Source organism: Daejeonella rubra (genome assembly GCF_900103545.1).
Classification (GTDB): domain Bacteria; phylum Bacteroidota; class Bacteroidia; order Sphingobacteriales; family Sphingobacteriaceae; genus Daejeonella; species Daejeonella rubra.
Map to the genome: position 1 here is coordinate 1 of NZ_FNHH01000014.1, position 57,671 is coordinate 57,671.

Annotated in this window: 36 protein-coding genes (1 of these 36 running past the window's edge); 17 read left to right on the top strand and 19 right to left on the bottom strand. The window is 40.9% G+C overall.

The features are described 5' to 3' along the window. Window positions 1-436: 436 nt before the first annotated feature. Window positions 437-1,300, bottom strand: a complete 864-nt coding sequence (locus BLR27_RS10755) for an SMP-30/gluconolactonase/LRE family protein (RefSeq protein ID WP_090704738.1) — start codon at window positions 1,298-1,300, stop codon at window positions 437-439. Between the two features lie 266 nt (window positions 1,301-1,566). Between BLR27_RS10755 and BLR27_RS10760 the strand changes: the two genes are divergently transcribed. From BLR27_RS10760 to BLR27_RS10780, 5 genes are all read left to right on the top strand, one after another. Continuing rightward, window positions 1,567-4,593 (top strand): T9SS type B sorting domain-containing protein, encoded by a 3,027-nt coding sequence (locus BLR27_RS10760; RefSeq protein ID WP_090704739.1) that lies wholly within the window; start codon window positions 1,567-1,569, stop codon window positions 4,591-4,593. A gap of 201 nt (window positions 4,594-4,794) precedes the next feature. Then, window positions 4,795-5,829: a glutamate 5-kinase gene (gene proB, locus BLR27_RS10765; protein WP_090704741.1), complete on the top strand. Its 1,035-nt coding sequence runs from the start codon at window positions 4,795-4,797 to the stop codon at window positions 5,827-5,829. A gap of 9 nt (window positions 5,830-5,838) precedes the next feature. After that, a complete protein-coding gene (locus tag BLR27_RS10770; RefSeq protein WP_090704744.1) occupies window positions 5,839-7,086 on the top strand; it encodes a glutamate-5-semialdehyde dehydrogenase in 1,248 nt (415 codons plus the stop codon). Between the two features lie 114 nt (window positions 7,087-7,200). Continuing rightward, window positions 7,201-7,986, top strand: a complete 786-nt coding sequence (locus BLR27_RS10775) for a HipA family kinase (RefSeq protein WP_090704747.1) — start codon at window positions 7,201-7,203, stop codon at window positions 7,984-7,986. Next, complete coding sequence (locus BLR27_RS10780) at window positions 7,964-8,353, top strand: DUF3037 domain-containing protein (RefSeq protein ID WP_090704749.1); 390 nt, start codon at window positions 7,964-7,966, stop codon at window positions 8,351-8,353. Before BLR27_RS10775 ends, BLR27_RS10780 begins: the two co-directional genes overlap by 23 nt. 135 nt (window positions 8,354-8,488) lie before the next feature. On the opposite strand, the gene BLR27_RS10785 is transcribed toward BLR27_RS10780, so the two are convergent. Next, window positions 8,489-11,044, bottom strand: coding sequence for a PAS domain S-box protein (locus BLR27_RS10785; protein WP_090704751.1), 2,556 nt, complete (start codon window positions 11,042-11,044; stop codon window positions 8,489-8,491). A 400-nt stretch (window positions 11,045-11,444) separates the two neighbouring features. Here BLR27_RS10785 and BLR27_RS10790 point away from each other — a divergent pair, with 400 nt between their 5' ends. The 10 genes from BLR27_RS10790 (at window position 11,445) to BLR27_RS10835 (ending at window position 27,717) form a co-directional block, all read left to right on the top strand. Beyond that, on the top strand, window positions 11,445-12,941 hold the full coding sequence (locus BLR27_RS10790; RefSeq protein WP_090704753.1) for an ATP-binding cassette domain-containing protein: 1,497 nt from the start codon (window positions 11,445-11,447) through the stop codon (window positions 12,939-12,941). 135 nt (window positions 12,942-13,076) lie between these two features. Further along, window positions 13,077-13,625 carry a transposase gene (locus BLR27_RS10795; RefSeq protein WP_090704754.1) on the top strand — a complete coding sequence of 183 codons (549 nt, stop codon included), beginning with the start codon at window positions 13,077-13,079 and terminating at the stop codon, window positions 13,623-13,625. A 222-nt stretch (window positions 13,626-13,847) separates the two neighbouring features. Continuing rightward, window positions 13,848-15,239: an MFS transporter gene (locus tag BLR27_RS10800; RefSeq protein ID WP_090704757.1), complete on the top strand. Its 1,392-nt coding sequence runs from the start codon at window positions 13,848-13,850 to the stop codon at window positions 15,237-15,239. 23 nt (window positions 15,240-15,262) lie between these two features. Next, window positions 15,263-17,623, top strand: a complete 2,361-nt coding sequence (locus tag BLR27_RS10805; RefSeq protein ID WP_090704760.1) for a hypothetical protein — start codon at window positions 15,263-15,265, stop codon at window positions 17,621-17,623. 164 nt (window positions 17,624-17,787) lie between these two features. Then, entirely contained in the window at window positions 17,788-18,363 is a 576-nt protein-coding gene (locus BLR27_RS10810; protein ID WP_090704762.1) for an RNA polymerase sigma factor, read from the top strand. Between the two features lie 83 nt (window positions 18,364-18,446). After that, the gene (locus BLR27_RS10815) at window positions 18,447-19,616 is read left to right on the top strand and encodes a FecR family protein (RefSeq protein ID WP_090704764.1); all 1,170 of its coding nucleotides are present in this window, start codon (window positions 18,447-18,449) and stop codon (window positions 19,614-19,616) included. Between the two features lie 150 nt (window positions 19,617-19,766). Continuing rightward, window positions 19,767-23,189, top strand: a complete 3,423-nt coding sequence (locus BLR27_RS10820) for a SusC/RagA family TonB-linked outer membrane protein (protein ID WP_221406325.1) — start codon at window positions 19,767-19,769, stop codon at window positions 23,187-23,189. A gap of 20 nt (window positions 23,190-23,209) precedes the next feature. Continuing rightward, on the top strand, window positions 23,210-24,793 hold the full coding sequence (locus BLR27_RS10825; RefSeq protein WP_090704767.1) for a SusD/RagB family nutrient-binding outer membrane lipoprotein: 1,584 nt from the start codon (window positions 23,210-23,212) through the stop codon (window positions 24,791-24,793). A 135-nt stretch (window positions 24,794-24,928) separates the two neighbouring features. Beyond that, the gene (locus BLR27_RS10830; RefSeq protein ID WP_090704770.1) at window positions 24,929-26,278 is read left to right on the top strand and encodes an AGE family epimerase/isomerase; all 1,350 of its coding nucleotides are present in this window, start codon (window positions 24,929-24,931) and stop codon (window positions 26,276-26,278) included. Between the two features lie 89 nt (window positions 26,279-26,367). Continuing rightward, window positions 26,368-27,717 (top strand): AGE family epimerase/isomerase, encoded by a 1,350-nt coding sequence (locus BLR27_RS10835; RefSeq protein WP_176767672.1) that lies wholly within the window; start codon window positions 26,368-26,370, stop codon window positions 27,715-27,717. Between the two features lie 29 nt (window positions 27,718-27,746). On the opposite strand, the gene BLR27_RS10840 is transcribed toward BLR27_RS10835, so the two are convergent. The 5 genes from BLR27_RS10840 to BLR27_RS10860 all read right to left on the bottom strand — a co-directional run bounded on the left by BLR27_RS10840 (window position 27,747) and on the right by BLR27_RS10860 (window position 35,971). Then, window positions 27,747-28,853 (bottom strand): amidohydrolase family protein, encoded by a 1,107-nt coding sequence (locus BLR27_RS10840; RefSeq protein WP_221406326.1) that lies wholly within the window; start codon window positions 28,851-28,853, stop codon window positions 27,747-27,749. A gap of 76 nt (window positions 28,854-28,929) precedes the next feature. After that, on the bottom strand, window positions 28,930-29,751 hold the full coding sequence (locus tag BLR27_RS10845; protein WP_090704776.1) for an ion transporter: 822 nt from the start codon (window positions 29,749-29,751) through the stop codon (window positions 28,930-28,932). 198 nt (window positions 29,752-29,949) lie between these two features. Continuing rightward, the gene (locus BLR27_RS10850) at window positions 29,950-31,272 is read right to left on the bottom strand and encodes a RagB/SusD family nutrient uptake outer membrane protein (RefSeq protein WP_176767673.1); all 1,323 of its coding nucleotides are present in this window, start codon (window positions 31,270-31,272) and stop codon (window positions 29,950-29,952) included. Window positions 31,273-31,375: 103 nt separating this feature from the next. Then, window positions 31,376-34,636: a TonB-dependent receptor gene (locus tag BLR27_RS10855; protein WP_176767674.1), complete on the bottom strand. Its 3,261-nt coding sequence runs from the start codon at window positions 34,634-34,636 to the stop codon at window positions 31,376-31,378. A 186-nt stretch (window positions 34,637-34,822) separates the two neighbouring features. Further along, window positions 34,823-35,971, bottom strand: a complete 1,149-nt coding sequence (locus tag BLR27_RS10860) for a FecR family protein (RefSeq protein WP_176767675.1) — start codon at window positions 35,969-35,971, stop codon at window positions 34,823-34,825. Between the two features lie 253 nt (window positions 35,972-36,224). Here BLR27_RS10860 and BLR27_RS10865 point away from each other — a divergent pair, with 253 nt between their 5' ends. Both BLR27_RS10865 and BLR27_RS10875 read left to right on the top strand, forming a co-directional pair. Beyond that, window positions 36,225-36,806, top strand: a complete 582-nt coding sequence (locus BLR27_RS10865) for an RNA polymerase sigma factor (RefSeq protein ID WP_245704493.1) — start codon at window positions 36,225-36,227, stop codon at window positions 36,804-36,806. 263 nt (window positions 36,807-37,069) lie between these two features. Next, the gene (locus BLR27_RS10875) at window positions 37,070-37,972 is read left to right on the top strand and encodes a pre-peptidase C-terminal domain-containing protein (RefSeq protein ID WP_090704787.1); all 903 of its coding nucleotides are present in this window, start codon (window positions 37,070-37,072) and stop codon (window positions 37,970-37,972) included. Between the two features lie 172 nt (window positions 37,973-38,144). Here BLR27_RS10875 and BLR27_RS10880 read toward each other — a convergent pair whose 3' ends face one another. The 12 genes from BLR27_RS10880 to BLR27_RS10935 all read right to left on the bottom strand — a co-directional run. Next, window positions 38,145-39,383 (bottom strand): amidohydrolase/deacetylase family metallohydrolase, encoded by a 1,239-nt coding sequence (locus tag BLR27_RS10880; RefSeq protein WP_090704790.1) that lies wholly within the window; start codon window positions 39,381-39,383, stop codon window positions 38,145-38,147. A gap of 68 nt (window positions 39,384-39,451) precedes the next feature. After that, window positions 39,452-40,867 (bottom strand): PQQ-dependent sugar dehydrogenase, encoded by a 1,416-nt coding sequence (locus tag BLR27_RS10885; RefSeq protein WP_090704792.1) that lies wholly within the window; start codon window positions 40,865-40,867, stop codon window positions 39,452-39,454. Between the two features lie 73 nt (window positions 40,868-40,940). Further along, the gene (locus BLR27_RS10890; RefSeq protein WP_090704794.1) at window positions 40,941-42,071 is read right to left on the bottom strand and encodes an acyltransferase family protein; all 1,131 of its coding nucleotides are present in this window, start codon (window positions 42,069-42,071) and stop codon (window positions 40,941-40,943) included. 200 nt (window positions 42,072-42,271) lie between these two features. Further along, entirely contained in the window at window positions 42,272-44,479 is a 2,208-nt protein-coding gene (locus BLR27_RS10895) for an outer membrane protein assembly factor BamB family protein (protein ID WP_090704796.1), read from the bottom strand. Between the two features lie 53 nt (window positions 44,480-44,532). Then, window positions 44,533-45,465: a DUF4380 domain-containing protein gene (locus BLR27_RS10900; RefSeq protein ID WP_090704799.1), complete on the bottom strand. Its 933-nt coding sequence runs from the start codon at window positions 45,463-45,465 to the stop codon at window positions 44,533-44,535. A gap of 41 nt (window positions 45,466-45,506) precedes the next feature. Then, a complete protein-coding gene (locus tag BLR27_RS10905) occupies window positions 45,507-47,708 on the bottom strand; it encodes an outer membrane protein assembly factor BamB family protein (RefSeq protein ID WP_090704801.1) in 2,202 nt (733 codons plus the stop codon). A 26-nt stretch (window positions 47,709-47,734) separates the two neighbouring features. Further along, window positions 47,735-48,694, bottom strand: a complete 960-nt coding sequence (locus tag BLR27_RS10910; protein ID WP_090704803.1) for an amidohydrolase family protein — start codon at window positions 48,692-48,694, stop codon at window positions 47,735-47,737. A 324-nt stretch (window positions 48,695-49,018) separates the two neighbouring features. After that, window positions 49,019-50,140: a lactonase family protein gene (locus tag BLR27_RS10915; protein ID WP_090704805.1), complete on the bottom strand. Its 1,122-nt coding sequence runs from the start codon at window positions 50,138-50,140 to the stop codon at window positions 49,019-49,021. 90 nt (window positions 50,141-50,230) lie between these two features. Then, a complete protein-coding gene (locus tag BLR27_RS10920; protein WP_090704807.1) occupies window positions 50,231-50,983 on the bottom strand; it encodes a carbohydrate-binding family 9-like protein in 753 nt (250 codons plus the stop codon). A gap of 70 nt (window positions 50,984-51,053) precedes the next feature. After that, window positions 51,054-52,847, bottom strand: a complete 1,794-nt coding sequence (locus BLR27_RS10925) for a c-type cytochrome (protein ID WP_090704809.1) — start codon at window positions 52,845-52,847, stop codon at window positions 51,054-51,056. A gap of 142 nt (window positions 52,848-52,989) precedes the next feature. After that, the gene (locus BLR27_RS10930; protein WP_090704811.1) at window positions 52,990-54,552 is read right to left on the bottom strand and encodes a SusD/RagB family nutrient-binding outer membrane lipoprotein; all 1,563 of its coding nucleotides are present in this window, start codon (window positions 54,550-54,552) and stop codon (window positions 52,990-52,992) included. A 45-nt stretch (window positions 54,553-54,597) separates the two neighbouring features. Then, window positions 54,598-57,671 carry the 3' portion of a SusC/RagA family TonB-linked outer membrane protein gene (locus BLR27_RS10935; RefSeq protein WP_176767676.1) on the bottom strand. The gene runs 211 nt beyond the window's last position, so the window shows 3,074 of its 3,285 coding nt (coding positions 212-3,285); its start codon lies beyond the right edge, outside the window — the gene reads right to left on this strand; its stop codon occupies window positions 54,598-54,600.

The following is a 57,671-nucleotide window of genomic DNA, read 5'->3' on the forward strand; positions in this document are numbered from 1 at the left end:
GAATCCTTCAGAATAACAACGGGTTTTCTTGATTTGCTGTAAATTTGCTTTCATATAACTTGACTTTTATGGTCAACCTATATCAGGGACGTACACAATGTCTTGGTTCTTGGCTCTTGGTTCTTTTGTCAGGGTTCTGAAGTCTGAAGTCAGAGGTCTGAATAAATACTGCTGATTTCAAATTATCACTTCATCGTCCTGGTTCCTCGCTCTTTATAATTGGTTAGTGAAGAACCACCCCCTTTAATTCCCCCGCTCCAATGGAGTCCTTTGGACCAGCGGTGGACACTAGACGCCTAGGAAAATTGTGCTTTAAGATGAAAAATTGTCATCTATGAGCACATTTTCAAATTTAGCTTTCCGCTTTCCCCTTTCCGCTTTTGGCTTTCCCCTTCCGCTTTCAGCTTTCCCCTTTCCGCTTTTGGCTTTCCCCTTCCTACTTCACCTCATAAGCCACCACCGTATTCCTGAAAAATGTAGGAACATACAGCGTTTTTGTTGCCGGATCAAAGCCGATATCTGCGGTGCTTCTTTTGGCGGCGCGGGTGTCCATCAGCAGTTGTTTGCTGCCATCGGTGTTTACGTACCAAAGGGCGCCTTCCCAGCAGGAAACGATGAATTCATTGTCCTGAACGTGTTCAATGCCGTCAATTCCGCCTTCCATGCCATCCGCGATCAGCGTCAGTTTTTTATCATCATTCATTTTATACATGCCGGTACCATCCAGAACATAGAGTACATTATCGTGGAATAGCACGCCATTTGGCTGGCTTAGGTTTTCAGCAAGCAGCTCTGCCTTTTCGTTTTCTACTTTATATAATTTTTTAGCCAGGTAATCGGTCACGTAAATCGCACCATTCGGGTCGATGCTGATGTCATTTAGTCCGGTTGCTGATTCAATGGGGATGCTCTTTTCGATCTTACCCGTTGCGATGTCAATAACTACGATTGCATTCAGGTCGGCAGCGTATAATTTACCATTGTACATGCCCATACCTTTAGGTGCATTCATTCCGGAAACCCATTCTGCCGCAATGATCTTTCCATCCAATCCTACCTTAGCGATCGAGCCTTTCCCATCTGCTTTCCAGGGATCAGTTCCATCTACATTGCTGACAAATAATAGCTGACTGGCTTTATCAAAAAGTACTGATTCAGGGACTTTCAGCAGGCTGTCGCTTTCCCATTTTTCAATTAGCTCATGTTTCTGAACGGAAGCTTTCTGCTCAGTTTCTTTCTCTTTGTTTGGCATATTGCAGGCTGTTAAGGAGATCGCTGCGATAAAAAGTAGTTTTTTCATACCTGTTTTTTCTTGGTTGATAATAAAGATAGAAAAAACGAATTATTTCAGGATGCAAATGGAATAAATTCAATGCAATGGCATCCAAAAAAGCTCATCCTGCGTATCTTCATAGAGTGAAAGATCAATTCATTGAAAAGTAAACAAGGTTTGCCTGTTTCTGTTTTGCTTTTCTGATGAAAAAACTACATATTTAAGTTAGGACACCATTGGCAGATCTCCGGTAATATTATCCGCCTTATTCTGAAACGGATATTTTAAAGAAAATGAAGAATCTAATCACAAATCTGGTCTTTTTATGGGCCTTCTTGTATTTTACAGATTCGAATGCCCAGGCGCCTGTTATCAGCTCGTTTTCGCCCTCTCAGGGTGCTGTGGGAACGCTGGTTTCTATTTCCGGGACAGGATTGAACACTCCGGAATCCGTTCAGATCGGGGGAAAGGCGGCATTGGTCATTGCCAGTTCGGCGACTTCCATTACTGCCTATGTGATGCCCGGTGCTGTCGCAGGCTTGATTTCAGTAAAAAATTCTTTTGGTTCATCTAATAGTACAAGTCAGTTTACACTTCTCAATACGCCCTATCCTAATACTCAACAAGGTCCAAAACTGGTCGGCGGAGGCAGTATCGGTGAAGGCGGACTTGGCAGGTCGGCGGCCATCAGTGCCGATGGAAATACGGCGATTGTTGGCGGTTCTTCTGATAATGCTCAGCAAGGTGCGGCATGGATCTATGTTCGGAATAATGGCATCTGGACTCAGCAGGGACCAAAATTGGTGGGAAGCGGTAATGTCGGTCCGGCACATCAGGGAAAATCTGTGGGCATCAGTGCCGATGGAAATACCGTAGTCATTGGCGGTAATAATGATAATAAAGGGATGGGTGCGATCTGGATCTTTACGCGGAAGAATGGTATCTGGACTCAGCAGGGGGATAAGTTAGTCGGGACAGATACCGATGCCACATTTTTGCCTGTAAGCCAGGGTTTTTCGGTTGGGATGAGTGCCGATGGAAATACGGTCATTGTGGGTGGACCCTATGATAGCTCCAGCCGTGGCGCAGCCTGGGTCTTTATCAGAACGGGCAATGTCTGGACCCAGGATGGCGGTAAACTGTTTGATGATACCAATGTGAATGGATCGCAGGGGCAGGGTATTTCCGTGGGATTGAGTGCCGATGGGAATACAGCCATTGTGGGTGCACCTCTGGAGAATTCGCAGGAGGGAGCAGCCTATGTTTTTGTGAAGAGCTCTTCCACATGGGACAGGCAGCCTAAAAAGCTGGCTATTACTGATTATGTGAGTACGAAATGGCAGGGAATATCTGTCGCGCTGAGTGCCGATGGTGCCAATGCCATTGTAGGGGGCTCGGTAGACGGGAATGCCAGGGGTGCGGCATGGGTGTTTCAAAAGAATGGTGCAGAATGGATTCGCAAGGGATTGAAAATGGTGGGTACAGGAAGTTCGGCAGATGCTGCTCAGGGTTGGTCGGTGTCGATCAGTGCCGACGGAAATACCTCGCTTGTAGGAGGATATAAAGATAACTGGACGAATGGAGCGGTATGGGTTTATACCTGGACAGATTCCAAATGGCTGCAGCGGGGGCCTAAATTAACCGGCACCGGAAGCAAAGGTTTGGCTAACCAGGGGCACTCCCTTGCTTTAAGTGCGGATGGCTCAACTGCTATTATTGCAGGAAATATAGATAATAATCTTCAGGGGGCCAGCTGGATATTTACTACCGGTCCGGCCATTTCCATTACCCTCAATGAGTATAGTTCCTTATTCTGTAAAGGCTTAACGGAAACCCGGTTTTCGTATACCGCAACGGAGGGTGACCCGGATCTGTATAGCATTGAATGGGATGCAGAGGGGCTGGCTGCCGGACTGACGAATGTGAACGATCAGCCTCTGCCTCCCGGAAGTATTTTGGTGAAATTGCCTGCCTTGCTCGCTGATGGAGTTTATAATGGGGCTTTGAGAGTGAAGAACACTCGTACGGGAGAAAGCAGTACAGGTTCTATTTTCACGCTTGTGATTCCGGAACTGCCAAAGATCTCCCCAATTACCGGCGCTGGCAGTTTGGCTGTGGGATCTACTAGCAAACTGGTTTCTGCTACGGCTAATGGGGTGTGGACAAGCAGCTCGAATGCGATTGCAACAGTGAATGCCAGCAGCGGACAGGTCAGCGCGCTAGCGGAAGGTGCCGTAACAATCACCTACACGGTTACCAATGCCGCGGGATGCAGTAATTCTGAAAGTTTTAACCTGCTGGTACTTTCTGCTTCATCACTTCAGTCTATTTCTTTCCCGCCAATTCCTGTCAGAATCTATGGCGATGCAGATTTTCCTCCGGGTGCTGTTCATGCAAATCCCTCGAGTACAATGGTTTATATGAGCAGTGATAGCCAGGTTGCAAGCATAACTGTTACCGGTCAGATTAAGATCAGGGGTGTAGGTTTAACTCTGATCACCGCTTCTCAGTCGGATAACCGGGCAATTAATGCTTCGCAAATTTTAACGGTTAAGCCCAGAGATCTAAGCATCACGGTTAATGATCAGACCCGGAGCTATGGTATTCCAAATCCGGAATTGACCGCTGTTTATAATGGTTTTGTGCCCGGGGAAGGGGTGTCGGTCCTTGAGAAATTACCTGTGATCTCAACTTCTGCATCGATCAGTTCATCGCCCGGTATTTATCCCATTGTTGCCAGTGCTGCTTTGGCTGCAAATTATTCTATTTCGTATGTGGATGGCAAGCTTTTGATCAGCAAGGCTGATCAGGCGATGGATTTTGAGCCTATCCCGAATAAAAAATTGAGTGAGTTGAGCTTCAGGCTGAATGCGACGGTTAATTCGGGATTGCCGGTTACTTTTACCAGTAATGCGCCGGCTATTGCATCCATCATTCCACCTGATCAGGTAAGTATCAACTCTTCGGGTAAAGTAATTATTGAGGCTAGTCAGGCCGGGAATGAGAATTACAATCCGGTTACTGTTTTCCGGGAATTCAGCATTTTCTCCGATTTTTTTACCCTGAATGCGAATACTTTTACTCCCAATGGGGATGGCATCAATGATCAATGGACGCTTCCTGGATTGGATGCTGACAATACAGCTATGGTTCAGGTTTATAACCGTTATGGGAAGCTGGTTTTCGAAAGTATGGCTTATACTAAGGCCTGGGATGGGTATTTTCAGGGAGAGGTGCTCCCGCAGGGGACTTATTATTATAAGATTTCGAGCCGGGCTGGGAAGCAGGTGCTTTCGGGTGCGGTGACGTTGATTTATTGATTGCTAGCGGTTGCTGGCGCACGCGTGCCGCGTGTGCCAAACTAATTCCAGAAACAAATCATGCTTAAAAATTAGTATTCAGAGACTGATTTAGCACGCGTGGCGCGCGCGCTAGCGGAGTTCCAAATAAATATTAAAACGCTTCATTACCACTCACCACCTACCTAAAAAATCCTTAAATTCGCTTCATATACATATAAAGTGGCAAAACCTATACTCGTACTTAAGTTTGGAACGGCATCAATCACTACCACAGATGGGGAGCTTGATGAGTTAGTGATTGAAGAAATAGCCTTACAAGTGGCATCTATCCATAAGGAATATAATTTGGTGATCGTTTCATCAGGTGCAGTTGCTGCAGGAAAGAAGTTTCTAAAGAATTATGGAGGTACGCTGAATGAGAAGAAAGCAGCGGCATCTGTTGGGAATCCGCTTTTATTAAATACATACGCCAAATATTTTTCACCGCATGGCATTGCCATTGCGCAAAGTCTTTGTGAGCGGCATCATTTTTCGAACCGTGATCAGTTCCTGCAGCTCAAGAAAACCTATGAGGAGCTTTGGGCGAGCAATATCATCCCGATCGCCAATGAAAATGATGTGGTGAGTAACCTGGAATTGAAATTTTCTGATAATGATGAGCTGGCCACCCTGATCGCTGTTGGTTTTGGTGCTTCTCAGGTATTGTTTAGCACATCTGTCCCCGGTGTTCTGGATGGAAATGGGAAAGTTATTCCGGAGCTGGATACCACAGATAAGAAGATCCTGCTTTTAGCAAACAAGGAAAAATCTGCTTCCGGTTTGGGGGGCATGACCTCTAAATTGAATTTTGCCCGCCTGGCCAATCAAATGGGAATACGGGTGGTGATATTTGGTATCCGAACTGACAATGGGATTATAAAAGCTCTGGAAGGTTCAACTGGTACTTTATGCCTGCCTCAGAAGAGTGATCTTCCTGCACGTAAAAAGTGGCTGGCCAGTGGTAGCCTGGTCCGCGGGCGGATACAGATCGATGCAGGGGCCTCTAAAGCGCTGAAAGACAGGCATAGTCTGCTTGCAGTAGGAATTAAGAAAGTACTGACAGGTTTTGAGAATGGCGAGATAATCGAAATTCTTGATGAAGACAATAATGCTGTAGCTGTGGCTATTGCGAAGATCGATTCGGCTACGCTGGCGACTAATACCAAAGTAAAAAACCTGGAAGTGGCGCATGCCGATAATATTGTTTTACTGTAAATTTTTATCATGGAATCGATACAATCTCTTCTTGAACAGGCCTCGCAGGCAACCATAGCGGTGAAGCTTCTCAGTGATGATGAAAAAGCAGATATACTGAAATCATTGGCAGCAAAGATCAGGGAAAAGACTGACACCATTATTGCTGAAAATAAACTGGATCTCGACCGGATGCCGGATACTGATCCGAAGAAAGACCGCCTATTGCTTTCTTCCATCAGAATAGAAGACCTTGCCAAAAGTGTGGAGGATATTGCTGCTCTTCCTGATCCGAGTAATCGTCTGCTTTCGGAAAGGATTCTGGATAATGGACTGCTCGTTCAGAAAATAACAGTCCCCCTGGGTGTAGTTGGGGTAATTTATGAGTCGAGGCCCAACGTGACCATTGATGTTGCAGCTTTATGCATTCAATCTGGCAATGTATGCCTGCTGAGAGGTGGGACTGATGCTTTTTATACCAATACTTACCTGGTCGCACTGATTCAGGAGGTTCTGGCAAGCTTTGATCTGGATGTGAGTATCGTTCAGCTACTTCCTACAGACAGGAAATTCATGCCTGAACTGCTCACGGCGACAAAATATGTGGATATTTTAATTCCAAGGGGCTCACAGCAACTGATCGATTATGTGCGTGAGCATGCTTCAGTGCCTGTTATTGAGACAGGGGCAGGCGTTTGTCATACCTATGTGGAAGCTTCTGCTGATCTTGAAAGTGCCGCAAATATCGTAACCAATGCCAAGGTCTCCCGTCCCTCAGTTTGTAATTCACTGGATACGGTCATTGCAGAAAGAGAAATTCTGGAACCCTTACTAAGTCTTTTGGCTCCCAAACTGGAGTCCTATGAAGTGGAGATCTTTGCTGATCCGGAATCTTACACCATTTTGAAGCAGTTGAATTATCCATTTCTAAGAGAAGCTGTGGAGGATGACTTTGGGCGGGAATTTCTTGATTTTAAATGCTCTGTAAAAACAGTTGGTGGATTTGATGAGGCGCTGAAACATATCCGTAAATTTTCTTCCAAACATTCGGAAGCCATCATCTCTAAAAATATGGAGTACTGCGAGCGCTTCCTGAATGAGGTGGATGCGGCTGCAGTTTTTACAAATGCCTCGACACGATTTACGGATGGAGGTGTCTTCGGACTGGGAGCAGAGATCGGAATCTCTACTCAAAAATTACATGCCCGTGGTCCTTTTGCACTGGAAAAGCTGGTGACTGAAAAATGGATCATACGGGGACAGGGACAGGTTAGGTAAGCTAAAATTGCGCTAGCGCACGCCGTTCCGCGTGTGCTTAAACAAAACGCTAGCGCACGCGTGCCGCGTGTGCTTAAAGAATTCAGATAATCAATTGTATAACAATATAATACCATGCAATCCGCACTCCGATCAGTCAATGTGACCCGTTATGTAACTCCCCTGAGGGAAGGCGGTTCTATGCCTGCGATTGCGGAAGCAGATGATGGCTTTTTGTATGTGATCAAGTTTCGCGGAGCGGGACAGGGTCCGAGAGCTCTGATCGCTGAACTTATTGGAGGAGAGATTGCCAGATTACTGGGATTGAGGGTGCCTGAACTGGTTTTTGCCAGTCTGGATGAGGCCTTCGGTCGGACAGAAGCGGATGAAGAGATTCAGGATCTGCTTAAGTTTAGTGTGGGCTTAAATCTTGGTTTGCATTATCTTTCGGGAGCGATTACTTATGATCCTGCGGTCAATACCATTGATGAAGAACTGGCTTCGAAGATCGTATGGCTTGATGCTTTGCTGATGAATATGGATCGTACCTGCCGTAACACCAATATGCTGATCTGGCATAAGGAATTATGGCTGATCGATCATGGGGCAGCGCTTTATTTTCATCATTCCTGGCAAAATTGGGAGGAGCAGTCTCAAAAGGCATTTAGCCTGATCAAAGACCATGTCTTGCTGCCACAGGCATCTGCATTGGAAACCGTTGACAAGGAATTCAGGCCACTGCTGAGTTTAGAGCGAATTCAATCTATTGTATCACTGATACCTGATGAATGGTTGGAAGATGGTTTTTTTAGTACGAAGGAAGAGCATCGCCAGGCTTATATTAAATTCCTTGAAATGCGTCTGAAAAGTTCAGAAATATTTATAAACGAAGCCCGAAATGCGAGAGAAGCACTTATTTGAGTATGCTGTAATCCGCGTTGTACCAAGGGTGGAGCGCGAAGAGTTTTTAAATGTTGGGGTGATCCTGTATTGCTCCGGACAGAAATTTCTGCGTGCAAAATGCTGGCTGGATGAGGAAAGGATGAAAGTTTTTTCACCCCGAACAGACCTGACAGAGATCAGGGAGAATCTGGATGCTTTCTGCCAGATAAGCATGGGAGATAAAGATGCCGGGCCGATAGCAAAACTGGATATTGCATCCCGTTTTCGCTGGTTAACTGCTACCAGGAGTACGGTTTTACAAACATCTAAAGTGCATCCCGGTTTTTGTGATGATCCGGATGAAACGATTGAAAAATTGTTTGAAGAAATGGTATTGATTAATTGATACTGGCTTACGCGTGCCTCATGTGTCCATAAGCACATGCCCTCTTCAGGTGTCTGCTCAATGTTATTAAGCTAATGAATTTAATTGGATGGTAAATAAATGATAGTCACATTTTTTTGCAGTAGCGATCAATTATCACAAATCTATTTCAATTTTTGCTGCGGGTTCATTTTCAACTTCTGCAGATCGCATAACGATAGAGCGGATCACATCATCAAGTTCCTGTGCTGAGGTTAAGATATGCGCGAGTAATTCAGAATAATAGGTTTCACCTTCTGCATTTTTAAGGATATCTGTTAATCCCATGATGCGGGCAAGCGGTGCCCTGACCACATGCGACTGAAACCAGGCTATTTCACGTAACCTTGTATTTTGATCTTCAATGGCCTGTATATAATTTATTTGTTCAGTAATATCCTGTATGGCCCCGATCATTTTTACAGGTTCACCCTCCTCGTTATAAATCAAGAAACTTCTGTCGAGCACATAGCGATAAGTTCCGTCTGCTGAACGGAAACGATATTCAGCTTTCCATCTGGGCTTCTTATTCTTTATACAGTTTTCAAAATTTTGGACTGTTCGTTTCGCGTCTTCCGGATGAACGTTTTTCAACCACCATTCCTGTGTAGTTGTATCTGCAACCAGTTTATGACCGAAAATTCCATGTATTCCTTTATTCCAAACGACTTCATTTGTTAAGAAGTTAAAATCATAAATTGTGTCGCTGGTGGCTTTTGAGACAATATTATATCGTTCCAGTCCGGCTTTGATTTTATTCTCATCTTCAATACGCCGGGTCACATCTCTTGAATTGGCTACAATGCCGGCAATGACCGGGTCATCACTCATATCAGTGATAATAGTCTCGACCCAGCGAAATTTATTATTCCCATCTAAAAAGCGAAACGCTGAAACTTCAACCCGTTTCTGAACAGATAACATGTCGAATTGACTCTTAACCAATTCTTTATCATCCTTGTGAATAAAGTCAAACGCATTTTTCCCGATAAAGGAATCTGCATCTATACCTAAAATGGATTTGCTGGTGGGACTCACATACTGATAATTACCATCTGTATCCAGGATGGCAATCAGATCAGACCCATCCTGTACCAGAGCTTTAAATCGCTGTTCGCTTAATTTTAAAGCCTGTTCTGATTTGATATTGTCTGTTATGTCTGTTGCAATAACCAGCCTTGCATCTCTTCCTTCAAATTGAATGGTATTCGCTTCAATATTGACATAAATAATTTCGCCTGATTTTTTCTGGTTCCTGATCTTTTCCTGATTGAAAAGTTTGGCTTTAACTTTCGCGGCAATGATCTCTTTCAAATGGCCCAGGTCATCTGAAAGTGTGATCGCCTGAATGGTCATGGAAAGAAATTCTTTCCTGGTATAACCATAATGTCTGATTGCTGCATTATTTACGTCCAGGAAACGGAATGTTTCTACATCATACACCCATTGAGGGATCGGGCTGAAATTAAACAGATTCCTGTATTTTTCTTTTTCCAGATTAAGTTCATTCTCAACTTTTTTTCTGTTACTTATATCTCTAAAATAAATGGATAAGCCATCTTCGGAGGGGAAAGCTGATACTTCACACCAGAGGTCAACAGAAGGCAGGTACTCTTCGAAGTGGACAGAAACCTGATCGTTCATAGCTTTATGATATTCGCTGTAAAATTTCAGTGGAATTGCTTCAGGGTATTTCTCCCAAAGATTTTTGTCCATCATTTCCTCGCGTGATTTAATTAAAATCCGTTCAGCCTCCCGGTTCCAATAGGTAACTTTCCATTGATGATCCACAGCAAAAAAACCGTCAGTAATACTTTCCAGAATATTAGCTACCCTCTTGTGGTATACTTCAAGCTGTTTTTCAGCTTCTTTCACATGAGTGATATCTTTTGCTATTCCATAAACACCGATAACTTCCTTGTGGATTACGATTGGAATATTCGTAATATTCAGAATTCTCGCTTTCCCAAGTCTGGTCTTTACTCTGATATCGAAATTAATAATATCCCCTTTGATGGTTTGCTGAAAATAATTAAATGCATCTTCCAAATCTTCTTCGGCTATAAACGGAATAAAGGATAGTTTGAGTAATTCTTCTTTCGTACATTCAGCCAGATCAAGCATCACATTATTGACACTCAGAAAATTTCCTTGCTTATCGAGTGTGAAAATACCATCCGGATAATCATTAAACAGCGGGTGCTGAAAACTCTTATCCAGCAGGAGTTTATTGTTCAGGGCATTTTCGCTTTCGCCGGACACCAGCAAGTCGTTAACTTCAGTTATTGTATGAACGATATATTCAACAATTCCATGTTCATTGATCAGAGGATAGGTATCGCAGGTCCAGAAGTGGTCGTCATTTCCTTTGTTTCCGGGACCGAACACCCTATATTTTTGCAGAGGTATTTTATGGGGCTTCTTTAACAGCATTACCTGATTTAAAGTTGTTTTTAAAGTTTTCCTGCTGTCTGAAGTGTCATCCCCATTTTCCGGTGTTAAAACATCGAAAATGCATTTTCCGATCAGATCGGCCTTTTTGGTATTGGTAGCCTGGAGAAATGCTGCATTTACTTCAGCGATCCTGAAATCGGGGGAGTCTGTCTGCAGAATGATACTTGCTGCAGGAGAAAAATGAAAAACAGGTATATTTTTTAAAGATAGCATGTTCATTGGTAGATGATCAGACGCGTAAAAGCTTATATTGTTTTAAGCCCAAATATTAATTCGTTTTAGTGAATTTCAATATTTTTTTTAATGTAATTCATGAAAGACTTTAATCCTGAAAATTTCCAGCAAAGTTAATCTGCAGCTATCATGCCAAAATTTCTGAAAGCTCAAAACGATCTTAATTTCTGTCCTTAGCGCTACTGAGTTAAAGCCAATGGCTAATTCTCCTGATGGAATAATAGTTTCTCAGAGTTTCAATAATGGCAATATCAATATCTTTGCCCACATACCGGCATAAAATAATTGCTCAGTTTTTAAAATAACAAGCAGGCAATTTAATCTTGCTTTGTTCTTGAATCTGAAAACAATAGTTTTGAGAAAGTCATGTTTTATAATACCTTCTGTGAATAATCTCCTTATATCATACCGCAACGTTAGCATCCGCCAATATAATTCTCTTGTTTTTGAGGGACTCGATTTCAGTCTTGAAAAGGGCCAGAACTGGGCTTTGGTTGGTAAGAGCGGCTCCGGAAAAAGTACGTTTCTTGATTTTATCATGGGCAAAGCCTCCATGGCAAGAGGTGAAGCACACTTTCCGTATTTTGATCGCCATATTCAGGAGCATCATCAGGATGATCCCTTGTTTAACAGGTATAAACTGATGACACAAGTGTCTGCCAGACATGAATTTCGAAACCTTTCCAATACCAGCGACTTCTATTATCAGCAGCGTTTTAATTCATGCGATTCTGAAGATGCGGATACCGTAGCCACATATCTTTCAACTATTAAGGTTGTGAACGCTTCGGGTGCATGGACCATTCAAAGGGTGACAGAACGTTTAAGTCTGACACATTTGCTTGATAAGGAGCTTATTAAATTATCCAATGGTGAAACCAAAAGATTGATGCTTGGCGCAGCACTGATGAAAAATCCATTATTACTCCTGCTTGATAACCCGCTGAATGGACTTGATGTTGCTGCCCGCCAGGATTTCAGTGCACTTATTTCTGAAATTTCTGGATCGGGGATCAGCATCATTATGGCAACTCCATCCACAGAAATTCCCGATGCGATCACCCATGTGGCGGTATTGGAAAATGGCAAAATGATCAGTCAATGCCCTGCAAATGAGTTTAAGCCGGATAGTTTTTATACCGGTGAGCAAAAACAAACGAATACGGAAGAACTTAAGCAGCTACTTTCAGTTACTCCATCGGTTGTTTATGATACTATTATCGGAATGGAAAATGTTTCGATCAAATATGGTGAAAAGCAGATTCTTGATCAGGTAAACTGGCAAGTAAGGGAGGGGGAGAGATGGGCTCTGACAGGACATAATGGAGCCGGGAAATCTACTTTGTTAAGTCTCATAAACGGCGATAATCCGCAGGCTTTTGCAAATAAAATCACCCTCTTTGACCAGCGAAAGGGTAGCGGAGAGAGTATTTGGGAGATAAAAAAGAAGATCGGCTATGTGTCGCCGGAATTTTTTCAGTATTTCCCAATGGAGAGTACCTGTCTGCAGGTCATAGAATCAGGATTTGATGATACGCTTGGCTTGTTCCGTGTGTCAGTTAAATCCAGGGCCGAAACCTCATTGCGCTGGATGAAATTACTGCATATCAGCGAATTTGCCAGTGAATTGATACGCAATGTTCCGGTAAGTATTCAGCGCATCTGCATGCTGGCCAGAGCAATGGTAAAGAATCCTTCTCTGTTAATTTTGGATGAGCCTTGCCTGGGACTAGATTTTGAGCGGCAGGAACAATTTAAAAATCTTATTGACGAGATCTGTGGAATGAGTGATCTGACCCTCATTTACGTCAGTCACTATCAGCATGAAATGCCGGCAAGTATCAAGTTTACGTTGAAGCTTGAACAAGGTAGGGTTGTTTAGCTTACCTATATTTATGCTAGCGCACGCGTGCCGCGTGTGCTTTACCAAATAAAACCGAAACCGTTCCCTAATTAATTCTGTCCGTTCCCTCTTTAGAATACCTCCTCAATCAAGATTGAATTAACTTCAATTTCTATGAGTAGAAAATACAAATTTCTAAATAAAGAAGGTTTATATTTTGTGAGTTTTGCAACTGTAAACTGGGTTTATGTATTTATTAGGCCTGTTTACTGCGACCTCATTGTTGAGAGTCTTATTCACTGCAAGCAAAAATTGGGCTTAGAGTTATATTGCTGGTGTATCATGTCCAGTCATCTTCATTTGATCATCAGAGCAAAAAATAATGATCCGGCAACACTATTAGGTAGATTTAAAGAACATACGTCTAAAAAATTAGTGAAGGCAATAGGTGAAAATACGAGGGAGTCGCGTAGAGATTGGATGCTTGAGATGTTCAGGAAGGAAGGTACAAAAAGAAGTAATGTGACATCGAATCAATTTTGGCAGCATGATAATCGGCCAATAGAATTGTGGAGTCCGGAAGTTGTGGAACAAAAGGTTGATTATACACATAACAATCCGGTAGTGTCCGGACTTATACTGGAGCCATGGCATTGGAAGTATTCGAGTGCAATAGATTATTCTGGAGGTAAGGGTTTAATAGAACTGGATTGGTTTAGGTGAATATAGATTTATGGAGAGCACACGCGACACGCGTGCGCTAGCATTGGGTTTATGGGAGCACACGTGTGCGCTAGCGAGGTTTTTTAGTTTAATTTATAAAAGCACACGCGGCACGCGTGCGCTAGCGAACAACAAAAGGTAACAACAACACCTACCAATAGGTTTGTTTGGAAAAAATTTCTAATTTGAATCCGAATTCAAACACATTTTTAAAGCGCATACATGGCCCCAGTTTCTACCTCTCCTGAATTAGCGAACGACGCTGTTATTACCCCTGAAAAAAAGAATAATCTTCGATTAGTAATTGTAGCATCATCGGTTGGAACGCTGATCGAATGGTATGACCTCTTACTAGCTGTAATTATGGCAAATATTTTATCCATGCAGTTGTTTCCTGCAGGGGGTAATAATTTTATTGAAACATTGGGTATCGTTGCAACAACTTATCTGATCAGGCCCTTTGGATCCCTCTTATTCGGCAATTTCGGGGATAAAATAGGACGTAAATATACCTTTCTGGTTTCCTTGCTATTGATGGGTGGAGCCACCTTTTTAATTGGTTGTATCCCTACATTTGAACAGGCAGGATGGGTTTCGCCAATACTGTTTCTGATACTCAGGCTCTTGCAGGGATTGGCCATAAGCGGAGAATATTCAGGTGCTGTAATCTATGTTGCAGAGCATGCCCCTCAGAATAAAAGAGGATTTTATACCGGATTTATACAAACTACCTCCTCCATTGCGCTGATCCTGGGGCTTGTGGTAGTTTTTTCTACTAAAAGCATTATGTCTGAAGAGTCTTTTAACTCTTTCGGATGGAGAATTCCCTTCCTTTTCAGCGCTATATTAGTAGTTGCGAGCTATTTTATTCGACGCAGACTTCATGAAAGTCCGGTTTTTGCCCAGCTGAAAAGTGAAGGCAAAACCAGTAATTCTCCGGTTAGAGAAACCTTTAAAACCAAAAAGAATATCGGACTGATCCTAGGTGCAATTTTTGGCGGCAATGCTGCGCAAAGTGCCATCATGCAGACCAATCAGTTTATTACCCTGTTTTTCCTTCAGCGCACGGTAAAATTGCCTGATACCACAGCTCTCTTAATTATGGCTACAGGTATTCTTCTTGCAGGTCCTTTTTTCCAGATCTTCGGAGCTCTGAGTGATAAAATAGGAAGGAAAAAAGTTATCCTCCCCGGAATGATACTGGGCCTGATCGTAATCCCGGTCATGTTTTATCTGTTCCTTGAACTTGGCAACCCGCAACGCCTGGATACCATACAGCATATTGATACGCAGACCACAATAATTTTCATCGGACTGGTTTTTATGCTCACACTTTCAGGTACCATGGTTTATGGTCCGATGGGAGCCTTCCTCATGGAAATGTTCCCAACCCGTATCCGCTATACCAGTATGGGATTCGTTTATAATGTGGGTAATGGAGCCATTGGAGGTTCAACTCCGGTAATTACAGAATTGATCAAATCATCGGTAGTGATCGGCTTTGCGCTATCGCCATTCATCGGACTGGTCTATCCGCTTGCACTGATCATCATTGGAATAGTCGTTAATATCTTCTTTGTGCCCGAAACATATAAGAATGATCTTTCAGACTAAATGAACTAGTTAAATAATCTTTTATGGCAAATAAATTAAGCAGGCGCAAGGTGCTCAGTACTTTTGGCCTGACTGGCTTAGGCATGCTAGCCTCAGGTGCAAATGCATCAGTCACAGGTATGGTTCCGGTTCTAAAGGAAGGTGAGGTTTTACTTGTTTTTTCAACTATTGCGGCATTAAAGGAAAGCTCATCCTTAAAATCGGGGAATTTTGTGCAAACTGCCGGATATTATCAGGTTGGAGATAGCGGACATGGAACCTACCTGATCAGGGAAGTTCAACCGGATCAGCCTGCGGATAATGGCAGCATCATCCCTTTGAAAAAGAATCTGGTCGCACAGCTGATCAACGTTACCGCTGTGAACTATAAACTATTTGGTGCTCTTGGCGATAAGATCAATGATGATGGAATACAGATCAAGGCTGCACATAATTATGCTAACGCACAGCTCCTCCCAGTCATTAACCCCAATGGGGAGTACTGGTTCCGTGAAACCTGTGCCATTGGAATAAGAACCAATACAGATTGGGGACAAAGTATTTTCCATTTTGACGAGAAGTTTAATAGCAGAGAGCCCCGTTTTAAGATCCTTGCTGATAAACCACCTGTGAACATCATTCTGAGTGATGAAAGCAAGAAATCACTGCTTAATCAATTGAAGCCTGGTGTGCAGGTGATACCTGAACTTGCTCCTTATAAAAATTGTCTGATCATTATTGCCGATACGAATGACATGATCGGTCTGCGTTATCAAAGTACTGGAATAAGCAAGGGATGGGCGCGTGAAGAACTGTTTTATGTGGAAGAACATGGCAGGATCGTAGGGGATATTGCATGGTCATTTAAAGGTTATACCAGCCTGATCGCCTATCCTGCGAGCGACAGTTATTTGAACATCACGGGTGGAACTTTCTATTTATCAGGGGATAATGAGGGTAATTATTTCGAGAATGGTATTCGTGTGGAGCGCAGCCGTACGCTGCTGTCAAATCAGTGGGTTGGGCTTGAGCCAGGAAAACAGGATGTTGCCAAGATCCAGAGAAGCGGCTTTTACTCACTGAGATATGTTTTTGACGTAACAGTTGAAAATATCAGGCTCTTGCCATGGGAAAAAGACAGGGTAGGTGTTCCGATGGTTCCTCAGGGTACTTATGGGATCTCAGGAAATCGCTGGATGAATGTCACTTTCCGGAATATTACAGCAGAAGGTAGTCCGGTTCACTGGGGCGTTTTTGGTACTAATCTTACCAAGAATTTCCGCATAGAAAGTTGTGTTTTGAATCGCGTGGATGTACATTTCCATTGCTGGAACTTATATATTAAAGACAGTAAGGTTGGTCAGAGGGGACTTACCCTGACTGGTGGAGGCGATCTTTTTGTTGAAAATACTAATGTAAATACCAATGCTTTTATCTCATTCCGATCCGATTACGGTGCAAAATGGGATGGCGATATCCGAATCCGTAACTGCCGTTTAATACCCCGTACCAATGCCACGCAAGTATCTGTTCTTCAGTTTACTGTGGCGGATTTTGACTTTAAATATCCGGTAGGCTATGGTCGTACTCTCAGTGTTCAGGATATGGTCATTGATTTTACCGGCGACCCCTCAAATAAAGCAACGTGCTGGTTGATGCGCACCTCAGAATGGACTGAAAATGCTGACAAAGTAGCCTTGTTCTTTCCGGATAAGCTGGAATTCAGTAATATTAGTGTCCGCGGCAGGAAACAGGGAGTCCGTTTGATGCAGATCTTTGACTGTTCCAAATTCCATATGACACAAGAAGGCTCCTATGACTGGGTTCGACTGCAATCTAATTCCCGGATCTTATTCCGCAATATTGATCTTGAAAATTTAAGTGGGAATACCGGGACAAAGATCGCAGACAGAATTCATTTATACCTAAACGATACTCCGGAAGGAAAAAGGGCAGATGCGCTATATCCGGATATTCGCATTCAGGACTGTAATAACCTGAGAGCGTATGTTGGTAAAGGCTCAGGAAATGTAAAATTTGAGAACTGCACTATCCAAACGATTGAAAAAGATGCTGCAGAGTTTAGCGGCAGATTGTCATTTAGCGGCTGCGAGTTCGATCCGCTGATCGATGATCAGGCAAAATTATGTTATGACCTTGACTCTGAACTGGGAGTTAGTTTCACAGACTGCATTGTTTATCTTCCTAAAGTAAAGGATCAGTCAGCAACTGAGCAGCTGGACAGGATTGGTTTTCTGAAGCTTAATAAGCAGGTTCGGTTTAATCATTCCAATACACGTTTGGGAAATGATATTATTCAGTATTGTAAAAGCAAGGGAATTAAGCTGGAGCCCAAATTTATTGGGATGCTCCGGAGTCATCATGAATTGGAGGCTGAAAGTTAAGGCAACGGGTTCATTTGATCAATTTTCAAATAAGCTGTTATCTGCTGAATATAAGCTCATAAATTACTTTTATAATTAATATTAAAATATTCAAGATTTAAAATTTAAAAGTGTAGTTTTTATTTTTGAATCAAAATTTTGTTATACTTGTTATCGTAAACAATATGCATACTTATAGCATTTTAACAGATATTCAATTAATTAATTTACTTAAAAGTGATGATGAGTCTGCGTTTACCGAGATTTATAATCGCTATTGGAAGGTTCTCTTCCAAACGTCTTATTCAATTATCCAGGATGAAGAGAGTGCAAAAGACGTTGTGCAGAATGTTTTTATAAGTCTATGGCAGCGCAGGGAAGTCTCCAATATTCAATCACTTAAACCATATCTGCAACAGTCAGCCCGATTCCTGGTATTAAAAGCTATAAGATCAAATAAAACAGATTCGCGATTTTATGATCGGGTGAAAGAAATAACTTCAGAGATTCTGAATGATGATCCTCTGATCTTTAAAGAGCAGCAAAATCTTATTCAGAGTTTGTTAAATACATTGCCGGAGAATTGCAAAGAAACCTTTCGGCTTAGTCGCGAGGAAGGTTATACTTATAAGCAAATTGCTTCTCAATTTAGTATTTCCGAGAAGGCTGTTGAAAAGAGAATGTCGAAATCACTTAAACACATACGTGACGGATTGAACTGGGAACTGTGTGTTGCATTAATAATGTCTTCATCTCTGTAGGCGAATAACATATCAGCTAATTTCATTTACTTTATTTTTTGGTAGGGTGTCATTCCTTTTTTGGTACTTAAAGGTATAGTATCATGGAAGAAAAACACTTTTCAGATTTAATCGCAAAATATTTGTCAGGAAATGCCAGTGAGGCAGAAATATCTCTTGTTGAAGAGTATTATAAGAGACTGGAAGCCAGAGGCGCGAATGTGCAGAATTCCCATTTTGATTTCACGCTCCGTGAAGAGATGTTGAATAAGATCAGGGAACAAATTGAGAGACCTGTTGTTGAGCTGAATACAGGTTCCAATAAAAGATACCGAAGGTATTTTGCTGTCGCTGCTTCAATTCTGATTATTCTTTCTTCAGGATTATATTTTTATAAGAACAGAACGCAAGCCCCGGCATTGTCGATCCAGAATTCTCCCGTAAAGATAAATGATGTTGCTCCGGGCGGGAACAAGGCAGTATTGACCTTAGCTGATGGTTCCAGGATATCCCTGGATGATGCTCAACAAGGAGAGATTGCTGTACAATCCGGTATTAGTATTATCAAAAAAATTGAAGGTCAGTTGATCTATGAAAGAGCAGATACTGAGTTCAGGGTTTTGAAATCACAGGATATTTATAATAAAATTGAAACACCTAAAGGGGGACAGTATCAGGTTAACCTGCCTGATGGAAGTAAAGTCTGGCTTAATGCGGCATCTTCCTTAAGGTACCCGGCTGTTTTTTCAGGTACTGAGCGTAAAGTGGAATTGACAGGCGAGGCCTATTTCGAGATTTCACCCAATAAGCTCATGCCATTTAAAGTTGTAAGTGCCAGCCAGGTAGTTGAAGTGCTGGGCACCCATTTTAATGTCAATGCTTATTCTAATGAGTCTCAGATCAAAACTACTCTGATCGAAGGTTCAGTTAAAGTTTCAGAAAGTTCAATAAATAAGGTAAGCTATTTAAAGCCTGGAGAGGAAGCACTTAATAAAAAGGGCGAAATTCTGGTACATTCCGCAAATGTTGAGCAGGTAATGGCCTGGAAGAATGGAAATTTCCAGTTTAATGATATGTACCTGGTTGATATCATGCGTCAGTTGGAACGCTGGTATGATGTTGAAATTGACTATTCAGCAATCCCACACACAAGATATAATGCCTATATGTCGCGTAATCTTCACCTGTCCAGAGTTCTGGAAATTCTTGAGGTTACAGGAAGGGTGAAATTCAGCATTGAAGGAAAGACAATTAAAATTTCAAAAAACAAATAATAACCAAAGGCCTATGTAACATTCAACTACTCAACAGCCATTAAATAATAAACCGGAAGTGCTTGCAACACCTCCGGTTCTATTAGGGCACAATCGCTTAATCAACTCAAATTAATCAAAACAATCAATTTACCCTAACCCCGTAAAAGTATGAAATTAAAAATTCTCATCAAGGGAGTGGTTTGTGGTTATCGTAATAATAACCTCGCCGGTCTTTTGAAATCCAAACTGGTTTTCATAATGAATTTAACCGCAGTAATTCTAACCTTTAGCTGCCTGACAGTAAGTGCTGCAGGCTTCGCTCAAAAGATTACCCTTTCGGAAAGGAATGCTCCTTTGAAGGCTGTTTTGCAGGAAATTCGCAAACAAAGTGGCTATCAACTGGTATATAATTCTGATCTTATTGAAAAGGCCAAATTCGTGAACATAAATGTGCAAAGGGTATCACTAAAGGATGCGCTTACTTTATCATTAGCAGACCAGCCTTTTACTTTTCAGATTTCTGAGAATATAATTCTGATCAAGCCCAAAGATGAATCATCACAACTAAAACCGGAGACAGCAGCTCAGCGGATAGAAATCCGGGGAAAAGTTTCTGACTCTAAAGGAGAAGCACTTATTGGTGTTAGTATCATTGTGAAGGGTACAACAACAGGAACGAGTACAGATATAAATGGTAATTTCTCTATCAATTCACCTGCCGATGCCATTTTGGTTTTTAAATACATTGGTTATATAACTCAGGAAGTTCCAGTTAACAGCCAGTCCACAATGGATGTTCGGCTAAGGGAGGATATGCAGTCTTTAAGTGAGGTTGTGGTAACAGCTTTGGGCATCCAGAGAAATAAAAAATCATTAAGTTACGCTGCACAGAATATCACTACTTCTGAACTCACCCAGGCTCGTTCTACCAACCTTTTGGAAGGTTTGGGAGGGAAGGTGGCCGGATTGACGATCACAAATTCAGGTTCCGGAGTCGGCGCTGCATCAAAAGTGCTTTTGAGAGGTAACCGTTCAATCAGTGGAAGCAGCCAGCCTTTATATATTGTAGATGGGATCACATTAAACGGTGACATTGCCAATTTAAGTCCTGATGATATAGAATCTCTTTCTGTATTAAAGGGTGCAAATGCTGCAGCATTATATGGCAGCAGGGCAAATAACGGTGCGATCGTTGTGGTTACAAAATCCGGTAAAGGAGCAGCCAAAGGGGTAACTTCAAATGTAGGATTTACTTTTAACGGAAATGACCCTATTATTCTGACCAAATATCAAAATCAATACGGACAAGGTGCAGGTGGAGTTTATTCTCCATCATCAGTTACTTCATGGGGTCCGAAATTTGATGGAAGCCCGGTAAGGCATTGGTCAAACGATCCGAATTATATTGCTAATCAGTTGGGAGGCAGTACAACATATGCCTATACTGCTCAGCCCGATAACATCAAAGATTTCTTTCAGTTAGGTAGAAGCTTCGCTACTAATCTTTCAGTTAATATTAATTCAGAAAAATCAAATGTTGCACTGGGGTATACCCATACTGACGCTTCAGGCATTATTCAGGGAAATAATCTGGGTAGTCACAATCTAAGTATGAGAATGTTATCTGACCTAAGTAAGAAACTGAAACTTGATTCTAAGATCAACTATATCCGTCAGGATTTCAAGAATGTATTATTCTCGGGAGAAAATTTTAATAACCCGATGAGGTATCTGTACCAGATACCGCGTAACATTCGTACACAGGATCTCCAGCATTATGAGTTCGCAAATGCTGCCGGTCAGATAAAGCAGCACTTTTATTCACCTAACTTTAACGGAGCTGGTAATCCTTACTGGACCAGGAACAATGTAGAAAATCCGTTGGGCCTGGAACGTGTTCTTGGAATGTTAAGTTTAAGCTATAAGATATCTGATAATTGGTCCATTCAGGGAAGATCTGCATTAGACCGTTCGAATTCAATGGGAGAAACCAGGCAGCATAATGATACCTATGTTATTGCAGCAAATGGATCTTATTCTCGTGTGAATTCCAATTCATTTGAATGGAATACAGATGCACTTTTAACCTTTAGTAAGGATATTTCAAAAAACTTCAAGATTAATCTGAATGCAGGTGCCAATAACCGAATATACAAGGCAAATGCTTTAGGTGGGTCAGGAGCTAACTTCCAGATACAGAATTTGTTCTCCCTGGCTAATACATTAGACCCTCGCCCTGCTGATACCTATGAGCGTCATAAAGAAGTACAATCTGTTTACGGGTTTGGAGATCTATCCTATAAAGATGCAATATTCCTGAATATAACCGGGAGAAATGACTGGAGTTCAACACTTCCTTCAAACAACAGGTCTTATTTCTATCCTTCAGTGGGCTTATCGGCAATTCTTACCGATCTTGTTGAATTGCCTAAGTTCTTTACTTATGCAAAGCTACGGGGTTCATACGCTGAAGTTGGTAATGATACAGATCCTTATAATCTTTCCCGAACAGCCTCTATCAGTAATGGTACTATTTCTCTTAGTTCAGTGCTGCCGAATGCAAATCTCAGACCTGAATCAACTCATTCAACAGAACTTGGTCTGGATTTAAGAATGCTGGAAGGAAAGCTGAGGTTTGATGCTACAGTCTATAAAACCAATACATTCGATCAGCTTTTTGCCTCACCGGTTCCGGTAGGTTCAGGAGTGAGCAGTGTTTTCCAGAATGGTGCAGATATACAGAATAAAGGGTTTGAGACTTCATTAGGAGCATCTTTGTTTTCTGAAAGAGCATTTAACTGGGACATAGATCTTAATTTCTCAAAAAACAAGAGTACAGTTTTAGAAATTGCTGAAGGTTTCAATCAACTATCACAAGCTTCGGATTATATTAGGATTTATAAACTTGTAAAGGGGCAGCCTTTTGGTGACATTTATTCAAGAGGTTATGTTAGAGATGCGCAGGGAAAGGTTATTGTTTCTGTAAATGGGCTTCCTCAGATCACCACCGGACAAGATGTGAAAGTTGCGAACTTTAATCCCGATTGGCTTGCAGGTCTTAACAATTCATTCAGATACAAAAATTTTAGTTTGAGTACGCTTATTGATGTAAGAAAAGGCGGATCATTTATTTCCTTTACCGAGGCAATAGAATCAGGTGTGGGAGTACTGGATTATACTGAGCAGGGGAGAGATGGTTCATTAATATTCGGTGGTAATATTTTTACAAATGAAACCGCTGTAACCCAAAGCGGAGCTACAAATACAATTACTGTTTCTTCAGAGAGATTATGGAATCATCTGGGGGGAGTAGGCGCACCAGTTGGAGAGTCTTTTGTGCGTGATGCTACCAATATTCGTCTCAGGGAATTGGTTTTTGGTTATCAGTTACCCGCTGAGTTATTAAGTAAAACCCCTTTTAGATCGGCAAGATTCTCATTGGTAGGAAGAAATCTTTTCTTTTTATACAATAAGTCTGAATATGTTGATCCTGAAATGGTAACTGATGTGGCGAATAGTTCGGAGGGTCGCGAATCACTTTCTCTGCCAACTACACGCTCGTTTGGTCTGTCTCTAAATTTTGGTTTTTAATTGCTCTAAACTATAATCAGATGAAAAAAATATTTCAACTTATAATAACTATTTCATTCGCGATTTTTGGAACTTCCTGTACCAAAGATTTTAATGAAATAAATACCAATACAAAGGTTCTTACTGTTGACGGACTAGATCAGTCTTCATATGGATTTGTAGTGAAACGTGCGCTTTATAGCGGTGTTTATTTTGACAATTCAACATCTTTTCTGCGTGGTCATGCGGCTTTTTCTGATATATATTCAAATTATCAGACGCATACGCATCCTGATTTCTATTCAGATAATTTCGTCCTGAATGGTGCCTGGCTAGACGCTTTCTACGGTGGCTTTTATACCGGGGTTGCACCTCAGGTAAAGTACGCAGAAGATTATGCAGTAACCAACAAATATGATATCGAAAATGCCATGATGAAGGTTTGGAGGGTATATGTTTATCATCGTATTACGGATTTCTGGGGACCTATCCCATATTCAAAATTTGGTAACGGCGAAAAAACTGTACCCTATGATAAGCAGGAAGATATTTACAAAGATTTCTTTACTACTCTCGATCAGGCAGTTGCACTCTTAAAGAGCAATAGCGGCAAGACATCATTCTTAGGTGCTCAAGATGTTATTTATGCAGGGAATGTGGATAAATGGCTTAAAATGGCCAATACTCTTCGTTTGCGCCTGGCATTGAGGGTAAAGTACGCAGATCCGGCATTGGCAAAAACAAATGCAGAGAAGGCAATTGCTGATGGTGTTATTGAGAATAATGCGGATAATGCAACCGTAAAAAGTGCAATTGCATTTGCTAATAAATATAATACACTTACTGCCTGGTCTGACTTCAGGATGAGTGCCGACATGGAAAGTGTGCTGAAAGGATATGCAGATCCAAGAGCCTCCAAATTCTTTTCAGCAGCAGGAACGTCTGATCCTTCGGATGATCCTGCAGGATTTACCTTCAATTTTGAAGGAATCCGTAACGGTCAGACTAAAATTGCTAAACAGTCGGGTATTAATGCAGTTAGTTCAAATATGGCTCCAGCCTATCTTACGGTTGGGGACAAAGGGCCAGATTGGCCTGTTTTAAGAGCCGCTGAAGTTTATTTTCTGAGAGCAGAAGGTGCACTTGAGGGCTGGAATATGGGTGGAGGATCGACCAGAAGCTTTTATGAAAGTGGGATTAGCGCCTCTCTGGCAGAACATGGATCTGATGGAAAAAACCTTGTGGGTAATCCTTATGTAAGCAGCACCAATGTTCCTGCAGGCTATGATTCTCAATCAGCTCCTGTATCAACAATTCCTGTTGCATTCCAGTCTTCTGCAAGTAAAGAGAGAATCCTCGAGCAGATTATTACCCAAAAGTGGATTGCTTTATATCCTGATAGTGAAGAAGCATGGGCTGAAAGGCGCCGGACTAATTATCCTACTCTTTATGACAGGATCTTAAGTGAAAATCCCGATATCCCAGTAAATAAGATCCCAAGAAGGGTTCCATTTGTTGGAATAGAGTACAATAACAACAGAACTGCCGTGGAGGCTGCTGTAGCTACCATGCTGGGTGGCCCTGATAATGGGGTTACTAAACTCTGGTGGGATAAAAAGCCATAATAAATATGATTTAAGTTTCTGTCCCGGGAATTATTTTTCGGGACAGAAATTTATTTGTCATGAAAATTTTAACATTGCTGACAGTCAGTCTTCGTCAGCGAATACCTATTCATTGTAATTTCTAACATTAGTATCATGGAAAAGAAAGATTATTCAAGACGCTCCTTTTTAAAGCATAACTCACTGGCAGGTCTTGGTATCCTTACGGCCGGCAGTTCATTGGCTTTTACCGCTGATAATTCTATTGCAGACCCTGTAAATAATACCTCAGAAAAAGTTACAAAAATTGCCGGATTAAGTGTCAAACAATTAAGAGATAAATACAGGGAAGAACTTTTTGACAGGTTTATTCCTAATATGGACAAATATGCCATCGACCATGAATATGGCGGGGTAATGTGTTCTCTGGACATCAAAACAGGTGAATTGGCAAATTCCAATAAAACAGCATGGTTTGTAGGCCGCGGTCTGTGGGTTTATTCCTTTCTCTATAATAACCTGGATAAGAATCCGCGTTATCTGGAGATTGCACGTAAGTCTAAAGACTTGCTTCTGAAACTACAGCCAAAAGACGATAGCTTCTGGCCGCGTACATTTAGTAATGATGGAAAACCTCTTTCAGGTCCCGGTGATATATACGGAAGCCTTTTTGTAGCAGAGGGACTGTTTGAATATGCAAAGGCATCTGGTGAAAAGCAGTACAGACAGCTTGCAAAGAAAATTATTTTTGATTGTGTAGCACGCTATGACAAGCCTGATTATATTTATGATATCAGTTATCTGCCTGGTGCACCAAAAATCGAGGGCCCCAGAGTGCTTGGTCACTGGATGATCTTCCTTAGTCTGTCAACTCAGATGCTTAAGCATGAGCCCGATGCAGATCTGGAAAAGCTGGCAGCCCGCTCGGTGGATGCCATTATGAATTATCATGTGAATCCGGCTTATGGCCTGACCAATGAGGTGATCAATCATGATATGAGCATTCCCGGCAATGAGTATGGACAGTTCTCTGTAATTGGGCATGGTCTTGAAACAATTACGTTCGTTATGTTCGAAGCAGCGAGGCGCAAAGACCGGACTCTTTTTGAAAAAGCACGTATCGTTTATAAAAAGCATGTTGATGTTGCTACGGATGCCCTTTACGGAGGATATTTTCACTCTTTGCAGAATGTAGATAAATATGACTGGGATATAAGAAAATCATTGTGGAACCAGCAGGAAGTTTTGAATGGGGCATTATTCCTCATCGAACACACTGGAGATGAGTGGGGATACAGGCATTTTGAACGTACTGATTCATATATCTACGATAAGTTCTATAAGCCTGAATATAAGTTCTGGCATTCTGGAGGAGACCGGAAAATGGAGAAGCCAAACATTAGCCTGCTGGAGCATTACCATCATGCCCGCCAGTTGATGCTTGGGATACTCTCGATGGATCGCATTATCAAACGAGGAAATAAAGTTTCAGGATTATTTGTTTAGGCCATTAGGTCTTAATATCGGATTATTTTACATAGAAGAGTATCTGTGTGATGCTCTTCTATTGTTATTTTAATATATACTATAAAAAAATGCAACATAAAGATTTTTCAAGACGTGATTTTATAAAGAGAAATTCCATGGCAGGATTAGGGCTCACTGCCTTTGGAGCCTTGTCGGGATTTGATGCTTACTCTGCTGAATCAGAAAAAGCTGAAAAAGAGAGCACCCGAATAAAGTCTATTGCCGGATTGACTCTTCAGCAGCTTCACGACCGTTATCATGATGAACTTTTCGAGCGTTTTTTGCCAGCTATGGATAGTTTATGTATTGACCATCAGTACGGTGGATTTATGTGTGATGTGGATATTGCAGAAAGGAAACTGATCAATACCATTAAACGTGTTTGGAATCAGGGTAGGGGTATTTGGGTTTATTCCTTCCTTTATACTAATTTTGAGAGGAATCCAAAGTACCTTGAGGTCGCGAAAAAGGCCATTGACTTTATTATGAAGCTCAAGCCTAAAGACGATAATTTCTTCGATGGCAGTTATAGTAGAGAAGGGAACAAAATCTCAGCTCCCGGTGATATTTACGGCAACCTTTTCGTGGCTGAAGGCCTTGCAGAGTATGCTAAAGCCAGCGGCGACAAATCATGGCTAAAGATGGCTAAAGAGATGATCTTTGAATGTCTGGCTCGTTATGACCGCCCCGATTATGTCTATGATATCAGTTATGTGCCGGGAAAACCAAAAATGCAGGGGCCTCGTAATCTGGGTCATTGGATGATCTTTCTGAGCCTTTCCTCACAGATCCTGACACAGGGGCCTGATGCTGAAATTGAAAAACTGGCAGACCGATGTATCGATGCCATTATGAATCGGCACGTGAATGAAGAGTTCAATATTCTGAATGAGGTGCGAAATCGTGATTTTAGTCTTCCCAAAAATGAATATACAGATTTTGCCGTTATCGGGCATGGGATTGAAACTCTTGCATTTGTGATGGCAGAGGCTGTTAGACGAAAAGATGCGGCGCTTTTTAGCAGGTCAGAAAAAGCCTTCAGGAGGCATGTTGAGGTAGCTTCAGATAAATTATACGGAGGCCATTTTGAAGTATTATTCAATGCCAATACCTATTCCTGGTCGCCAAGTAAATCGGCATGGTGCCAGCAGGAGGTTTCTATTGGAGCCCTGCTTAGTCTGGAACATACCGGTCAGGATTGGGCTGAAGATTGTTTCAATGCAGGTGATGCGTACATGATGGAAAAAATGCGCTGCCCTGAGTATGCATTCTGGACCTTTGGAGGTAATAGAAAAGTAGTGAATCCAAGTAAAACAACGATAGAGCATTACCACATGCCTCGCTACCTGATGCGGAATATGCTTGCCTTGCAGCGTATCATGCAGCGTAATGGAAAGGTCTCAGGACTGGTCTCCTGAGACCTTCGATATTGGTTAGTACGCTCTTATTAATCCGGAAATTGAGATTTGTCAATTCCGGGTATCAGGCGGATCGCATTTTTATAATAGACCTTTTTTAATACTTGATCGCTCAGCCCTATCCCATACATTTTCCAGTAGGCGTGGTATTTTTTATGGTATGGAAAGTACTCGTCTTCGGTTTCAAGAACTCTGAAATAAGTGCTGTATTCTGAAGGTACCCAGCTATCTTTTCCGAAGAGGATTCGGTCCTGATACTTGTCGAAAAACTTTTTGGCCATTCGTGGCTGGCGACCCAATTCCGCGATGATAGCTCCGAATTCAACATTCATATTGGGATAGGAATCGAGAAGCTTGCCGAGATACTCCAGGTTATTAGCAAACCAGCCGAAATGGGCAATTATAAAATTCGTGCGCGGATGTTTCCTGATCAGATTATGCTGTTGTTTTATCAATTCTTCCCAGGAATAACCGTCCGATGCACTCCTGTTTCTGCCGGGTTGAGTTATCAGTTCCAGCCAGCGCTCATTTTGGGCATTGGGTTCATCCCAGAATTGTTTGGGATCTGCAGTATGGATAAGAACGGGTATCCCGAGCTGCCCGCATTTCTCCCAGACCGCCTCCAGCCTTGGATCATCTACAGGCACGAGATTGCCTTTACTGTCTTTAACAGAAAATCCCAGGCTTTTGAATATTTTTAATCCCTGTGCACCTGCCTTCACATCGGCTTCGATCTGTTTAACTGCAGTTTCTGTCCAGGATGCCTCTCCAATCCCTGAAAAGGAGATATTAGTAAATACGATCAGGCGTTTTGCATTGGTTTGCCTAACATTCTTCACTGCAGATGCGAGGTAGTCGCCACTGCGTCCGCTTAGATTGACCATGATCTTCATGTTCAGCTTATCCATTTCCGACAGTAAATTGCCTAGATTCTGAGATGGCATGTTATTCTGATGGTTATGAACATCAATGAATGGGAATTTAGCTCTCCCTGTTACATGTTCCGGAACAACAAGGGATGATGGCGGATTATAAGTTTCAAAATCTATCTTACCCCTATCATTCTGTGCAAAGCTACACTGACTGAATAACAGAAAGGCAGCAAGATAAAGGGACTTCATTTTAAAAATATTCATACGGGTCTTTTATTTCAATGATGAATTTAAGATAAAGCTGCATTAATTGGAAATTCATTTGCAAACAGGGCGATAATTATGCTTTCGGATGTAATTCTTTTCCGCAGTTGGAGCAAAAGTTTGCTTTAGAAGGATAGATCGGAGAGGAACATTCGGGGCATTTCTCTTTGGACTCTTCTGTGGCTTTGGCCATTGCAACCGTAACGATTCCGGTGGGAACTGCAATTATTCCATAGCCAGTGATCATTAGTATGCTTGCCAAAAATTGTCCGAGCGGACTTTGAGGTGAAATATCGCCGTACCCTACTGTTGTGATCGTAACAATTGCCCAATAGATAGCCACAGGAATATTGGTAAAGCCGCTTTCTTCACCCTCAATAATGTACATCAGAGTGCCAATTATAGTTACCATTGTGATCACACTTGCAAGGAACACAGTGATCTTATGCATACTTGCCTTCAGTGCATCTTTTAAAATATTGCCCTCATTGATGAACCTGCTTAATTTGAGTATTCGAAATACTCTTAATAATCGCAGAGCACGTATAACCATCAGATATTGAGCCCCCGGGAAAAATATGCTGAGGTAATTTGGGATGAATGAAATAAGATCAATTAAACCATAAAAACTGAAAATATAGCTTAATGGTTTTTTACTGCTGTAAATTCTCAAAGCATATTCCAGGGTAAAAAGAATGGTAAAGGTCCATTCGATTATGTGGATTGCGGCAATATATTTTTCGCGAAAGCTAGCTACGCTTTCCAGAAAGACAGAAATAATGCTTAACAGGATCAGCCACAATAAAATCAGATCAAACAATCTGCCTGGCCGGGTATCTGATTCAAACACGATGCTGTAGACCTTGTTTCTGAATTTCTCGTTTTTTCTTTCGGCCATTTTTTATTAGCAGGCAAATTTAAATTATGCCTTTTTAAAAATCCCGTTAAGGATTACGCTAATATACTAAACAATTTTATTGGGATCCGGTGATACAGGTCAATGCAATTGGATTACTAGGTCTCAATTTGCTAGTAAAAACAAAGCCCGGTATCTGATTTCAAATACCGGGCTTTGTAAAATTTAAATTGATCTTAATTAATAACCAGGATTTTGTGGTTGTAATTTTGGGTTACGGGCAATCTCCACAGATGGTACTGGCCAGATTGCTTTATTATTATCTGTGATACCAAGAACTGCCTGAAGTCTGCCGGTTCTGACAATGTCAAACCATTCGTGACCTTCAAAGCAAAGCTCAAGTCTTCTTTCTTTGTATAATGCAGTTCTGAAATCGATTAAAGTTGCAGGGTTGATAGCTGCTAGGCCAGCTCTTCTGCGAACCTCATTAAGCAATTTTACTGCATCAGCACTCGGATAGCTGGTTTCTGCTAAAGCTTCAGCCTTTGATAAAAGCACTTCAGCCAGGCGGAAAACAATGATGTTATCATCTTTTGTACCACCTCTTGAATACTTTTTCATGTAGTTGGCAGCATTTGCAAAGCCATAGGTTGCATCCTTTCTAAGGTCACCACTTTCATATGCATTGAAGATATCATTATTAACTTCAATGGTTCTGGTACCTCCAAGAGATCCCGGAAGGAATGTTGTAGACAGATTGTTCTGCAATTGAGTATCATAGTTTATCTCTAAGATAGATTCTGCTGAATTTTTTGTCAGAAATAAGTTAGCATAGGCTACAGTTAAAGCTTCTCCTCTTCTGCTGATTACCTGATTTGCATCAGCAACCGCAAGCGCATAGTTTTTTCTGGTCAGGTGAATTCTTGCTCCTAATGCATAGGCAGCAGCTTTAGTTGCACGACCTGTTCTGCCTAATCCTGCATGGGTTTCAGGCAAGTTTAGTTTTGCAAAATCAAGATCTGCAAGAATTTGAGTGTACACATCTGCTACCGGAGTTCTGGATACTTGCAGGGCAGGTACATCCGGACTTTCAGTTGGTGTTGTGATCAAGGGCACCGCTCCGAAATATTTAACCAGATTAAAGTATGTGAATGCTCTCAAAAAGCGAGCCTCAGCGACGATTGAATTTTTAGCTGCATCAGCCATTCCCGGAATTCCCGGAACTTTCGCAATAACCACGTTAGCAGAGTTGATCAATACAAATTGCTGATCCCATAATCCTGTGAATTGTGAGTTATCTGCAACAATGATCAGATTGTTCAATTGCTCAAACTGGCGGTTCAGTGCATTTCCTTTACTGTTTTTTGTTGGTAATTCTGCAAAGTAAATATAATTGGAACCCAGATTGGCCAAATAACGATAGGTCCCAACAATTGCTGCATCCGCATCTGATGGAAGCTTAAATAGTGACTGTGTTGAAACAGAATCTATCGGTTCCTGTTCAATGACATCACATGAGGATACCGACAGGTATAGGAAGAGTATTAAAAATATTTTTTTCATCTGTTTATTATTTAGATTTTTTAATGGTGATGAAGCGATCATGATTTGATAATTATAGCCCTGCGGATCTTAGCAAGATCATGATGGTTTCATAAATTTTCTATTAAAATGTAGCGTTTAAACCTAGTGAGAATGATCTTGCCTGAGGATATGAACTCATATCAAAACCTAAAGTCGTATCATTTCCATTCGCGTTAACTTCCGGGTCATAACCGCGATAATCGGTAAAGGTGAAGATATTCTGACCTGCAGCATAAATTCTTAGGTTTTGAATTCCGGCTTTCTTCATGGCAGCATTTTTAATATTATACCCCATGGCAATATTTTTCACTCTTAAGAATGATCCATCCTGCAATACGCGGTTTGAAACTGATCCGTTTCTCGTTGGATCTCCCCATGCGGCACGGTGTAAGGTTGCAATGTCACCAGGTTTTCTCCATCTGTTTCTTGCTAACGTTGATGAGTTGAACCAGGTATGAAGCCTTCCGTAAGAATACTCAGCCTGATTGAAGATCATGTTGCCATAAACAAAATGCAGGAAAACAGAAGCATCGAAATTTTTGTAGGATACAGAGTTTGTAAAACCTCCTGTGAATTTCGGTTGTGCATTTCCCAATACTACGTTATCAAGTGTGGTTGAAGCCAAAGGAATGTTTCCATCGCCATTTAGATCCTGTACATCATAATTACCTGTTGCAGGATTAACACGAAGAATATTCCACCCAAAGAAGGTACCTAATGGATAACCTTCCTTAATTACACTGGCATAGCCATTAAATCCTAGTGGAATATCTCCGCCAGGCAGGTTTGTAACCTCGTTTCTGTTAAATGAAATATTGAAATCAGTTGACCATTTAAAGTTTGTCTTGTCTATGTTAACTGTGTTTAAAGAAAGTTCAATTCCTTTATTCTCAACATTTCCTACGTTTTGTAATGAACTTGTAAATCCTGAAGTTCTTGGTAATGAAACGGCCAATAATAATCCCGAAGTATTTTTCTTGTAAGCATCAATGCTGAAATTGATCCTGCCTTTGAAAAAGCTCATGTCTAAACCTAAATTGGTTTGTTCAGTGCTCTCCCAGCTTAAATCAGGGTTAGCTAACTGTGTTTGTGCCAGACCGCTTAGGCCTATGTAGTTAAAACCACCACCAAATAATCCTCTGGAGGTGAAGTTACCGATCTCCTGGTTACCTGTGCGGCCCCAGCTTGCTCTTACTTTAACATCTTCAACCCAGGTAAGATCTTTTAAGAAATCTTCCTGTCCGATGCGATATGCCGCAGAAACAGAAGGGAAACGACCATACTTATTGTTTTCACTGAATCTTGAAGATCCGTCAATACGATAACTGGCTGCCAGATTGAATTTATCTTTAAATGAATAGTTTAACCTGCTGAAATAAGAGGTTAAGCCCCAGCTGCTACCTGTAGAAGTTGAATTTTTGATGGATGCTGAACCCAAAGTTTGAATCGCTTCCAGCGCAAAGTTTGAAGCAGATGCAATAGTTCTGTCAAATTTAGATTCCTGATTTGAATAACCTAAAAGGACATTGAATCTGTGGTTTTCCTTAAACGTTTTATTGTAATTCAGGGTGTTCTCATTGATCCAGCCTTTATCCTGAGTCATACTATTAGTACCTGTACCGTTTGTTGTTCTTCCTACTACGGTCAATTTATTTGGTGGTACAAAATAAACCTCTTCCAGACTTAAATAATCTACACCAATACTGCTTCTGAAGTTCAGTCCGTCCAGGATCTTAAACTCTAGAAATGCATTACCTAAAGCTCTGTTACTGAAGGCATCATTTCTAACCTGATCAGCAATGATCAATGGGTTATCAATATTACTGATATATGGATCGTTAGGGTTTAATGAACCATCAGCATTACGGGCAGGAACAGCCGGTGATTTTACAATGGCTACAGCCACAATACCATCACGGTCGCCAGTACTTACACGATCAGTTTTTGAACGGTTCATACTCATATTGATTCCTACTTTTAAGCGGTCATTGATAGTCTGGTCAAAATTAAACCTGACGTTTCCACGGGTAAATCCGCTGCCGATAACAACACCGGTCTGACCTAAATAACTGCCTGATAAAAAGTATTGTGTTTTCTTGGTACCACCAGAAAGTGAAAGCTCATTATTATGGATCGGAGCTCTTCTGAAAATCTCTTCCTGCCAGTCTGTGGTTGTCAATGCACCAGGGTTCGCTATCGGAGGAGCATTTCCTACGTTCACGTTCGCTTCGTTGATCAATTCTCCCCACTCAGGACCGCCTAAAAGAGGAATTCTTTTAGCAACTTCCTGGTATCCGAAATAGGTATTGTAAGAGATCTTTGTCTGATCTTCTTTACCTCTTTTGGTAGTAATAACAATTACACCATTTGAAGCTCTTGATCCGTAAATAGCCGACGCAGATGCATCTTTCAGGATGTCAATAGACTCAATGTCATTCGGGCTGATATTTGAAAGCGGGTTTTGAGCAACAGCTCCACCAGCAGCGCCATTATAGTTTCCTGTATTAACAGGAACTCCATCAACCACATATAATGGATCATTTCCACCAGTAATTGAACTTGCACCTCTGATCCTAACAGTAGAACGACCTCCCGGAGTGCCGGTATCCTGAGTGATGTTAACACCTCCTACACGTCCTTGTAATAATTGCTCCGGACTAGTAATTGGCAGGTCAGCTAATTTTTTGCTTCCTACAGAAAGTGATCCAATAGCACTGGAAACATCTTTCTTACTTTGAGTTCCGTAACCAACAACAACAACTTCACTTAATGCCTGCTGATCTTCTTCCATCACTACATTCATTGCTGCTCTGGCATTTGCTGGAAGTTCAATAGTGATAAAGCCAATGTAGCTGAATACTAAAGTTCCTGCTTCCGGAATATTAATTGTAAAATTACCATTGATATCTGTTGTTACCCCAATGGTTGATTTTTTAAGTTTAACGCTTACGCCAGGAAGTCCAACTCCTTTAGAGTCAGTTACAGTACCCTTTATTTCCTGGGGAGGAGCTACCTCTTCAACCTGAACCTGATTTTCTGATTTCAGGATAGTTTTTTTGGAGATGATAATGGTTTCATCAACAATAGAGTAAGTTAAAGGCTGGTCGTTGAAACACAGTCTGAGAACTTCTTCAAGAGAAGAGTTTGTTACACTGAAATTTACTGGCTTCGAGGCCTGAAGCATTTGGGTATTGTACAGGAAATTATAATTCACCTGTTTTTTAATTTCCCTTAATGCTTTCTCCATTGGAGCATTTTTTACAGAAAGACTGATCTTCTGTGCATACCCTGCTGCATTAACCTGCAATAAGGTTGTGAGGCATAAAATAATTGCGAGTTTCATAACCCTGATAAATTTTAATGATATGCAAGGTTTCTTGCACTTAAATTGCATGTAAAGTTTCATACATTTGTGAGTTTGGTTTGATTTAATTAATTGTGTAAGCTGTTGATTTTTTTAACACCAGATTTTATCCGGGAGCGTTCGCAGCGCTTCCGGTTTTTTTCTACCGTTAATTAAGGGTATTTGTCATGGCATAACTGTGATCCTCCTTCCATCGATGCTGAAGTTCACAGCTCCTGTTAATTCCAGCATTTTTAATAATTCTGAAACATTCTTATTTCGGGATATTGTTCCAACAAAATCTTTGTTACTCAGGTTGCCCTGGTAGATCACATCTACATTGTACCAGCGGGAAACTTTGCGCATGATACTTTCTATGTTTTCATTGTAAAAAATAAAGTAGCCATTTTTCCATGCTATCGCTTGCTCAAGATCTGCTGAGGCAACTTTGATATTCCCGGAACCTCTATTCAGTATTGCTTCCTGTCCTGGCTTCAGCATGGTCTTTCCAGACCCTTTTAAAACTTCTACTGATCCCTCGATCAGGGTAGTATTAATATTTTTCTCATCATCATAGGCCATCACATTGAATTGAGTACCCAATACCTTGATGTCCATTGCATTATTCGTACGTACCAAAAAGGGCATTTTGGAATTTTTGGCAATATCAAAATAAGCCTCACCATTGAGCTCAACTATTCGTTCTGAACCAACAAAAGCTGTTGGGAAACGAAGTGTAGACCCAGAGTTAAGCCATACTTTGCTGCCATCCGGCAATAAAAGCTGATATTCACCTCCCTTCGGGGTGCTTAGGGTATTGTATTTAACTGTTTTTGTACCTTGGGCGCCTGCCGTGTATTCGAGCTGGCCTGAACCTGTTTTTTTAATATCAATATTGCTTTCGCTTGCCAAAATGCCATTTTTGGCATCATCAAGATCTATTGTAGAACCGTCATCCAAAGTCAGAACAGCCTTGTTCTTTCCAGGGGCTATATCATTTTTGAAACGTGGCAATTCAGTTTTTACAAGTACAGGTTCAGCTGACCTGTTAGAATAGTAAAGTCCCGCAGAAATCAGGATCAAAACTGCGGCAGCAGCAGAGTACCATCTTCTGGCCCGGAAGACCCGACTTCTGTCATGTTCCTGAATACTGTTAAAGAGATCTTCCTGAATAGATTCTTTTATTTCTTCAGAATTACCCATAAGGCTTTCATTCCATTCCTGGCCTTTGAACTCAAAACTATCCTGAAAATTTTCAAGATCTATTCGTTCCTGAATGCTGCATTTTCCGGCAAGGTATTTTTCGTAAAGGCTGTTATATTCTTCTCTGGTCATTCGATAGGTATAGAGTAATTTTTGGGGTTCAACACACATAAAAATTAAAAAAAATATAAACTTATTTTATTTTTCTGTGTGCCCATAAGAAGGTTATAGGTCTTTTGGGGATTATTTTGAAAATTTCTATTGGAATAGTGCCCTTAAAGTATCATATAAGTAAAAATGAGGTGCATATTGAGCTTACAAATTCTTTTTTTTAGTTAATAATAGTAATTTTAAGGAGGCAAACTATGACCAAATAGACTGTTTGATGCAAATTTCTGATGAGATATTACTGGATTTGATGAAGAAAGGGGACTCCGCGTCTTTCAATATTCTATTTGACAGATATTGGGAAAAGTTATACGCTACAGTTTTTTCTGTTTGTTCTGACAGAGAAGTATGTTCAGAGGTTGTTCATGATATTTTCCTGAATCTTTGGATAAAGCGTGAAAAACTACAGATAGAATCTTTTAGAGCATACATACATGCATCTGCACGTTATCATGTATACAGGCATGTTAAAAATGCCAGGAGGCAATCCCTGGAATATAGAGAAGACCTTGAGTTTTCAAGCCGGGTTAGTATGAATGATGGTGAGTTGAATATTCATTATCGGGATCTTGAAAAGAGTGTAGAAAGAGAATTGCAGGAGCTTCCAAGGCGCTGCCAGGAAATATTTACTCTAAGTCGCAGAGAGCAGCTTTCTAATGATGAGATTGCCGCCAGGCTCGATATCTCAAAACGTTCAGTTGAAAATCAGCTTACCCATGCATTACGCCATTTGAGGTTATCAATGAGACATTTTCTTGTTATCCTGTATACAATATTGTCATTCAACCCTTTTAGTTAATAAATCCGGTTTTTATTATTGATTAAAATGTTCTGTATTTCTCGTGCTGAATTTAATTGAGACACGATTTTCAGGAGTTGAATTTGAGTAAAATCTCACACAGTAGCTACCCGGCTGGAAAATCCCCTGAATAATTATTAGTATCCTTCTGGATTTGATCCAGGTTTGAATTGGCAGGTTTCCCGTAATCCCTAAATCGGGTAAATTAAAAATCCGGATCCCTGAATTACTCTGTTCTGCAGGCTTCCACACAAATTCCCTTTTTGTTTTCTGTTCCTGACTTCATTATAATAAATGGAGCAAAAAATCAAATTTTCAAAATACCAATATCTGGGTATTTCATTCCAGAGGAAGCAAGAGTAGTTTTGAAGAAAAAAAATACTATGAGGAATAGATATAACTTAATTAATGTGCTGGCAACCTGTATGCTGGCTATTATATTAATGAGCACCTTCTCAGGATGTAAAAAGATTTCAGAAACAATTGAAGAAGTGTGGGAAGGCTATTGGGCGGGAGTTTTTGATCTTGGTGAGGGATGGCAGGTTGAACTTAATGGAGATAGGGCAACATATGTTACTTCCGGAACTACCAAAGTTGGTACAAATGTAGGGGATTCATTTGCTATTGGAATGGAACTAATTGGTAATAATAAATGGAGGGGCTACATACGTGAGAAAAATGGATTTGGATTTCTAGGATTAGGTACAGCAGAAATAATTGATAATAAACTTAAAATAACTCCCGATGGTGCAGTTCCTTACACGATAAATAAAGGAGTTAAAAGTACAGGTACCGGAGGCACAGGAGGAGGTATTGGAAGTACTGCACAGGTTTTGCTTGATCAGAAAGTAGAGGGTGAAAAGGGAGATCAAAGAATATTTAAAGTCACTGTCCCAACAGGTGTTAAACAAATGGAAATAAAAACTACAGAAGTAGCAGGTGTGTATTATTTTAACCTTGCTGACTTATTTGTGAAGAGAGGAAGTGATCCAACGGTTAAACTTACACCACAGTATTCATGGATTGCCGATTGGCACAGTGTAGAGTCTAATAGAGCTGATGAAGTTATTTCAATTACAAATCCGCCTGCCGGAGTGTATCATATCATGTTATATGGATATAATAGTTATTTCATCTCTCAGTTAGTTGTTAAGATTGTAAAATAGCCGAAAAGAACAGCATACAAATAATGAAATAGCTGCACAACCTTAATAGTATCAAACGCAGCTCTGATAATCAGTAAAATTCGGCCCTGCGCGATTTGAGGTTATCAATCAGGCATCTTATGATCTTCGTTTGAATTTTTCGATTTTAATTTTTTAGCAGGAATGAGTTAAATCAATGAGCCTGTCTGCCAGATATTACCGGATCGGAGATTCCATTGAGGTTATACACGATCTTTCCGGCCCTGATGGTCATTTCGCATTCCAGCTTTTTGTCTGCATTTATTTTATATCCTGTATAGTCGAAGAACCCGAATTTGCCATCACGCATATTGAAAATGGCTACATCAGCCCCTGAGCCAATAGAAAGATTGCCAAGATCTTCTCTTTTTATTTCCATAGCGGGATTAGATGTTGAAGCGCGTATCACTTCCGGAAGATCCATGCCCATGGCCAGGAATCTAGACATCACAGTCTGGAGGTCTTTCATCGCTCCATTGATTGCACCTTTATTCATGTCGGTACTGATGGAGTTCGGGTAAAAACCCTGCTGTAAAGCTGGAATCGCCTGTGAATAGGCAAAACTGATTCCGCCAAATCCAACATCAAATACGATCCCTCTTTTTTGGGCTTCAAAAACAAAAGGCTTTACTTTTTTTGTTTTTGTATCTACGATTGCTTCTCTGCTTGCTCCAAGTTCAGCGAAGCAATGAGTGAAAATATCTCCGGGCCTCAGATGCTTAAAAAACAGGTCCTCTATTGATTGGGCAGGTGTGTTACCTCCGAAATCTACCATTACCGGAATATTGCCTGCAAGTTTGCCAGCCTCGACCGCCCTATCAACAGGTACCCATTCCGGTCCGTTATAATGGGAAGTTTTGATTCCTACGATATGTTCCCGGTATCTTCTGGCGATTATGGATGTTAGCTTTGAATCCATATCATTCAGGTTTTGTTCATATGCACCGCCGCGATAGCCTTCTCCTACAATATTTAGCCAGGCAAGAACGCGGGTCTCTGACTTGTCGATCACTTCTTCTTTGAAAGTTTCGAATGATTTCCAGCCTGAACTTCCTGCGTCAACAGTAGTTGTTATACCGCTTCTGAATGTAAAGCCATCCGCCACCGGGTCACCCGGTCTCATGCTGTGAAAGTTATGGGAATGAATATCAACCAATCCCGGAGTAACATACAAACCAGCGGCATTTACTATCTGCTTTGCTGTTTTTGGATCTATATTCTTTGCGACAAGTACTATCTTGTCGCCATTGATAGCAATATCCATAAGCTCATTAATATTATTCTTAGGATCAATGACATGACCTCCTTTGATAAGAATACTATAATTCTGTGCCTGACTTGAGAAAGTTATGATGCTTAAGAAGAATAAGATTAACCGGGATGTTTTTTTCATTTTTTGCGGGTAATGTTTGGTAATTACTTGAAGACTATATGTTAAAACTGACAGGGGGATCATCGGATTTATTTTGGCAGACTTATCTTCCAGATATTACCGCCAGCAGCACCATATTCTATAACGAATACATTATTTTTTATCATCACGGCATCAGTTGCTGCATTAAATCCTTCAACAATCCGGCTTGTTTTTACAAAATAATTATCCGTAGCCTTATCGTACGACAGGTCCAAATGCAACAGATCAGCACCCTGATCAGTAAATGGCTTCATCAGAGCTGAGCGGGCTCCCAGTGAATACCTGATCGTGAAGCCATCGCCCCTGAAATCTCTTGAAAGGTTTTTCTCCCTGTCAAAAAATAATGCAAGGGGAGAGCTGTGTGGGGTAAAGGTGCTTACACTTACGCCGGTAAGGTCGCCATCCAGTACTTTTCCAGAATGCCCCCTGTATTCATTGGCATCAGGCCCAAGGTTTTGTACACCGGGCGAAAATTTAACTCCTTCAGGAATTTTCGGAAAATCCGGGTCATTTCTGAAGTATCGAACAGCCCAGGCGTGCGCACTTCTTGGTATAAAGGGATCGGTATCCGGGTTTGGCTGCCAGTCGGGGTATTGCTGCGGGTTTTCAATCCCCCCTATCACCCATGGAAATCCATAATGATGGCCCTGCCTGATCCAGAACATATCTTCATTGTGGTCATAATCAGATGAATTTGATACGCCGAAAAGATTGCCTGAACCATCAAATGCAAGGTCATAGGCATTACGGATGCCTTCAGCATAGATGTAGCCTTCAGCTTTTAGCTTTGCTTCATCATCAGGAAGTATAAGATCTTTAGAATTGAAAGGAAACCGGAAAATCCGTGAAGTTAGCGCACCATTTCTCGCATTTGGCCAAGCGCCATTGTTGTCCTGTACTTCGCCATGGTCGGTGCGTGCGCCGCTGTTCACAAATATGTATTTCCCATCGGGACTGATCTCGAGGGCATTCCATCCATGATCGAACACCGTGCGGTTGGTACCATATTCAACCGTATTGAATACAACAGACATGACAGGTTTTTCATTTTGTTTAAGATCATAGCGAACCATTCTTCCTTTATTTCCAAGGCCATTATTTACCTTGGTGTTGCCCGTCAGGAACAGCGTGTTATTATAAATCGCCGCCCCCTGTAAGCGAGGTATGGAATGATCTTCAACAGAAAGGATCTTTACGGCCACCGGGTTTTTATCCTGTATATTTTTTATCTGATACACTTCCCCGTCATAACAGGTGAAGAATACGTTCCCGGTTGATTTGTCGTACAATATTCGTACACTTTTAGCTGCCACAGACATGACATGTTCAACTTTAATATCAGGCCTCAGGGCTTTTGGCGGAACCAGTGCTTTAGGAGTCTGAATGTTCTGTGCATACATTCCTGATGCCGACAATAGCAGGGCAAGGAGATATGTTTTACCTGAAAAAAAAGGGTTGATCATACTATAAAAAATTAAAAATTTATATCCAAAAAAGACATACTATTCAAAGCGGATTTCTCTGTCACTTCAAATTTTATACCCTTAGAAATACTTTCTTTTTATAAAGAAAATATAAGAAGCCCCATTGTACAAGTACAAAAAATGTTGCCTTTACCACAGCATCGTACGGTTCACCGGTAAGTTGAAACAGCCAGGTGAAGAAGCCCTTATTGGCGTACTCCCAATCAATAAATCGTCCCGAGATATAGATTAAGATTGAATTCATACCAATTACTTTAAAGAAGAACGCCCAATTTTTATAACCCAGAACATCAATGATATAATAGAATAAGGACAGCAGGATCAGACTGATTCCGCCAACAAGCATTACAAAAGAACTTGACCACAGATTTTTATTTATTGGGAAATCCTGATTCCATATCAGAGCAAGAATAATAAAGATTATACCCGTAGCAGCCATGTAAAGCACTTTTTCTTTCTTGGGTTTCGCACTTGTTTTGAGTAAGCTGCCTGTCAGGATACCCAGAAGTGCAGTACTGATGGATGGGATAAGAGATAACAACCCTTCAGGATCATGGATTTTGAGGTAAAGACTGCCGGGAAGAATTGATCGATCAATATATGAAGCAAAATTACCTTCCATGCTAAGATCACCGGGAGCAAATCCGGGTGCGGAATTAAATTTCAAAAGCAGCCAGTAACCAATCAGCAGAACTGAAAACCAGATCACCTGTGCTGTCTGCCTGCTATACAGGTAAATGATATTTGCGAACATGTAGGCAAGTCCGATGCGGGCTAATACACTGCAAAAGCGGTAATCATCAATACTCCCGCGAATACTCAGTCCATTATTGTAAACTATTCCAAGCAATACAAGTACCAGCCCTCTTCTGATTACTCTAAACAGTAATTGTTTACGGGTTTTGCCATTTTCCAGATCACGTCCTACAGAATAGGGCGTTGCAACTCCCGCTAAAAAAAGAAAAAGCGGAAAGATAAGATCGTAAAAGTGAAATCCATTCCAGTCGGGGTGAGTAAGTTGTTGTGCCATGCTTACCCACAGCGGAAAGCCTGTGATTTTTGCAAGGCTATGGAATATCTCTTCCGCTCCCATGATCCAGAACATATCAAAACCCCGTAAGGCATCCAATGAGTAAAGACGTGCGCCGGGTGCACTGAAAGCAGCTTCTTCTGATTTTTGCATTAGAATATAATTGTTTTTTAAAAGGCTATGATTTTTGTATGAGCTTATTCAATTCGTTTTGTGTGCAGAAAGCCTGCCTGCGGTAGGCAGGCACATTCATGTTTCTTTTGTTAATAATTTGTTTTTTCGGATTTGCAATCCGAAGGTATATAATTACAGATTTATAATCCGCTGTTAAGGGATTATATATCAATTGAATTCTATTTTCCGGGCAGCGCAAAACTAAGCACATATCCGGCAGGATTAGCGGCATCGCCACTTATCGAAATAGCAATGTATTGTTTGCCTTTGCTCCAATAAGTTGATGGATTCGCATTTGCAATGCCCGGAAGGGTGGTCTCCCAAAGTTTTTTACCTGTTTTTTGGTCAAAAGCTCTGAATTTCCTGTCGCGTGTACTTCCAATAAATAACAACTCTCCGCGGGTGACTAATGGACCTGCTGATCCGCTGGCACCTGTTTCCGGTCCCCCAGGAGTTTGACCTTCCGGCTGATTTCCCAAAGTGATCGACCATTCATATTCTCCGGTATTCAGGTTAATCGCATGCAGCTGGCCCCATGGTGGTTTAATACCCGGCCTGCGTTGATTATCCGTGAATTGTCCGTATGCTGTCAGGTTCAGGTATTTATCCTCCTGCGGAGTATTGATCCCAGCCTTATTTGCTGATTCATTTTCCTGGATTTCCTTCAGGAAACTTTGCTCTCTTGATGGGCGAACAGTAGATTCTTTTTCAAACAGGAAAGATATGATCGCTTCTTCCTTTCCGGCTATCACACTTGCGAATGATGGCATTTTTCCGCCTCCACGTTTGATCTTGTTTAAGGCGTCTTCCCTGCTCATCCTTGTTTCAATGGCAAGTAAGGAGGGGTTTCCCTGCTCATCACCATTTTTATCGGGCATATGGCAGCTAACACAATAGGTATTGTAAAGTGCTTTCCCCTGATTGAATGCTGAGAGGTTGGAGGTTTCGTTTTCCACTACTTTCTTCATGGTAGCGATCTCAGGGGAATCATTTGATTTTACGTATATAATACCCTTTTCAGGATCCACTGAACCACCTCCCCAGCTTGAACCCCCGCGACTTCCGGGAAGCATAAATGTTCCCTGGATCGATGGCGGCGTGAATGGGCCTTCGTATCTGAATGCATTGAATCGATTCACCAGGCTGTCATACGATGATTGAGTGTAAAAACTAATATCATCTTTCGTTATTGATTGACGTGCATAAGGCGCAGGTTTTAAAGGGAATGGCTGTGTAGGCCAGGCCTGCTCTCCCGGAATATCTGACGGAGGCACCGGACGTTCCTCTATCGGGAATAAGGGTTCGCCGGTTTCGCGGTTGAAGGTATAGATATAACCTAATTTAGATGTTTGCGCTACTGCATCGATCTTTTTACCATTATGTTCTACAGTGATCAGGTTTGGAGCTGCAGGCAGATCATAATCCCAAAGATCGTGATGAACGGTCTGAAAATGCCATCTGTATTTACCTGTTCTTGCATCAAGTGCCACAACAGAATTGCCGAAAAGGTTCATGCCAATCCGATCCTTGCCATAGTAATCATAGGTAGGGGAGCCTGTTCCAAAAAATACCATTCCGCGTTCTTCATCCAGACTCATACCTCCCCAGTTATTAGCACCGCCCACATACTTCCACGCCTCTTTTGGCCAGGTATCATACCCAACTTCGCCCGGTTGTGGAACGGTGTGAAAAGTCCACTCCAGTTTACCTGTCATGATATTATACGCCCGGATATGCCCCGGCTCAGCACCATATAATTCTGAAACCTCGTTGCCAATGATCAGTAATTCTTTAAATACAATTCCCGGGGAAGTAGGGATGACAGAGATCTTATCCGGATCACCGCGCATGCCGGTATTCATACTGACCTTGCCCTTATTTCCAAAGGATTCGATGGGGATTCCGGTTTCCGCATTCAATGCAAAAAGATTGTCTCCGCCCGTAAATAGTATGCGTTTATCTGATCCTTCTTCCCAATAAGTTACACCTCTGCCAACGCCACCGCCAGCTTCGCCATTGAACGGGTCAAATGCCCATATTTGCTCACCTGTTGAAGCATTAAGGGCATAAACACGATGTCTTGCAGACATGGTATACATCACACCATCAATTATTATGGGATTACTTTCGCTGCTGCCACCTCTTGATCCCTGTGGGGCATCACTGAATTTATGTGTCCAGGCCAGTTCCAGCTGCGGAACATTTTGGGTATTGATCTGATTAAGAACAGAATATCCTGTTCCTTCAGCATCAGCTTTATAGACACTCCAGGTGCGCTCCAGGTTAAGATTCTTTTCAAAAGCAGGATATACTTTGCAGCCGGTATAGATCAGAATACTAATGAAGGAGAGTAGAATTGATATTTTCTTCGCACTAAATTTGATCATGTGATGATGTAATTAAAAGTTTAAAATACATTAATATTCAATTAAGCAGGTGTTTACTTTACAATTGTTCGAACATAATTAACTAAAATCGAATTGCCTTCCTCCTGCTTTATATTTGATGGTAGTTTCCGAAGAAACCATTCAACCTGCCAGTTAACAGATTCTCCTGGCTTTAGTTCTTCATAAGCTCCCTGGTGCTCAATTTCTACATAGCTTTTTCCTTGAACTACCGGACTTGCATACCATTCAATTTCGCCTTCATTTGGTGCATTTTTCTCAAAGGGGATGTCCTGGAATTTTTTAATCAGGATCATATTTCCATTTACCTCTGCCAGCCAGCCTTCTGCACCATCTGAATATAATTGCCGGTCACCTTTTGCGGGTACCTGATGCGCCCGATATTGATACCAGCTGATTCCGTCTTTTTCGGTAGTATATGGGATCAATCCACCTCTGCGCTCTCCTTTACCAAACGGGAAAAAAGCGAGTCCGTTAATATGTACACGGGTTACTTCCCAGGGTGCAACTTTTTGAGATCGATCAGATAGGTTGCTCAGAATATATTGTAATTTGTATGAATCTGTTTTTTTATTTGCTGAAAATATCTTTTTAACCACAATGCCTGTTTTGGGATCCTTCGGACTTATCATAATCAGCTGATCATTATTTACCTTCGCTGTATAAGCCTTGTTGTCAATTTCTGCGGAGGGGGGCCAGCTCCAATCGCTTTGCGGACTTAGCCAGAAAGTAGATCCCCAATTGAAATTATTTACAGTGCTGTCTGTCAGAAAATCCTTTCCATCGAGTTTTAATGATTTGATACGGCCACCTGAATATGGGTCAACTTCCATTATCTGCTCGTTTAAACGGATGTTGTATAAGCCATGTTCAAGCTTAGGCAGGGGCTTATTTATTTTATTCATCGTATCGCATCCCGACAGGATAAGCGCCGATATAAATATGTGCTTAATTAATTTAACTTTCATGAAAAAATATTAATCGTATATATTTAAGCCAGTAATTTTAATTACTTATCAGGAAGTGCAAAAGCTACATAAGTATCTGATGATTTGGTTTTCATTTTACCGCCACCGCAGGCTATAACAACATATTGTTTACCCCTGATGCTGTAAACAGCAGGGGAAGCAAATCCACCTGCAGGCAGTTTTGTTTCAAACAGTAATTTTCCTGTCTTTTTATTATAGGCTCTGAACATTTCATCACTTGTGGCGGCAATAAATACCAGGCCTCCTGCAGTTACAACAGATCCGCCCCAGTTCTCTGTGCCTGAATGTATGCCTTTGGCCTTCATGTCGGGATGATCACCCAGAGTTTCTTTCCAAACAATCTTCCCGGTGTTCAGGTCTATGGCCTGGAGGGTGCCCCATGGCGGGCTTACAGCCGGGTAACCTTCCAGGGTAAGAAATTGCCTGATACCTGCAAGCCGGTAAGGTGCTTCGTAAAAAGGATGTTGTTTTTTGACCTCAGGGATATATTTATCTTTCTGCGTGGTTTCAATGTTTAACAGATAAGATGCAATCGCAGTCTTATCTGCCTCTGTCAGATTTTTAAATGCAGGCATCATTCTTCTTCCGGATGTGATCAGGTTTTTGAAATCGGTCTCCTTATATCTTTTATTCAGATCAAGCAAAGATGGGAAGTTACCTGACCCTTTCAGGTCAGCACCGTGACAGCCACTGCAATTTCTTGTATACAATGAACTTCCGGCTTCCAGATTTGTTTGAGCCGCTTTTGCAGGCTTTTCTATTCGGTTATCCTGCATGGTAACGATCCAGGGCAATTCAGATGCATTGATATACATGATGCCACTTTTGGGATCAACTGATGGGCCACCCCATTCTCCACCTCCTGTAAGTCCCGGAAATACAAGTGTACCCTGTATGCTCGGTGGTGTAAACATTTTACCGCCTTTAAAGGTATAAAATCGCCTTTTAAGTTCCTGATAAGATGAGTCGGGAATATTTTTATTAAGATTTGCTTCTGTTAAACTTTGCCTTGCAAATGCAGGGATAACAGTCGGAATTGGTTGGGTAGGAGAAGGTTGCTCTCCTTCCAGATCTGAATGGGCAGTTACCGGAGTTTCAACAATAGGATAGACCGGCTTACCAGTAACCCGGTCGAGCAGGTAAATAAAGCCCTGTTTGCTGGTCTGGACAAGGGCGTCAATTTCTTTACTCTCCTTTTTAACCGTTAAGAGTGCAGGTGCATTGGGGAAATCCCAATCCCACAGATCATGATGAATAGCCTGAAAATGCCAGATGTATTTACCTGTAGCTGCATCTAATGCAAGGATACTGTTCCCGAATAAATTATCTCCCTTACGCTTTCCTCCATAGTAATCAGCATTGGCAGTTCCTGTGGATGCATATAAAATTCCTCTTTTTTCATCCATACTGAAACCTCCCCAGGCATTAGCGCTGCCTACATATTTGTATGCTTCAGGATCTTCCCATGATTCATATCCTGTTTCTCCAGGTGCGGGGATTGTTCTGAACATCCATTTCATTTTTCCGGTATAAACATCGTAGGCTCTGATATGACCGGGAGCTGATTCTTCTTCTTCTGAAAGGCTGCTTCCCATTATGATCATGTCTTTGTAGATCATTCCTGCGGATGTAGCTGTTACCCTTAGGTTGCTGATATCCCTGTTAAGTTCAAGGTTATCGTATAAAGAAATGCGACCATCCTTACCAAAGGTGGATACTGGTTTACCTGTAGCGCTATTGATGCAATAAAGTGATGATCCTGCCGTATAAAATATCAGATGTTCGTTGTTTTTCCCTTTGTGAATGGCAATTCCACGGCAAACATTGATTCCATAACTTTGTCTGCCGGCATTATCGGCAAGCATGCTTGGCATCGGATCGAATATCCATTTTTCTTTTCCGGTTTCTGCATCAGCTGCAAAGAGTTTCAATTGGGGAGATGTACCGTAAAGCACTCCATCTATGATCAGCGGATTAGTCTGTATCTGGCTTGATTTGTCAGCGTCTTTGGTATGATATACCCAGGCAAGTTTTAAATCCTGGACATTATTGGTGTCAATTTGTTCAAGTGGAGAATAGCTTTGCCTTTCTTTACCCCCTGCATAAACATCCCATTCCTTATTTTTTAAATCATTCTGGCAAGAAGCCAGCAAGCCTGAAACAAATAAAAAGCAGGTTATAAAATAAATGGAATCTCGTTTTTGGACAGAAAAAGCAGACATAGCTTGCAGATGGTTAATTTGGCTGGTTAAATAGTGTAGAATTTGATGGCATTATCATGGAACATTTTCTTTTGTTCTCTGTAAGGCCTGTTTTTCACGATCTCCTTCAATATGCTGACCCATTCTTCGAGTTCACTGCTTTTCAGGCACCAGGGCCAGTCGCTTGCGAACATAACCCGGTCGGGGCCAAAAATGTCCAGACAATGATTGATTGCGGGAGCCAATGTTTCGGCAGTTTTAGGATAGCCTGATGTAATTGAAATGATGCCTGAAATTTTACAAACAACATTATTATTTGTCGCAACAGTTTTCATATCAGCGATCCATTGCCCGGCATCGTGATTAGCTTTTCCAGCGGATATTGAAGAGTCAAAAAATGCTCTTGGATCTGCATTTCCACAATGATTTACAAGAAATTTTGTGCCGGGGCATTTCCTGATCAGATTTGCAACTGAAGGCAACCATGCTGGTGAAATGGTGAAATCAAGGCTCATATTTAGCTTGCCCAGCACTTCAATGTTTTTGATCAGCAGAGGGTCTTCCATGTCTGCTATTGAACGGAAACCATGTCTGATCCCTTTGATGTAGGGCGAACCCTTAAACTGTGAAATATAGGATTCAAACTCCGGGCTTTTCAGATCTGCACAAATAACAGCACCTACGGTTGGGTTAGACTTGTCTTTACACATCTCAATTGCATAAAGAGCTTCTTCATGGCGCCTGGCTGCAGGTACGGCAACTTCCATATATACAGCCTTAACCATATTGACATTGCGGGTTGCCTGCATATATGCGTTCATGTCATAATTGCCAGGTACCGGAGGGGATGTCCAGCCTTTGCCGAATCGAACCAGATCGGCCAGGTGCTGGTGGGTGTCGATAATGGGTATTTTTTTTAATGAGTTTGATGCGTACAATACAGAGCTTCCTCTGAGTGAAGCTATGGCTATGACAGATGCTGCTGCCAGAAACTTTTTTCTATTCATTGAAATTCCTGATATAGTAACATTTGGTAATCCCGCTAAAATTTTAGAAAATCATATTTTTATGCCTGACAAATTAGAATTTTCAATTTAATAATTATTCCAATCATTTTACCGGTGGATTGTAAATATGGAGTATACCCTGGCTTTCTTTTTTGTAAGGTGTTTCTGAAAAAGGTCACCATACAATTCGCACTAATTAATATCAGGTTACCGAAAGCAAGAAGACTTTAGTCTTGCTTTTTAAATCCTCAAAAATCAGTGTTGCTATCCCTGAAAATTACACCCGGATTGTTCACTTGCTCATTATTATTGATTCAATTTATCTCAATCTATCGCAACAAATTTCAAACAAACCGGTTTATCAACTATGATCTTTTGTCCGCTTGGACTAATTAAGCCGGATTTCTTATTTCGTTTAAAAATCATTATTTCATTACTCGCACTGTTGCCAACCAGAAGAAAATTTCCACTGGGATCTATTACAAAATTCCGGGGTGTGTGAATATTAGTAGTTTGGCGACCTGCATATTTCAAAATGCCATTTTTGGCGATCGAATAAATGACTATTTCATTAGCATCAGCCCGGTTTGATCCATATAAAAATTTACCATCCGGTGAGATATGGATATCAGCAGCTTCAACGCTTCCCTTAAATTCAGATGAAAGCATTGATACGGTTTGCTTTGTTTCCAGTTTACCATCTTTATAATCAAAACCAACAATTGAAGCTCCCATTTCTAAAATAAGATAGGCAAACCTTCCATTTGGGTGGAAAGTTAAGTGTCTTGGACCTCCGCCCTTACTGACACTTTTATAAGGGACCTTTGCTGGTATTAATGCTTGAGATGAAGCCGGATTTATTTCATAAGTTTTCACCTGATCAATACCTAAATCTGCAGCAAGTAGATAGTGCCCATCAGGTGTTAAAACTGCAGCATGAGCATGTGGCTTCGACTTAGAATCGGAGCTTGCTTCATGTTGTATCTTTTGTATGTCTGGATTTAGAGAACCGTTTTCTTCAACACGTATTGCAGCTATGCTACCTGAATCATAATTGGCTGCGAATACCAATTCCTTTTTATCATTAACAGACACATAGCAAGGACCATCACCGCCTGAACTGACACTATTTAAAAAGCCAAGTTCACCGGTTTGGGCATTAAAGGAAAATGCCTGAATTGTTCCATTGTCAACTTCACTAACTGAATATAAATTCTTTCTGTCTTTACTGACCGCCAGATAAGATGGATTTCTGATGCCGAGTGTTTTAGAACGAAAGCTCGATTGACCTGTTTTGGTGTTGAAACTATAAACATGAATGCCATTCGTTTTTTCCTTATTTGTATAGGTCCCTACGATGAGATTATAGTCCTTTCCTTTTTTTGATTGTGCATTTGCCAATAGAGTAAGCGAAATAAAGACTGCGAATAAAGCTATAGTTCTCATGTATTCAGGATTTTTATTTCAAATTATAACAGATTTACTTTAATGTTTTAACCTGTTTTCTTTAATCTCAAATTAATAATTAAAATAACGCTATTGAAATTTTAGTGTTCCAAAATATTGGGGCAAATGAAATTGTGGTTTTGGATGATTGATAGGCGACCATGTTGCATAATGCGGGTTGGAAGTGATTTCGGCTATTTTATAGAAGTTAGCTTTCCAGATTACACCTTTTTTGGGTCGGCTGATTTTTGAATAATTTTCGAGCATATCAAGTGGTATTCTATATTCTACTGTCCAGGTAAGTGGTCCCGAAATTTCGGGATCCACTATTTTGGGTAAGGAATGTCCAATTTCTATCTTTTTTATATCCTCAGGAACAGGTTTAGGGCCAATGCGCGGGTTGGGATTGTATTCAAGAAGTGGTGTGCCCCCGCAATTAACTTCCAGATTAAAAAAATTTAAGGGGAATTCAGTATTTGGAGAAAAGAAGAATTCTACAGCAGAATCTTTCCAGACAGGACCATTAATTTCAGTTGTTATACTTCTGACATTTCGATCCTGAACACGAAAAATAACATAAGCATTTTCTGAATCATACATCATTTTTGCCTGTACCAATGGGCGAAATTCAGGTTCCATACGAATGAAATTTATAATCTCAATTGATTTAACTTTCTTCCATTCATGTTTATCCCAATTCCCATCTATTTTAATTGCATGCTTCAGTCTTACTATATTGTAGACCGGTGGGAATGTTCCTGGATTCGGCCTTTTTTCCTGAGCAATTGTATTAAAACCTGCAAATAAGATAATTATGCCTGTTACAGCTTTACTGAGCCTCATGCATGTTTGATTGATGCAAATTTTGCATATAACTATTTGTAATAATCCCGGCTTTATCTTTACCACAACACTATTTTTTCTTCCCGGAATTTCTGACAATGCTTACATCTGAGCTCGAAATTACACTGGCTTTATTCCCAAAATTTTGACGGATATAGGTTGCAATCGATGCAATTGCATGATCGTCTAAAAATCCTGAATGTGCAGGCATCAATCCATCCCATTTTTGTCCGTTAACTTTAATTTCCCCCTGCAATCCATTTAATATTGCACCAAGAAGCCTTGTTTTATCACCGGTAACCCAATCTGAGCCCGCCAGTGGAGGGAAACGGTTATTATCTCCTTTGCCGTCTTTCTGATGACAATTTGCACAATAGGTATTAAATAGTATACCACCTGCCAGCATATCGCCACTTGGGAGTTTGTCTTTGATTACATCAGGCTCTTTAATGTAAGATCTACTTTTACGTTTTTCCATTTTGGCCAACTGGGCTTCTCCGAAATTCTCCTTATCGCCTTTGTACATGATCCGCCATATTTTTCCCTTATTGGACTCAGAAATATACAGAGATCCATCCGGTCCTGTTGATAATCCCATTGGTCTGTAAACAGCATCACTGGTATTCACTACAGTATCTACTCCTGTAAAGCCATCTGCAAAAATTTCTATTTCACCCTTTGCTTTTCCATTCTCAAATGGAACAAAACAAACGATATAACCAGCCTGAGGGTAAGGGGAACGGTCTGTTGAACCATGAAGTGCGACAAAGGCTCCCTGCTTGTATCTTTCAGGGAATTGATTTCCCTGATAAAACATGACATCCATCGGTGCCCAATGACCAGGAAAGCCTATAACAGGCACATCAAATTCAGCAGCTCTGCCAATTATTTTACCATCTCCGCCATAACCCGGCTGCAAAACATTCTTCTTTAACAAGTGATCATAATAAGCATATGGCCAGCCAAAATCAGATCCTTCCGTTACTTTTAATAGTGGTTCTGATGGAAGTACAGCACCTTGCCATGCAGTGTAAAGGTTTGGATAAATTGTATGAAAATTATCAATGCCATTCATCACAGCATATAGATTATTATCCAGTGGGCTCCAGGTCATTCCAACTACACTTCTGATACCAGTGGCAAATTTATAACCATCCTTTTGAGTCTGGTTATTCTTATTTGCATCGAATCGCCAGATACCAGCGTGATTTATCCGTTCCGGTGATGGGTCTAAGCCTTTGCCACCCGGTATGCCGATAGGGCCATATTTGCTGATATCCTGTCCGGCATCAGAAGGGGCTCCAAATGGAACATACATATATCCTTTGCTATCAAAAGCTAAAGGTTTTGTTGTATGCCAGTTCTTTGCCACATTAGTGTCCAGATCAGTAAGGATCACTTCGGTCTTGCTGGTAGGAACCAGCTCTCCGGGTTTCAATTTATTTCTCAATACCTGATTAACGGTACTGGTGTATAAATAACCATTGTGAATAGTAACACCAACTGCAGAGCTGCCAACATCTTTATAATCGCCAAAATAGATGATAGAATCAGCCTTTCCATCATTATCTAAATCACGTAAACCAACGGTCCCTCCAGAACGATCCATTGCACGGTTGAAAGTCAATTTGACATAAATGTCTCCATTATCGTTGACTGCTAAATGCCTGGCCTTACCAATGCTATCTACAACAACTAATGCTTCAAAATTATCTGGTAAAAAGAGACCGCCATTATCAGCATCTCCTTTCGGGGAATTTTTGAAATTTTCGCATGAGCTGAACAGAATAATTAACAGCAAGGTGCTTGTTATATGATGCCGGGGATTTAAAATTTTAATAAAGAATTGATTTAGAAAGTTCATTTTGACATTGATTAAATGTAATTGAAATGAAGACCGGAGTTCATACCCGGGATTTCAGAGTGAAATATGATGCGGGAAAGCAGTCAATTTTTAATTCATCCCGGACATTTTAAAACATCCGGGATGAATTAAGGGTTTTAATTTAATGTTTTACATCCCACCATAATCTTGTGGCAGCGTTATCCGGGCCACCTAATAAGGCTTCTGCTGCTTTTACTGCAGCTGCATTTCTGTCTCTGTCATAATTCAGGAATGGGATACGTCGGATGATCTTGTTGGCAGGGACATCAGGATTATCTGAATGTACCAGGGGATATAATTTAGGATACCCTGAACGTCTGATAGATGCCCATGCTTCATGTCCTTCAGGAAATAGTGCGATCCATTTTTGGGTAAGTATTTGTTCACGTTGTTTCTCAGGAACAGAAGAGAACTTTACCGGGATGTCCGTCAGTGCGGGTGTATTGAAGTACCCGCCCGGAGCTTTAGGTAAATTTGTGCTTTTTATATAACTATTAATCGTTGCATTATCAGTTATTCCCCATGTTCTTAGCGACATTTCTATTCCTTTTTCATACAATGCTTCGGCAGCGCCTCCCATATTCCATCCATTTAATGCACCTTCAGCACGCAGAAAATATGCTTCTGCTGAGTACATCACGGTTGAAGGTGTTTTAAACATACTACCTGGAAGAAGAGCATCACTTGGCCCCGAGGTATTATCAGGGTCATTTGCCGGTGCAACAATTTCTGCTACATTCATTCCATTTCTTACCCCGGCATATTTACCGGTATTCACAGACGGAGCCCAAAATTTGCTCATTCTTGGATCGTCATAACCGCCTAAAACACTTTCCATTGTAGAACTCATTCTGAATTCATTCCAACCTGATTGTCTGTTATATCCGTTATAATTCACACCACCAACTTTTAGATAGGCGTCGTCACTTAATTCAGCCATTGTTCCACCTGCCACAGCAGCTTCTGCTTCAAGTTTTGCCATTGCCGGTTCTACATCGGATATTCTTAAGGCCAAGCGTAAACGCAAAGTATTCGCGAACCTCACCCATTTTCTATTATCACCATTGTAAATCACATCCTTGTCTCCATAAGATGGTTGAGCTATATTGGCATTGAGTACATCAGTTGCTTCTTTTAGTTCTTTAAAAAGATCCAAATAAATACTTTTTTGAGAATCATAAGATACTACAGTACTATCTGATCCAATTTTTGAGTAAGGAATAGGGCCGTAGTAATCAGTAGCACGATGCATTACAAATACCTTCCAGATCCGTGCAATTGAATTTAGTGCCTTTGTTTCAGGTGTTTTTGTTTCCTTTAAAATCGACATTAGCGGGGGTAAGGATTTAGTATAAGTAGCTATCCATTGTTCCTGAATCCACTCTTGAGCAATGTTGTATCGATCTGTGGGGTCAAATGTTGCAGTAATAGCAGAATATTGAGCAAACAAATCGGCAAAAAAGCCTTGTGCATACTGATATTCAGAAGATGATCTGCCGGAATACATACCCATGTATTGAGCATTTGTAAATAATCCCTTCACATCACCAGAGTTTAACGTAGTTAATCTGGTTGGATCTGTATTTAATTCCGAATAATTTTTAGTGCATCCGGAGCCAATAGTCAGGATCACTAAACTTAAGCAGAGGTATACTCTGAAATGTGTTAATATTTGATGTTTCATTTCGTGCGTTTTTAATAATTTTTTATCAAAAGAGGAATTAGATTGTCAAAATGACACTTTCAGGTTCAGACCAAAATTACGTGTTGTAGGTAAAGCTGCATATTCTAAACCTCCGCCATTTAACCCTCTGGTTACCTCCGGATCTATTGGTGCATCTTTTTTGAAGAAAAATAAATTCCTTCCAACCAATGATAATTTTGCACTTTTTATAAACGAATATTTACTTATTAATTTATCACTAAGTCGATATCCTAATGTAAATTCACGCAATCTGGTATTCGTTGACGAATAACTGTAAAAACCTGCAGAGGGGTATCTGCCTCCTATTAATCCAAAATATTTTTGTGAAGCTACAGCAGTTGTATTTTTTGATCCGTCTTGTCTGTATGCATCCAGCACTATACCTCCTTCACGACCTAATAGAGAATTCTTTGAATGGCCATAGGCATCAATAAGTGCCTGAGTACCACCAATGACAGTCCCTCCTTGTCTGTGGTCAATTAAAAAACTCATGGAAAAATTCTTGAAAGAAAATTCATTTGAAAAACCGAGCATATAATCAGGGTTATAGTTTCCAACAAATTGATCCAGACCGTCTGTTAAAATTGGTGTGCCGTCATCTTCAACGAGTTTTCGTCCCTGAGCATCTTCTTTCCAGCCTCTGACATACATGTCGCCATAGCTGCTGCCTTCATCAACTTTGATCAGATAAACATTATCACCCTCACCAATAACAATTGACTTTATCGTTTCGGTAAGTTCTTTTACCTTATTGATATTTTTAGAGTAATTTAATCCCATATCCCACCTGAAATTCTTCCCTGCTATTGGAGAAATATTTGCAACAAGCTCAACTCCATGATTTTGAATTAATCCGGCATTAATATATTTCTGGTCAAATAATGAGGCTGCCGGTAATCCAATTAATAAAAGTTGATTCTTGGTTTGGGTATTGTAATAGGTAAAATTCAGACCTACACGGTTATTGAAAAATTTCCAGTCTAATCCGGCTTCATAAGAAGTTGTTATTTCAGGCTTGTAAGTGCCCAATGATTGAATATTAGGTGTAATAATTGCACCTCCAATACCTACTGAGTAATAGTTTCGATCAAGATATTGAGTTCCACCATAACCTGAATTGGCCATAGTCAGGCTAGCCTTTCCATATGATATCCATGATGGTAATTTTATCATGTCTGATACAATTGCGGATAAACCAACTGATGGATAAAAGTAAGATTGGCTTGCTTCTGGCAATGCGGATGACCAGTCATTTCTTGCTGTGACATCTAAATACAGATAGTTATTATATGCAAGAGTTGCTGTACCGTATAGTGATTGAACACGAGGGGTTCTTCCGTCAGCTGTCGTAAAGAACGGCGACCTCGCATTATGCATGTAGAAAAAATTTGGTTTATTTAAGCCATTTGCGCTACCGGAAATGCTTTCATATTTACTCTCCTGTAAAGAAGCTCCTAAATTCCCTGTAACATCGAATTTTTTTCCAATGTTGCGCTTAAATGATAATAAGGCATCTACATTGATTCCCTGACTTCTGGTTGTGCCATAATCATAGTTCGATCCAACCTGGCTAAAGTATGAATCTGCATATACTTTCCTATTGTTGTTTTGAATGGTCTTGTCAATACTTCCACGAACCTGAAGATTTAGCCAATCATTAAATTCATATTTTGCTGAAACTAAACCAAGAATACGGTCCCGTTTTTGAAAATAATTTATTCTGTTTAATGCCCAATATGGATTTACAAGTACTGAAGATCCAGGTAACCAATAGCTTTGTTTTTCAGTACCTGTATTATCAATATAGGAGTAGTTTTTCATTTCATCCAAAGGAATAGATGTAGGGGCGCTAAAAATTGATGGCAATACATAGTTTCCTCCTCCACCGGGGACGGGTCTATTATCTACATCTTCGTAGATATAACTCATCTTTGTAGATACTGAAAGTTTGGATGAGATATTGTTGTCAGTTTTAAGGTCTACATTATGTCTTGTTAAATCATTGTTTGTCAAGATACCCTGTGCCATTGTATTCCCATAAGAGAAATAGGTCTGCATTTTTTCACTACCTCCACTAATACTGAGTGTATTGTTTAATGTTTGGCCGGTTCTGAAAAAATTCTTTAGATTATCTGGCTGCCCCTGTAATGGCACACTTTTCCCATTCCAAAGAGTAACATTTTGTCCTGTAGCTTTTGGCCCCCAGCTACGCTCAGAATTCGAGCCGTAAATACCAGCATCTCCCTGACCATATTCATATTGTAATTCTGGCAGTACTGACGCTTGATCCAGACCCAGACCACTAATGAAGTTAACGACTGTTTGATTTGCTTTTCCTCTTTTGGTGGTGATAATAATGGCTCCATTTTGCCCCTGACTGCCATATAAAGCTGCCGCTGATGCTCCTTTCAGGATAGTCATACTTTCAACTTCATCCGAATTAAGCATTCCAACGTTCCCACTTAAAGGGACACCATCAATAACATATAAAGGTTGATTACTATTGGTAATAGAACGATTTCCGCGTATCAAAACCTTAGAATCTCCACCCGGACCGGTCGCATCTTTGGTTATTGTAACACCGGCAACTTTTCCCTGAAGTGAATTAATTAAGTTAGTCTCTTTTGCTTCATTCATTTTGTCGCCTTTGATGTTTTGAACAGCATAAGTCAACGATTTGGCTTCCCTTTCAATACCAAGTGCAGTTACTACAATTTCTCCTAAGACCTGTAGATCTTCACGTAATGTTACATTTAATGTAGTTCTGCCATTAACAGCAACTTCCTGGGATATATATCCTACATAACTGAAAACCAAAATGTCAGCATCAGACACATTTAGTGTATAATTTCCCTGTAAATCAGTCGCTGTACCCAGTGCGGAACCTTTGACACGTACACTCACCCCAGGAAGTGACTCCCCTTTTGAGTCGATAACCTGCCCTTTTATGATAATTGGCGGAGCTTCTGCAATCATTGGGGTTAGATCTGTAATCTTCGGTTGCTGAAAGAGTAGAGGTTTTCTTTTAACAATTACAATGTTGTCATTAATTGTATAAGTCAGCGGCTGATCTGTGAAGCAGCGGTTAAGTACACTTT

Coding starts and splice junctions, on each gene's coding strand:
- BLR27_RS10755 (WP_090704738.1), bottom strand. CDS start 1,300: ATGAAAAAACTACTTTTTATCGCAGCGATCTCCTTAACAGCCTGCAAT.
- BLR27_RS10760 (WP_090704739.1), top strand. CDS start 1,567: ATGAAGAATCTAATCACAAATCTGGTCTTTTTATGGGCCTTCTTGTAT.
- BLR27_RS10770 (WP_090704744.1), top strand. CDS start 5,839: ATGGAATCGATACAATCTCTTCTTGAACAGGCCTCGCAGGCAACCATA.
- BLR27_RS10775 (WP_090704747.1), top strand. CDS start 7,201: ATGCAATCCGCACTCCGATCAGTCAATGTGACCCGTTATGTAACTCCC.
- BLR27_RS10780 (WP_090704749.1), top strand. CDS start 7,964: ATGCGAGAGAAGCACTTATTTGAGTATGCTGTAATCCGCGTTGTACCA.
- BLR27_RS10785 (WP_090704751.1), bottom strand. CDS start 11,044: ATGAACATGCTATCTTTAAAAAATATACCTGTTTTTCATTTTTCTCCT.
- BLR27_RS10795 (WP_090704754.1), top strand. CDS start 13,077: ATGAGTAGAAAATACAAATTTCTAAATAAAGAAGGTTTATATTTTGTG.
- BLR27_RS10800 (WP_090704757.1), top strand. CDS start 13,848: ATGGCCCCAGTTTCTACCTCTCCTGAATTAGCGAACGACGCTGTTATT.
- BLR27_RS10805 (WP_090704760.1), top strand. CDS start 15,263: ATGGCAAATAAATTAAGCAGGCGCAAGGTGCTCAGTACTTTTGGCCTG.
- BLR27_RS10810 (WP_090704762.1), top strand. CDS start 17,788: ATGCATACTTATAGCATTTTAACAGATATTCAATTAATTAATTTACTT.
- BLR27_RS10815 (WP_090704764.1), top strand. CDS start 18,447: ATGGAAGAAAAACACTTTTCAGATTTAATCGCAAAATATTTGTCAGGA.
- BLR27_RS10820 (WP_221406325.1), top strand. CDS start 19,767: ATGAAATTAAAAATTCTCATCAAGGGAGTGGTTTGTGGTTATCGTAAT.
- BLR27_RS10825 (WP_090704767.1), top strand. CDS start 23,210: ATGAAAAAAATATTTCAACTTATAATAACTATTTCATTCGCGATTTTT.
- BLR27_RS10830 (WP_090704770.1), top strand. CDS start 24,929: ATGGAAAAGAAAGATTATTCAAGACGCTCCTTTTTAAAGCATAACTCA.
- BLR27_RS10835 (WP_176767672.1), top strand. CDS start 26,368: ATGCAACATAAAGATTTTTCAAGACGTGATTTTATAAAGAGAAATTCC.
- BLR27_RS10840 (WP_221406326.1), bottom strand. CDS start 28,853: ATGAATATTTTTAAAATGAAGTCCCTTTATCTTGCTGCCTTTCTGTTA.
- BLR27_RS10845 (WP_090704776.1), bottom strand. CDS start 29,751: ATGGCCGAAAGAAAAAACGAGAAATTCAGAAACAAGGTCTACAGCATC.
- BLR27_RS10850 (WP_176767673.1), bottom strand. CDS start 31,272: ATGAAAAAAATATTTTTAATACTCTTCCTATACCTGTCGGTATCCTCA.
- BLR27_RS10855 (WP_176767674.1), bottom strand. CDS start 34,636: ATGAAACTCGCAATTATTTTATGCCTCACAACCTTATTGCAGGTTAAT.
- BLR27_RS10860 (WP_176767675.1), bottom strand. CDS start 35,971: ATGACCAGAGAAGAATATAACAGCCTTTACGAAAAATACCTTGCCGGA.
- BLR27_RS10865 (WP_245704493.1), top strand. CDS start 36,225: ATGCAAATTTCTGATGAGATATTACTGGATTTGATGAAGAAAGGGGAC.
- BLR27_RS10880 (WP_090704790.1), bottom strand. CDS start 39,383: ATGAAAAAAACATCCCGGTTAATCTTATTCTTCTTAAGCATCATAACT.
- BLR27_RS10885 (WP_090704792.1), bottom strand. CDS start 40,867: ATGATCAACCCTTTTTTTTCAGGTAAAACATATCTCCTTGCCCTGCTA.
- BLR27_RS10890 (WP_090704794.1), bottom strand. CDS start 42,071: ATGCAAAAATCAGAAGAAGCTGCTTTCAGTGCACCCGGCGCACGTCTT.
- BLR27_RS10895 (WP_090704796.1), bottom strand. CDS start 44,479: ATGATCAAATTTAGTGCGAAGAAAATATCAATTCTACTCTCCTTCATT.
- BLR27_RS10900 (WP_090704799.1), bottom strand. CDS start 45,465: ATGAAAGTTAAATTAATTAAGCACATATTTATATCGGCGCTTATCCTG.
- BLR27_RS10905 (WP_090704801.1), bottom strand. CDS start 47,708: ATGTCTGCTTTTTCTGTCCAAAAACGAGATTCCATTTATTTTATAACC.
- BLR27_RS10910 (WP_090704803.1), bottom strand. CDS start 48,694: ATGAATAGAAAAAAGTTTCTGGCAGCAGCATCTGTCATAGCCATAGCT.
- BLR27_RS10915 (WP_090704805.1), bottom strand. CDS start 50,140: ATGAGAACTATAGCTTTATTCGCAGTCTTTATTTCGCTTACTCTATTG.
- BLR27_RS10920 (WP_090704807.1), bottom strand. CDS start 50,983: ATGAGGCTCAGTAAAGCTGTAACAGGCATAATTATCTTATTTGCAGGT.
- BLR27_RS10925 (WP_090704809.1), bottom strand. CDS start 52,847: ATGAACTTTCTAAATCAATTCTTTATTAAAATTTTAAATCCCCGGCAT.
- BLR27_RS10930 (WP_090704811.1), bottom strand. CDS start 54,552: ATGAAACATCAAATATTAACACATTTCAGAGTATACCTCTGCTTAAGT.